At 69.8% G+C, this 55,572-nt stretch carries 48 protein-coding genes (1 of these 48 only partly in view); 21 read left to right on the forward strand and 27 right to left on the reverse strand.

Going from position 1 to position 55,572, the window contains the following annotated elements:
• Positions 1 to 309 precede the first annotated feature (309 nt).
• Complete coding sequence (locus AC1RAD_RS20930) at positions 310 to 2,217, forward strand: ATP-binding cassette domain-containing protein (protein ID WP_492736980.1); 1,908 nt, start codon at positions 310 to 312, stop codon at positions 2,215 to 2,217.
• 108 nt (positions 2,218 to 2,325) lie between these two features.
• A complete protein-coding gene (locus AC1RAD_RS20935; protein ID WP_492736982.1) occupies positions 2,326 to 4,047 on the forward strand; it encodes a phospholipase D family protein in 1,722 nt (573 codons plus the stop codon).
• Between the two features lie 24 nt (positions 4,048 to 4,071).
• Here the strand turns inward: AC1RAD_RS20935 and AC1RAD_RS20940 are convergent, their stop codons facing one another.
• The 4 genes from AC1RAD_RS20940 to AC1RAD_RS20955 form a co-directional block, all read right to left on the reverse strand.
• Entirely contained in the window at positions 4,072 to 4,998 is a 927-nt protein-coding gene (locus tag AC1RAD_RS20940; RefSeq protein ID WP_070063854.1) for a copper chaperone PCu(A)C domain-containing protein, read from the reverse strand.
• Positions 4,999 to 5,030: 32 nt separating this feature from the next.
• Positions 5,031 to 7,370 carry a TonB-dependent receptor gene (locus AC1RAD_RS20945; RefSeq protein ID WP_492736984.1) on the reverse strand — a complete coding sequence of 780 codons (2,340 nt, stop codon included), beginning with the start codon at positions 7,368 to 7,370 and terminating at the stop codon, positions 5,031 to 5,033.
• 86 nt (positions 7,371 to 7,456) lie between these two features.
• A complete protein-coding gene (locus AC1RAD_RS20950) occupies positions 7,457 to 7,828 on the reverse strand; it encodes a DUF2946 family protein (RefSeq protein WP_492736986.1) in 372 nt (123 codons plus the stop codon).
• Positions 7,829 to 7,839: 11 nt separating this feature from the next.
• On the reverse strand, positions 7,840 to 9,096 hold the full coding sequence (locus AC1RAD_RS20955; RefSeq protein WP_492736988.1) for a TraB/GumN family protein: 1,257 nt from the start codon (positions 9,094 to 9,096) through the stop codon (positions 7,840 to 7,842).
• A gap of 65 nt (positions 9,097 to 9,161) precedes the next feature.
• Between AC1RAD_RS20955 and AC1RAD_RS20960 the strand changes: the two genes are divergently transcribed.
• Both AC1RAD_RS20960 and AC1RAD_RS20965 read left to right on the forward strand, forming a co-directional pair.
• Entirely contained in the window at positions 9,162 to 9,575 is a 414-nt protein-coding gene (locus AC1RAD_RS20960) for a VOC family protein (RefSeq protein WP_159274653.1), read from the forward strand.
• 2 nt (positions 9,576 to 9,577) lie between these two features.
• On the forward strand, positions 9,578 to 10,777 hold the full coding sequence (locus AC1RAD_RS20965; protein ID WP_095950145.1) for a toxin-antitoxin system YwqK family antitoxin: 1,200 nt from the start codon (positions 9,578 to 9,580) through the stop codon (positions 10,775 to 10,777).
• Between the two features lie 21 nt (positions 10,778 to 10,798).
• Here the strand turns inward: AC1RAD_RS20965 and AC1RAD_RS20970 are convergent, their stop codons facing one another.
• The 3 genes from AC1RAD_RS20970 to AC1RAD_RS20980 are packed head-to-tail and all read right to left on the reverse strand — an operon-like array spanning position 10,799 to position 13,768.
• Positions 10,799 to 11,773, reverse strand: coding sequence for a Bug family tripartite tricarboxylate transporter substrate binding protein (locus tag AC1RAD_RS20970; RefSeq protein WP_062482864.1), 975 nt, complete (start codon positions 11,771 to 11,773; stop codon positions 10,799 to 10,801).
• 4 nt (positions 11,774 to 11,777) lie between these two features.
• Positions 11,778 to 12,014, reverse strand: a complete 237-nt coding sequence (locus AC1RAD_RS20975; protein ID WP_492736990.1) for a hypothetical protein — start codon at positions 12,012 to 12,014, stop codon at positions 11,778 to 11,780.
• Positions 12,011 to 13,768: an FAD-dependent monooxygenase gene (locus AC1RAD_RS20980; RefSeq protein ID WP_492736992.1), complete on the reverse strand. Its 1,758-nt coding sequence runs from the start codon at positions 13,766 to 13,768 to the stop codon at positions 12,011 to 12,013. The genes AC1RAD_RS20975 and AC1RAD_RS20980 overlap by 4 nt, the downstream gene beginning before the upstream one ends.
• Positions 13,769 to 13,852: 84 nt before the next feature.
• Here AC1RAD_RS20980 and AC1RAD_RS20985 point away from each other — a divergent pair, with 84 nt between their 5' ends.
• Positions 13,853 to 14,650: a helix-turn-helix transcriptional regulator gene (locus AC1RAD_RS20985; RefSeq protein WP_159279687.1), complete on the forward strand. Its 798-nt coding sequence runs from the start codon at positions 13,853 to 13,855 to the stop codon at positions 14,648 to 14,650.
• On the opposite strand, the gene AC1RAD_RS20990 is transcribed toward AC1RAD_RS20985, so the two are convergent.
• From AC1RAD_RS20990 to AC1RAD_RS21000, 3 genes are all read right to left on the reverse strand, one after another.
• Positions 14,637 to 15,764, reverse strand: coding sequence for a zinc-dependent alcohol dehydrogenase family protein (locus tag AC1RAD_RS20990; RefSeq protein WP_070063846.1), 1,128 nt, complete (start codon positions 15,762 to 15,764; stop codon positions 14,637 to 14,639). The genes AC1RAD_RS20985 and AC1RAD_RS20990 overlap by 14 nt on opposite strands.
• A gap of 38 nt (positions 15,765 to 15,802) precedes the next feature.
• Positions 15,803 to 16,987: an ABC transporter substrate-binding protein gene (locus tag AC1RAD_RS20995; protein WP_492737567.1), complete on the reverse strand. Its 1,185-nt coding sequence runs from the start codon at positions 16,985 to 16,987 to the stop codon at positions 15,803 to 15,805.
• A gap of 172 nt (positions 16,988 to 17,159) precedes the next feature.
• Entirely contained in the window at positions 17,160 to 18,251 is a 1,092-nt protein-coding gene (locus tag AC1RAD_RS21000) for a fumarylacetoacetate hydrolase family protein (RefSeq protein WP_492736994.1), read from the reverse strand.
• Positions 18,252 to 18,369: 118 nt separating this feature from the next.
• Here AC1RAD_RS21000 and AC1RAD_RS21005 point away from each other — a divergent pair, with 118 nt between their 5' ends.
• Positions 18,370 to 19,542 carry a DUF3108 domain-containing protein gene (locus tag AC1RAD_RS21005; protein ID WP_492736996.1) on the forward strand — a complete coding sequence of 391 codons (1,173 nt, stop codon included), beginning with the start codon at positions 18,370 to 18,372 and terminating at the stop codon, positions 19,540 to 19,542.
• A gap of 109 nt (positions 19,543 to 19,651) precedes the next feature.
• Positions 19,652 to 19,933: a BTH_I0359 family protein gene (locus tag AC1RAD_RS21010; RefSeq protein WP_062478455.1), complete on the forward strand. Its 282-nt coding sequence runs from the start codon at positions 19,652 to 19,654 to the stop codon at positions 19,931 to 19,933.
• A gap of 55 nt (positions 19,934 to 19,988) precedes the next feature.
• Here the strand turns inward: AC1RAD_RS21010 and AC1RAD_RS21015 are convergent, their stop codons facing one another.
• Positions 19,989 to 21,053, reverse strand: coding sequence for an AbrB family transcriptional regulator (locus tag AC1RAD_RS21015; RefSeq protein ID WP_492736998.1), 1,065 nt, complete (start codon positions 21,051 to 21,053; stop codon positions 19,989 to 19,991).
• A gap of 64 nt (positions 21,054 to 21,117) precedes the next feature.
• Between AC1RAD_RS21015 and AC1RAD_RS21020 the strand changes: the two genes are divergently transcribed.
• Positions 21,118 to 21,936 carry a ChaN family lipoprotein gene (locus tag AC1RAD_RS21020; RefSeq protein ID WP_492737000.1) on the forward strand — a complete coding sequence of 273 codons (819 nt, stop codon included), beginning with the start codon at positions 21,118 to 21,120 and terminating at the stop codon, positions 21,934 to 21,936.
• On the opposite strand, the gene aptA is transcribed toward AC1RAD_RS21020, so the two are convergent.
• Positions 21,920 to 23,254, reverse strand: coding sequence for an omega-aminotransferase AptA (gene aptA / locus AC1RAD_RS21025; protein WP_070063840.1), 1,335 nt, complete (start codon positions 23,252 to 23,254; stop codon positions 21,920 to 21,922). The two genes, AC1RAD_RS21020 and aptA, sit on opposite strands and share 17 nt — an antisense overlap.
• 70 nt (positions 23,255 to 23,324) lie before the next feature.
• Between aptA and purU the strand changes: the two genes are divergently transcribed.
• Both purU and AC1RAD_RS21035 read left to right on the forward strand, forming a co-directional pair.
• Positions 23,325 to 24,182: a formyltetrahydrofolate deformylase gene (gene purU / locus AC1RAD_RS21030; protein ID WP_062478396.1), complete on the forward strand. Its 858-nt coding sequence runs from the start codon at positions 23,325 to 23,327 to the stop codon at positions 24,180 to 24,182.
• A 22-nt stretch (positions 24,183 to 24,204) separates the two neighbouring features.
• Positions 24,205 to 25,452 (forward strand): S1 family peptidase, encoded by a 1,248-nt coding sequence (locus tag AC1RAD_RS21035; RefSeq protein WP_492737002.1) that lies wholly within the window; start codon positions 24,205 to 24,207, stop codon positions 25,450 to 25,452.
• Positions 25,453 to 25,483: 31 nt separating this feature from the next.
• Here AC1RAD_RS21035 and AC1RAD_RS21040 read toward each other — a convergent pair whose 3' ends face one another.
• From AC1RAD_RS21040 to AC1RAD_RS21055, 4 genes are all read right to left on the reverse strand, one after another.
• Complete coding sequence (locus AC1RAD_RS21040; RefSeq protein ID WP_070063838.1) at positions 25,484 to 25,858, reverse strand: YXWGXW repeat-containing protein; 375 nt, start codon at positions 25,856 to 25,858, stop codon at positions 25,484 to 25,486.
• A gap of 112 nt (positions 25,859 to 25,970) precedes the next feature.
• Positions 25,971 to 27,242: a GDSL-type esterase/lipase family protein gene (locus AC1RAD_RS21045; RefSeq protein ID WP_492737004.1), complete on the reverse strand. Its 1,272-nt coding sequence runs from the start codon at positions 27,240 to 27,242 to the stop codon at positions 25,971 to 25,973.
• Positions 27,243 to 27,371: 129 nt separating this feature from the next.
• The gene (locus AC1RAD_RS21050; protein ID WP_492737006.1) at positions 27,372 to 30,668 is read right to left on the reverse strand and encodes a carboxyl transferase domain-containing protein; all 3,297 of its coding nucleotides are present in this window, start codon (positions 30,666 to 30,668) and stop codon (positions 27,372 to 27,374) included.
• Positions 30,669 to 30,681: 13 nt separating this feature from the next.
• Positions 30,682 to 32,325: an AMP-binding protein gene (locus tag AC1RAD_RS21055; RefSeq protein ID WP_492737008.1), complete on the reverse strand. Its 1,644-nt coding sequence runs from the start codon at positions 32,323 to 32,325 to the stop codon at positions 30,682 to 30,684.
• Between the two features lie 85 nt (positions 32,326 to 32,410).
• Here AC1RAD_RS21055 and AC1RAD_RS21060 point away from each other — a divergent pair, with 85 nt between their 5' ends.
• From AC1RAD_RS21060 to AC1RAD_RS21070, 3 genes are all read left to right on the forward strand, one after another.
• The gene (locus tag AC1RAD_RS21060; RefSeq protein WP_492737010.1) at positions 32,411 to 33,100 is read left to right on the forward strand and encodes a TetR/AcrR family transcriptional regulator; all 690 of its coding nucleotides are present in this window, start codon (positions 32,411 to 32,413) and stop codon (positions 33,098 to 33,100) included.
• Positions 33,101 to 33,133: 33 nt separating this feature from the next.
• A complete protein-coding gene (locus tag AC1RAD_RS21065) occupies positions 33,134 to 34,393 on the forward strand; it encodes a branched-chain amino acid ABC transporter substrate-binding protein (protein ID WP_159274664.1) in 1,260 nt (419 codons plus the stop codon).
• Positions 34,394 to 34,586: 193 nt separating this feature from the next.
• Entirely contained in the window at positions 34,587 to 37,805 is a 3,219-nt protein-coding gene (locus AC1RAD_RS21070; protein WP_492737011.1) for a bifunctional cytochrome P450/NADPH--P450 reductase, read from the forward strand.
• Between the two features lie 75 nt (positions 37,806 to 37,880).
• On the opposite strand, the gene AC1RAD_RS21075 is transcribed toward AC1RAD_RS21070, so the two are convergent.
• The 5 genes from AC1RAD_RS21075 to AC1RAD_RS21095 all read right to left on the reverse strand — a co-directional run bounded on the left by AC1RAD_RS21075 (position 37,881) and on the right by AC1RAD_RS21095 (position 42,362).
• Complete coding sequence (locus AC1RAD_RS21075) at positions 37,881 to 38,654, reverse strand: esterase/lipase family protein (protein ID WP_095950078.1); 774 nt, start codon at positions 38,652 to 38,654, stop codon at positions 37,881 to 37,883.
• Positions 38,655 to 38,738: 84 nt separating this feature from the next.
• Positions 38,739 to 39,374 carry a TetR/AcrR family transcriptional regulator gene (locus tag AC1RAD_RS21080; RefSeq protein WP_492737013.1) on the reverse strand — a complete coding sequence of 212 codons (636 nt, stop codon included), beginning with the start codon at positions 39,372 to 39,374 and terminating at the stop codon, positions 38,739 to 38,741.
• 30 nt (positions 39,375 to 39,404) lie between these two features.
• Positions 39,405 to 39,902, reverse strand: coding sequence for a phasin family protein (locus tag AC1RAD_RS21085; RefSeq protein WP_492737015.1), 498 nt, complete (start codon positions 39,900 to 39,902; stop codon positions 39,405 to 39,407).
• 55 nt (positions 39,903 to 39,957) lie between these two features.
• Positions 39,958 to 40,509, reverse strand: coding sequence for a hypothetical protein (locus AC1RAD_RS21090; RefSeq protein ID WP_095950081.1), 552 nt, complete (start codon positions 40,507 to 40,509; stop codon positions 39,958 to 39,960).
• Between the two features lie 146 nt (positions 40,510 to 40,655).
• Positions 40,656 to 42,362: a WS/DGAT/MGAT family O-acyltransferase gene (locus AC1RAD_RS21095; protein ID WP_070063828.1), complete on the reverse strand. Its 1,707-nt coding sequence runs from the start codon at positions 42,360 to 42,362 to the stop codon at positions 40,656 to 40,658.
• Positions 42,363 to 42,597: 235 nt separating this feature from the next.
• On the opposite strand from AC1RAD_RS21095, the gene AC1RAD_RS21100 reads away from it, so the two are divergent.
• Both AC1RAD_RS21100 and rocF read left to right on the forward strand, forming a co-directional pair.
• Entirely contained in the window at positions 42,598 to 44,649 is a 2,052-nt protein-coding gene (locus AC1RAD_RS21100; RefSeq protein WP_492737017.1) for a prolyl oligopeptidase family serine peptidase, read from the forward strand.
• The gene (gene rocF, locus AC1RAD_RS21105; RefSeq protein ID WP_070063826.1) at positions 44,646 to 45,575 is read left to right on the forward strand and encodes an arginase; all 930 of its coding nucleotides are present in this window, start codon (positions 44,646 to 44,648) and stop codon (positions 45,573 to 45,575) included. Before AC1RAD_RS21100 ends, rocF begins: the two co-directional genes overlap by 4 nt.
• 13 nt (positions 45,576 to 45,588) lie before the next feature.
• On the opposite strand, the gene AC1RAD_RS21110 is transcribed toward rocF, so the two are convergent.
• The gene (locus AC1RAD_RS21110; RefSeq protein WP_070063825.1) at positions 45,589 to 46,266 is read right to left on the reverse strand and encodes a DUF2242 domain-containing protein; all 678 of its coding nucleotides are present in this window, start codon (positions 46,264 to 46,266) and stop codon (positions 45,589 to 45,591) included.
• A 104-nt stretch (positions 46,267 to 46,370) separates the two neighbouring features.
• Positions 46,371 to 47,645 (reverse strand): Glu/Leu/Phe/Val family dehydrogenase, encoded by a 1,275-nt coding sequence (locus AC1RAD_RS21115; protein WP_492732633.1) that lies wholly within the window; start codon positions 47,643 to 47,645, stop codon positions 46,371 to 46,373.
• A 252-nt stretch (positions 47,646 to 47,897) separates the two neighbouring features.
• Between AC1RAD_RS21115 and AC1RAD_RS21120 the strand changes: the two genes are divergently transcribed.
• Positions 47,898 to 48,353: a hypothetical protein gene (locus AC1RAD_RS21120; protein WP_159274673.1), complete on the forward strand. Its 456-nt coding sequence runs from the start codon at positions 47,898 to 47,900 to the stop codon at positions 48,351 to 48,353.
• A gap of 143 nt (positions 48,354 to 48,496) precedes the next feature.
• On the forward strand, positions 48,497 to 48,964 hold the full coding sequence (locus AC1RAD_RS21125) for an Lrp/AsnC ligand binding domain-containing protein (protein ID WP_062478450.1): 468 nt from the start codon (positions 48,497 to 48,499) through the stop codon (positions 48,962 to 48,964).
• Between the two features lie 7 nt (positions 48,965 to 48,971).
• On the opposite strand, the gene AC1RAD_RS21130 is transcribed toward AC1RAD_RS21125, so the two are convergent.
• Positions 48,972 to 49,673, reverse strand: a complete 702-nt coding sequence (locus AC1RAD_RS21130) for a YggS family pyridoxal phosphate-dependent enzyme (RefSeq protein ID WP_492737020.1) — start codon at positions 49,671 to 49,673, stop codon at positions 48,972 to 48,974.
• Positions 49,674 to 49,724: 51 nt separating this feature from the next.
• On the opposite strand from AC1RAD_RS21130, the gene AC1RAD_RS21135 reads away from it, so the two are divergent.
• The 3 genes from AC1RAD_RS21135 to AC1RAD_RS21145 all read left to right on the forward strand — a co-directional run bounded on the left by AC1RAD_RS21135 (position 49,725) and on the right by AC1RAD_RS21145 (position 52,909).
• The gene (locus AC1RAD_RS21135; protein WP_062482334.1) at positions 49,725 to 50,768 is read left to right on the forward strand and encodes a type IV pilus twitching motility protein PilT; all 1,044 of its coding nucleotides are present in this window, start codon (positions 49,725 to 49,727) and stop codon (positions 50,766 to 50,768) included.
• A gap of 29 nt (positions 50,769 to 50,797) precedes the next feature.
• Positions 50,798 to 51,934 (forward strand): PilT/PilU family type 4a pilus ATPase, encoded by a 1,137-nt coding sequence (locus tag AC1RAD_RS21140; RefSeq protein ID WP_062482331.1) that lies wholly within the window; start codon positions 50,798 to 50,800, stop codon positions 51,932 to 51,934.
• 66 nt (positions 51,935 to 52,000) lie between these two features.
• Positions 52,001 to 52,909, forward strand: coding sequence for an NAD(P)-dependent oxidoreductase (locus AC1RAD_RS21145; RefSeq protein ID WP_492737022.1), 909 nt, complete (start codon positions 52,001 to 52,003; stop codon positions 52,907 to 52,909).
• Positions 52,910 to 52,939: 30 nt separating this feature from the next.
• Here the strand turns inward: AC1RAD_RS21145 and AC1RAD_RS21150 are convergent, their stop codons facing one another.
• From AC1RAD_RS21150 to AC1RAD_RS21160, 3 genes are all read right to left on the reverse strand, one after another.
• Positions 52,940 to 53,734 (reverse strand): BON domain-containing protein, encoded by a 795-nt coding sequence (locus tag AC1RAD_RS21150; RefSeq protein ID WP_062482325.1) that lies wholly within the window; start codon positions 53,732 to 53,734, stop codon positions 52,940 to 52,942.
• Positions 53,731 to 54,372: an SIS domain-containing protein gene (locus tag AC1RAD_RS21155; protein ID WP_062482322.1), complete on the reverse strand. Its 642-nt coding sequence runs from the start codon at positions 54,370 to 54,372 to the stop codon at positions 53,731 to 53,733. Before AC1RAD_RS21155 ends, AC1RAD_RS21150 begins: the two co-directional genes overlap by 4 nt.
• Positions 54,373 to 54,457: 85 nt before the next feature.
• Positions 54,458 to 54,829 carry a YraN family protein gene (locus tag AC1RAD_RS21160; RefSeq protein WP_139701305.1) on the reverse strand — a complete coding sequence of 124 codons (372 nt, stop codon included), beginning with the start codon at positions 54,827 to 54,829 and terminating at the stop codon, positions 54,458 to 54,460.
• Positions 54,830 to 54,875: 46 nt separating this feature from the next.
• On the opposite strand from AC1RAD_RS21160, the gene rsmI reads away from it, so the two are divergent.
• Positions 54,876 to 55,572: the 5' portion of a 16S rRNA (cytidine(1402)-2'-O)-methyltransferase gene (gene rsmI, locus AC1RAD_RS21165; RefSeq protein WP_492737024.1), read on the forward strand. Its footprint extends 260 nt past the window's final position; 697 of the gene's 957 nt are visible here — the first part of the coding sequence; its start codon is at positions 54,876 to 54,878; its stop codon lies beyond the right edge, outside the window.

Here is a 55,572-nt window from a genome sequence, read left to right on the forward strand (position 1 = left end):
CGTCAACTTTCGAAGACTTTCTTCACCACCCACAACCAACGCTCCTGGGAGCACCGGCCGCTTCAAACACCAGAGGTATTCAGCAGCGAAGCCCACGAGTATATGACAGATTTCGGCTCGTGCAAGCCAAGCTGAAAGAAACTTGAAGAAGACCTTTGCCGCCGCGCTCGCCGCCCGCTTCAAGCCTCTTCCCTGGTTGCCGACGTCTCTCCCAGGGGACTCCAGCCCCTTCTATATAGAGCGTCACAAAGAAGCCTTCTTCCCCGGCCGCCAGGCGCCGTCACCCGCCCCTCCGATAATCCGTGCCACATGGCACTCATCACACTCCTCGACGCGCAGCTCGCGTTCGGTCACGTCCCGCTGCTGGATCATGCGGACTTCTCTCTTCTCGAATCGGAACGCATCGGCCTGATCGGCCGCAACGGCGCCGGCAAGTCGTCGATGCTCAAGATACTGGGCGGGCTGGAAAAGCCCGACGACGGCACGCTGCAGCTGCAGCAGAACCTGCGCGTGGCCTACGTGGCGCAGGAACCCGCGCTGGACATGGATGCGGACGTCTTCACCGCCGCCAGCCAGGGCCTGGGCGAAGTCATCGCCATCCGTGACCTGTATCTCTCCGGCGCGGACGGGCTCGACCTGGACGCCCTGCAGTCCAAGATCGAAGCCTACGACGCCTGGAACTGGGAGCAGCGTGTCGAAGAGACGCTGCACCGCCTCCACCTCGACCGCAACGCGCGCGTCGGCTCGCTCTCGGGCGGCACGCGCAAGCGGGTCGCGCTGGCCCAGGCCCTGGTGGCCGCGCCGGACGTCCTTCTACTAGATGAACCCACCAACCACCTGGACCTCGACTCCATCGAGTGGCTGGAACAGCTGCTGATCGACTTCAAGGGCAGCGTCGTCACCATCACCCACGACCGCAGCTTCCTGAACCGCGTCGCCACCCGCATCGTGGAGCTCGACCGGGGCAAGCTGGGTTCCTACCCGGGCAACTTCGAGCAGTACCTCGTTCAGAAGGAAGAGCAGCTCGCCCAGGAAGCGATCATCAGCGCCAAGGCCGACAAGCTGCTGGCGCAGGAAGAGATCTGGATCCGCAAGGGCGTCGAAGCGCGCCGCACGCGCAGCCAGAGCCGCATCACGCGGCTGCAGGAACTGCGCGCCAGCCGCGCCGCGCGCCGCGAGGTGCAGGGCAGCGTCAACATGGACGTGGCCTCGGGCCAGTCCAGCGGCAAGATCGTGGCCGAACTCACCGACGCCACCAAGTCCTTCGGCGAGAAGACCGTGATCCGCGGTTTCAGCGGCACCATCCTGCGCGGCGACAAGATCGGCCTGCTGGGCCCGAACGGCGCCGGCAAGACGACGCTGCTCAAGCTGATCCTGGGCGAGCTCGAGCCCGACAGCGGCAAGATCCGTCGCGGCACCAACCAGCAGGTGGCGTACTTCGACCAGATGCGCGACAAGCTCGACCTCGACGCCACGCTGGAAGACTTCATCAGCCCCGGCAGCGAGTGGATCGAAATCGGCAGCCAGAAGAAGCACGTCAAGAGCTACCTGTCGGACTTCCTGTTCTCGCCCGCGCGCGCCAACTCCCCCGTGCGCTCGCTCAGCGGCGGCGAACGCAACCGCCTGCTGCTGGCGCGCCTGTTCGCGCGCCCGGCCAACGTGCTGGTGCTCGACGAGCCGACCAACGACCTGGACATCGACACGCTCGAGCTGCTCGAAGGCCTGCTGCAGGACTACGACGGCACCGTGTTCCTCGTGAGCCACGACCGCACCTTCCTCGACAACGTGGTGACCAGCACGATCGCCTTCGAGGGCGATGGCCGCTGGCGCGAGTACGAGGGCAGCGTGGAAGACTGGCTCATCCAGTCCAAGCGCGCGCGCGAAATCGCCGAGCAGCGCCTCGCGTCGGCACCACCGCCGCCTCCAGCCGCCGCACCAGCCCCGGCGCCCGCGGCTACAACCGCCGCAGCCCCCACCGGTGGTCCCCGCAAGAAGCTCTCTTACAAGGAGCAGCGCGAACTCGAAGCCCTGCCCGCGCAGATCGAAGCCCTCGAAGCCGAGCAGAAGCGCATCAGCGAAATGCTCGAACTCGACGGCGGCGCCATCTATGCAAGCGACGCCTCGCGCGCGGTCGAGCTGAGCGAGCGCCACGCCAAGATCGACGACGAACTGCTCGCCGCGCTGGAGCGCCAGGAAGAACTCGGCGCCGGGCGCTGAGCGACGTCTTCCTTCACCGGTTTTGGCCGCCCGTCCCACCCACGACGGACGCCAACTCGGCTATACATGCGGCACCGCCTTCCCCGGCCCCCGGAAAGATCCCGCCGCATGCCTTCTTCTTCCTTCCACGCGTTGGTCCGCCGCAGCGTCACGCTGCTGGCCCTCCTGGTGCTCGGCGCCTGCGCGCAGCTGCCGAAGGAGGTGGACCGCCCCGTCTCGACCGCGCTCGCCTCGCCCGACGGCACGGCGCTGGCCACGCTGCTGCGGGAGCGCCGCAACGCCGACAAGGCGCGCTTCGACTCCGGTTTCCTGCTGTTGGGCGGCCCCCAGGCCGCCTACGGCAGCCGGCTGGCGCTGATCGAGAACGCACAGAAGACGCTGGACCTGCAGTACTACGCCATCCACGCCGACGCCAGCACCGGCCGGCTGGTGCGCGGGCTGCAGGCGGCGGCCGAGCGCGGCGTGCGGGTGCGCATCCTGCTGGACGACTTCCACACCATCGGCCGCGACGCGCTGGTGCTCGGCCTGGCCTTCATCCCGAACATCGAGATGCGGCTGTTCAACCCGCTGGCGGGTTCGCGCGGCACCGGCTTCAACCGCATGCTCAACGCCATCGGTGACGTCTCGCGCATCCAGCAGCGCATGCACAACAAGCTGTTCCTGGCCGACAACGTGATGGGCGTGACGGGCGGGCGCAACCTGGGCGACGCCTACTTCGGCAATGCCATCACCGGCAACTTCGTCGACGTCGACGTGCTGGCGGCCGGCCCGATCGTGCAGGACCTCTCGCGCAGCTTCGACAGCTACTGGAACAACGAACGCGCCTACCCCGTGCAGTCGCTGGTCTCGCGCGAGGAATTCCAGCGCATCCGCGACCGCGCGCGCCGCATCGACCAGGAACTCAGCGACGAAGCGGCCGAAGCGCGCAACCAGCCCAAGCCCCCGGACGGCGAGCCGCGCCCCGGCGCCGGTCCCACGCCCGAGCAACGGGCCCGTGCCTGGGACGAGAAGCCGCTGGACCTGCGCAGCGCCGCCTTCGTCTGGGCCCCGGCGCTGATGCTGGCCGACGCGCCCGGCAAGATCCCGGCCGACAGCGGCCCCGGCGCGGTGCGCAACCCCGACCTCGTGGTGAGCCGGCCCGAGCTGCCCTCGCGCAGCGCCACCGCGCTGGCCGACCTGGCCTCCAGCGGCGACACCGTGGTCGAGGGCCTGCTGCACCTGATCGGCCAGGCGCGCACCGACCTGCTGATCATCTCGCCCTACTTCGTGCCCGGCCCCGACATGCAGCAGGCCTTTGCTGCGGCACGCGCGCGGGGCGTGCGCATCCGGGTGCTGACGAATTCACTGGCCTCGAACGACGCGCCCATCGCCCACGTCGGCTATGCGCGCCACCGCAAGGCGCTGCTCGCCGCCGGCGTGGAGCTCTACGAGCTGCGCAGCGAGCAGGCCGACTTCGGCAACGTGTTCGGCTCCTCGGGCGGCAGCGGCGTGAGTGGTGAATCGCGCGCGATGCTGCACTCCAAGGTGCTGGTGATGGACGGCCGGCTGCTGGTGGTCGGTTCGATGAACCTCGACCTGCGCTCGCAGCTGCAGAACACCGAGATCGCGCTGCTGATCCGCAGCGGCGAACTCTCGCGCATGGCGGCCGAGCAGATCGAGCGCGGCATGCGCGAGCGCGCCTGGCATGTCGAACTCGCGCAGGGCACGCTGGTGTGGCACGCGCCCGAGGGCAGCGGCCTGCAGGACACGGACACCGAGCCCGACGCGAGCGCCACGCTGCGCTTCCTGCTGCGGCTGTTCGGGCCGCTGGCGCCGGACCAGTTGCTCTGACGGTCCGGCCAGACCCCGCCGGGGTCAGTGCTTGTGCTGGTGCGCACCGCCTGCCGCGGGCGCAGCAGCAGCGGCGCCTTCGGGCGCACCGACCGGCAGCTTCAGCTCCAGCGTCGTCTTCGCGCCCTTGGCGTCCTCGAACTTCAGGGTCATGGGCACGGTCGCGCCCTTGGTCATGGCGCCCTTCAGGTCCATCAGCATCACGTGGTAGCCGCCGGGCTTGAGCTCGACGGTCTTGCCGGCCGGCAGCTCGAGGCCGCCCGCGAGTTCGCGCATGCGCATGGTGTCGCCTTCCATCTTCATCTCGTGCACCTCGGCCACGCCGGCGGCGGGCGTCGAGATGCCGACCAGCTTCGTGCCCGTGGGCGCGGTGAGCTTCATGAAGGCGCCGGTGCCGCTCTGGCCCGGCACCGACTGGCGCACCCAGGCGTCACGCACGTCGACCGTGGCCACGCCCTGCGCCACCACGTCGAGCTTGGCCGCGGGCTTCTTCAGGCCGGCCGTGGTGCTGCCCGCGGCGGGCACTTCGGCCCAGTCGACGCTGCCGACGTCGCAGTCCTGGCGCACCTTGAACCACAGCGGGCCCGGCGTGGCGGGCACCTTGCCGCGCAGCACGAACTCGCCGCGCTCACTGCCGGGCAGCGCGTTCTGCGGCGTCTCTGCCGTCCAGCGCACTTCGCCTTCGGCGCTGCCGGCCTTGGGCGCGTCGAGCTTCCAGCCCTTGCGCGCCTGCGCGTCGGTGAGCACGAAGCCCTTGGGCAGGCGCACCGCGAGGCCGGTGGTGGCCTTGGCGCCTTCGCAGGCGTGGCCGACGCGGAAGGCGGCGTTGTACTCGCTGCCGACGGTCGCGCCGCCCGGGGGCAGGCTCACGTGGGCACCGGCGGCGCCGGCACCGGCCAGCAGGGCGCAGGCGGCGAGGATGTGGAACGTAGGGGTCGAAAGCTTCGTCATGGCGGGTGTCCTTGGAGAGGAAAAAGTGAGGGTCAGAGGTCGAACTTGAGTTCGGCCACGAAGGTGCGTTGCGGGTACGGGTGGAAGGCCCAGTAGGTGCGGTTGTTCAGGTTGTCGATGCCGACGGCGGCGCTCCACTGGCGGTCGATCCGGTAGCGGATGCGCGCATCGACCACGAAGAACTTCGAGAAGCCCATGAAGGCCATGCCGTTCGGGTCGCTGTTGTCGAGGGTGCCGTACTGCCGCCCGCTGTAGCGCGCGCCGACGGTGTAGCTCCACTTGGCATCGGGCCGGTAGGTGGCGAGCAGCGAGGCGCGCACCTTGGGCACGCGCGGTTGGTCGCGCCCCACGCTGGCCGGGAAGCCGCGGTTGGCGGTGATCTTCGAATCGGTCAGCGTGAGGCTGCCGCCCAGGTCCAGTCCCTGGATGCCCGCGTCGACCGTGTTGATGGCCACCTCCAGCCCGCGCGTGCGGATGGCGTCGACGTTCTGCACGGTGCTCACGAGGTTGGTGAGTGCCTGGGTGTACAGCGCGTCCTTCGTGTGCTCGAAGAACAGAGTCGTGCGCAGCACGCCGTCGACGCCCCAGCGCTTGAGGTCGCGCTCGGCGCTCAGCTCGGCGGTCCACGAACGCTCGGGGCGCAGCTCGGGGTTGGTGTTGACGATGCGGTTGCCCTCGATCGAGCCCTGGTAGAGCTCGCTCACGGTGGGCATGCGCACGGCGCGGCCGACCGAGGCCTTGAAGTGCCAGTCGGGCGTGGCCTGCCAGGCGAGCGCGGCCTTGGGCGAGACGAAGCTGTTCTTGCGCGGCGCGAAGTCGAGCAGCCGCGCCGCGTTGCCGAGCTGGCCGCCGTAGGCCTCCCAGCGCTCGTGGCGCAGGCCCAGCGTGGTCTTCCAATCTTTCGCGAAGCGCCAGGTGTCCTGCACGTAGAGCGAGCGCAGTCGCGTGTTGCCGTTGAAGGCGGAGAACGGCGACACGGCCGGCCCGCTGATCCAGTCGCGCGTGTTGCCGATGGCGCTGCGCAGCCGTGCAGTGTCCTGCTGGACGCCGAAGTCGACCACGTGCGCGCCCACGCCTTCGGCCGAGCCGGTAGGCCGCCAGGTGCCCGCGGCCTTGAAGGTGTGCCAGCCGGTGCCGCCCATGTCGGTGGTGCGGCCCGGGCCGCCGTAGAAGGCGCCAGGCAGCGCCGTGGTCGGCGTGCGCGAGGTGTCCTTCGCGTAGTCGAACAGGCTCGCCGCCACCTCCCAGTCGAACACGCCGCCGGTGTGGCTCTTCACCGAGAGGCCGTGCATGTAGTGCGTGAGCGCCGTCTCGGTCGGCGCGAAGGCCGCCGCCGGTGCGTCGAGGTTGTAGGTGCGTCCGCCGAGGTTCACGCGCCCGCCGTACACCGGCTGGCCGAGCGCATCGCGCAGGTAGGTGTCGGTGCTGCCGTGCGTGGTGTTGTGCCAGGCGCCCAGCGTGTAGGTGGCGCGCACCGTGGGCGAGAAGTCGTAGGCCAGCTTGAGCTTGGCCTGCTCCTGGGTCGTGTCGTAGGCGGTGATGCCGCCCAGCAGCCACCACGGCTGGTTCGACGGGTTCAGCCCGAGCACCGCGCCGGTGACGGGCGTGCCCGCGCTGCCCACCGTGCCGGCGCTCACGAGCCGGTTGGCGAACGACAGCGACTGCCCCTTGCTGTGGGTGCGCGAGGCGCCGAGCCACCACGACCAGTCGCCGCTGCGGCTGCCCAGCGACAGGTCGAGCTGCTGGCCGCCCGGCGACGAATGGCTGTTGTACAGGTCGAAGTTCGAAGTGAAGCCGCTGAGCTTGACGTGCGCCTCGAGCTGCGTGGGCATGCGCGTCACGTAGTCGACCACGGCGCCCACCGAGTTGCCCGGGTAGGCGGCCGAGAACGGCCCGTAGAGCACGTCGACACGCTCGATCTCGTCGGGCGACACCATGCCCCAGCGCGGCGCGAAGGTGGCGCCGTTGCCCAGCGGGTTCGACAGCATGATGCCGTCGGCGTAGACCATCGCACGCGCGCTGTTGCCCGTGCCCGAGGCGCGCGTGGCCAGCACCGCGTGGTTGAAGTCGCCGATGTAGCGCTTGCGCACCAGCAGGCTCGGCAGGTACTTGAGCGCGTCTTCGGCGTCGGTCGCGTTGACCGTCTCGGCGATCTGCTCGGCGGTCACGCCTTCGATGGTGGTGGGGATCTGCGTCGGCAGCGAGGTCGGCCGGCCGCCGCTGATGGTGACGGTGCCGAGCGTGCGGCCCGGGGCAGCGGCAGCGCCGGCCTCCGGCGGATCAACGTCCGGCGGCGTTTGCTGCTGCGCCCACACCGGCGCGCTGAAGGGAAATGCCATGGCGATCGCCAGGGCGCGGGAGTGCTGCTTCATGGGGAACCGGCTCCACGAACTTCAAGCCAAAGGGACCGCCTGCGCGCACCCGGGGTACACCGACAGACAGCGCTGTTGCTGATCGCTCAGGCGGAACGCGGAGGCCCACGGGCCGGAAGCGGCGCGGCCGTGGCCGCGGCATGGCGCGCGGCGGGAATGGGTTGAAGCACGCGCCCCAGCGGCAGGGGCGCATCGAACGCGGCCGCCAGCGACGGCGGGGGCGGCGCGCCGGTCAGCACGCACAGCGGGCAGTCCATGTGCGTGGTGCCCATGTCCTGCACGCCGTCTTCGGTGTGCACCACCACCTTGATGGTGCCGGCGCCGGAACACACCAGTTCCATCGCCTGTGGATGCACCACCGGCGACGCCACCGCCACGCCCATCGACAGCACGAACCACAGCAGCACCCACCGGCCGAGGCGGCCGATCAGGCGGGGGTGGGGGCGCAACGTGTGCATGGCGGTCGCGATTATCGGCGCACTTTGCTGTTGGTGGCCTTGGGGGCGGCACGGGGTGCGGCCTTGCCTTTGGGCGCGGCAGCGGCCTTGGACGCCGGCTTGGCCCCGCCCTTCGCGGCGGCCTTCTGGCCCGTGCCCTTGGCCACCTTCTGTCCCTTGACGTTCTTGCCACCGCGCACCGTCCTGCGGGCCGGCGGCTCGGGCGCGGCGAGCGCCGGCATCGGCAGCGCCTGCTGCGCCTGCGCCTCGGTGAGCACCGGCGTCACGCGAAAGCCGCGCGCCGCCATCAGCGTGGGCAGGCCCTGCGCGCCGACCATGTGCAGCGCGCCGACCGCGGCGAACGCGCTGCGCCCGCCCGCGTGCAGGCGCTCGATGCCGTCGGCCAGCCCGGGGTTGCGGTCATCGAGCAGGCGCTTCATGAGGCGCTGCTCGGCCGGCGTGTTCAGGCACTCGCACCACTCGGCGTAGCGTGCCAGCCGGACCGCGTCGCTGCGCGCCCAGACATCGGCCAGCGTCTTGAGCTGGCCGCGCAGCCGGCCCGATTCGAGTTCGTCGAGCATGGCGTCGATCTGCTCGGCCTCTTCGGCTTCGGAACCGCCGGTGAGCCAGCGCAGCTGGTCGGCCGCGTTCTCGAGCGCGACGATCGGCTTGTTGCTGTTGCGGGCCGAGACGGCCAGCGTCTCGTCGACGCCGAACTCCGCATACAGCCCGTCGGCGCGCGCCGCCAGCGCGGTCAGCGCCGTCACCTGCAGGATGGGCGGCAGCCGGGCGGTCGACCCCGGCGACACGCAGGCCTCGGCGTTCTGGCGCTCGAGCCGGCGGGCGCGTTCGCCGCTGAGCACGCGCGCCACCGCGGCCGGGTCGGCCGGCTGGCTCAGGGCGCGCACCGTGGCGTCGTCGCGCGAGTCGAGCTCCAGCGCGAGCGTGTCGCTCTGCGCCAGCGCCTTCTGCACGGTCGGGCCGGGACGCACCCATTCGCCGCGCCCCAGGTGCAGGGTGCCGTAGAGCCACGAGGTGCGGCCGTCGCGCTCGATGCGCCACAGCAGGCCGCGGTCGATGCCGTTGCGCAGGCCGATGCCGGGCTTCTCCAGGCTGGCGATGGCCGAGGGCGGGCAGGCAGCGGCATGTGCGGCCACCGCGATGAAACAACCACCGACAGCCGCGAAGGCCTGGCGGGTCAGACGTGCAAGAAGGCGCTGGGGCGCCGGCCGGTCGGTGCCGCGCGACAGCAGGCGCAGCGGTGCGACGAGGGCTCGGAGTATCCGCAAGGCGAGCTCCATGATTGAAAGAAAGTCCGGCATTCTCACAGCACCGCTGCCCATAATCCAAAACCATGCAAAGCATCTTTCACCTTGCCTTCCACGTGCGCGACCTGGACGGCGCCCGCCGCTTCTACGGCGACGTGCTGGGCTGCGCCGAAGGCCGCAGCACCGACACCTGGGTCGACTTCGACTTCTTCGGCCACCAGATCTCGCTGCATCGGGGCGAACCCTTCGCCACCACCCGCACCGGCCGCGTCGGCGATGCGATGGTGCCCATGCCGCACTTCGGCATCGTGCTCGCGCTGCCTGACTGGCAGGCACTGGCCGGGCGCCTCGAAGCCGCCGGCACCGAGTTCGTGCTGAAGCCGCAGGTGCGCTTCGAAGGCCAGCCGGGCGAGCAGTGGACGATGTTCTTCTGCGATCCCTTCGGCAACCCGATCGAGGTCAAGGGTTTCCGTTCGCTCGACACGCTCTACGACAAGTGACCCTGCGCCCGCCCGTTCCCGCTCTTCGGGCGCCTCGGGCGGCCGCGTCCCTCCTCGGCCCGGCCGCGATCGCATTGGCCGCGCTGCTGGGTACCCCGACGGTCCATGCGCAGCAGGAGTGCGAGCTCAACGGCCAGCGCGTGAGCCCCGCCGACGGCAACAGCACCGCCGGCAAGACCGGCCTGATGCGCTGCAAGGACCGCGGCACCGGCGAGCTGCAGCGCGAGCAGCAGGTGCAGAACGGCGTCTTCATGGGCCTGGTGCGCTTCTATGAAAAGGGCAAGCTCGCGCGCGAGCACACCATCAACGCCAAGGGCAACATGCACGGCCGCGCGCGCGAGTTCGCGCCCGGCGGCCAGGTGCTGCGCGACGCCACGTACGACGACGGCCAGGAGCGCGGCCTGGTGCGCAGCTTCTACCCGGGCGGCCAGCTGCGGCGCGCCACCTTCTACCCCGACCGCGGCACCGAGCGCGCCATGGTCGAGTTCACCGAGCGCGGCCAGATGTCGATGCTGCGCTGCGCCGAGGCGCCGGTGCTGGCGCCGGTGGCCGACGATGCCAAGCTGTGCGGCTTCACGGGCGGGCCGTCGAACGTCGACCTGTTCGACGCGCGCGGCACCCTGCGCTCGCGGCTGTCGTACCAGGCGGGCAAGCGCGTGCGCACGCAGGAGTTCTACGACAACGGCAAGCCGTCGGTGGTCGACGAGACCACCGGCAACCGGCGCGTGGAGCGCAGTTTTTCGTCCGAGGGCGTGAAGCGGCGCGAAACCGTGTGGCTGCTGGTCGGGCGCTCGTCGATCCGCCAGCGCGAGCAGGAGTTTTCCGACCGCGGCTCGCTGGTGCGCGACCAGCGCTGGAACGCCGCGGGCGAGCCCCTGAGCGACGACAGCTACCACCTCAACGGCCAGCCGCGCAGCAAGGCCGTCTACAGCGGCGCCGGCAGCGAGCGCACGGTCGACGTGACCGAGTTCTACGACAGCGGCCAGCGCGCCGCGCAGGGCCGCTACCTCGCGCCGGGGCGCGGCCGGCAGGTGCCCGTGGGCACGCACCAGCGCTTCAATGAAAAGGGTGAGCTGCTGGCCGAGTCGAGCTTCGACGACAAGGGCCGCGTGACGCGCGAACGCAGCTGGGACGAGAACGGCGAGCTGCAGCGCGACGACGAAGTCTTCGAAGACGGCTCGCGAAAAGCGTTCGCCCGCTAGGACGAACGCCCCTGGGCGGCATCAGTCCAGCTTGATGCCGGCCTGCTTGATGATCGGGCCCCAGCGCTTCGACTCGGCGCGCGACAACGCCGCGAACTGCGCCGGCGTGCCGGGCATCGCTTCCATGCCGAAGTCGTCGAAGCGCTTTTGCACGGCCGGCGTGCTGAAGGCCTTGTTCAGGTCGCTGTTGAGCTTGTTCACCACGGCAGCCGGCAGGCCGGCCGGGCCCAGGATGCCCTGGAACGCGAACACCTCGGTGTTGGGCACGCCCACTTCGGCCAGCGTCGGCACGTCGGGCAGGCGCTTGCTGCGCGCGCCCGAGCCGATGGCCAGCACGCGCACCTTGTTGCCCTGCATGATCGGCAGGCCCGAGGCCAGGTCCAGGAACATGCACGGCACCTGGCCGCCCATCACGTCGGCCATGGCCGGCGCCGCGCCGCGGTACGGGATGTGGGTGATGAAGGTGCCGGTGCGCGCCTTGAACATTTCCATCGCCAGGTGGTGCGGCGAGCCGTTGCCGGGCGAGGCGTAGTTGACCTTGCCGGGGTTGGCCTTCACGTAGGCCAGGAACTCCTTGAAGGTCTTGGCCGGGAAGTCCGGGTGCACGACCAGCGCGAGCGGGAACTTGCCGATGGCGCCGATGTAGGTGAAGTCTTTCTCGGGGTTGAACGGCAGCTTGCTGAACAGGTGCTCGTTGAAGGCCAGCACGGCGTTGTCGGCCGACAGCACCGTGTAGCCGTCGGGCTTGCTCTTGGCGACCAGGTCGGCGCCGATGTTGGTCGACGCGCCGGGGCGGTTGTCGACCACGATCTGCTGGCCCAGCGTCTGGCGCATGGCCTCGGCCAGCACGCGCGCGATCACGTCGGTGCCGCCGCCCGCGGGGTACGGCACGACCCACTTGATGAGCTGCGCGGGGTAGTCCTGTGCGTGGGCGAAGGGGGCTGCGGCCACGGCGGCGCCGGAGGCGAGCGTGGCGAGAAGGGTGCGGCGATCCATGAGATCAATCTCCTGTTTTTTGTTCGGAAGCGGACAGCGATGGTACGGGCAGCGCGCGCAACGCGTCGGCCAGCGCGGCGCGGCAGCGCGCCTCGTCGCCGACCTGCTCGAACAGCAGCAGCGCGAGCCGCGCGAGGAACAGCGATTCGCGCTCGGCGCCGGCCTCGGTGATGGCGCGCGCGCACTCGGCGTACAGGCGGTCGCGGGCGTCGGGGTGGAGCGAGGGGGCGGTGGTCGTCATGCGGGAATGTCCAGTGAAGTGGCGACGGCCGCGCGCGCCAGCGCGGCGGGCAGCGCACCGGCCGGCAGGCGATGCCAGCGCGCGGCCACGTGGCCGTCGGGGCGCAGCAGGTAGACGGCGCCATCGCCGGCGCCGAGCGCGGCGAAGACGGCGGGGGACGCCTGCGCATCGGCGCCTTCGGTGCCCAGGCTGGTGATGGTGCGCACCGCGAAAGGCAAGGCGCCTTGCTGCGCCAGCGCGATATCTGCAGCGGGCAACAGCACCACGTCCGGCCGCAGCACCAGCAGCGTGAACACGGGTCCGATCCAGTCGGTGAGGTGGCCAGACGCGAGCGGCTGCTCGGGCATCGCCTCACCTGGCAGCGGGCCGGCGGGCAGCGCATCGCCCGTGCTCGACAGCGCCGAACCGTCGTAGCGCACGGCCTGCGTCTGGCGCGGGTTGATGAGCTGCGCGATGCCACGGTGCGCCTCGGACAGCGACAGCGCCGCCTCGCGCAGCAGGTCGAAACCGCGCGAGGGCGGCGACATGAACTCGGTGCTGCGCATCGCGCTCTCGGCGTTGATGTGGAAGGCCGCGATGCGCTCCTGCGAGTACGAATCCAGCAGCGCCGGGTCCGACAGGCCCTGGGCCACGAAGGCCAGCTTCCAGGCCAGGTTGTCGGCGTCGTCGAAACCCGAGTTGAGCCCGCGCACGCCGAAGATCGGCATCGCATGCGCAGCGTTGCCCGCAAACACGACGCGGCCGTGGCGGTAGCTGTCCAGCGTCATCGCGCCGGCGCGGTACACCGAGGTCCACACCGTCTTCCACGGCAGGTGGCCTTCGCCGATGGCATCGAGGTGGCGCTGCACGAACTCGGCCACGGCCGCGGGCTGCAGCGCGTCTTCGGTGCTCTGGCCGGCGCGCAGCTGGTAGTCGATGCGCCAGATGTCGTCGGGCTGGCGGTGCATCAGCACGGTCGAGCCGGGGTTCCACGGCGGGTCGAACCAGGCGCGGCGCTCGGTCGGGTGGCCGCTGTGCAGCTCGATGTCGATGATCACGTAGCGGCCTTCGTAGCCCGTGCCTTCCAGCGCCAGCCCGAGCGACTTGCGCACGAAGCTCTGGCCGCCGTCGCAGGCCGCGAGCCACTGGCCGCGCAGGCGGTAGGCGCCCTCGGCGTTGCGCACGTCGAGCGTCACGCCGCCGCCGTCCTCGTCCTGCGCGAGCGCGGTGAGCTCGGTGCCCCAGCGGATGTCGACGAGCCCCGGCGTCGCCGCGTTGCGGCGCTCGATTTCGTCCAGCAGGTACTGCTCGATGTAGTACTGCTCCAGGTTGATCATCGGTGGCAGCTTCTGCTGCACGGCCTGCGGCATCTCGAAGCGGAACACCTCGGCCGTCTTGTAGAAGCTGCGCCCCACGCTCCACGGCAGCCCCTTGCCCATGAACGCTGGCAGCGCACCCAGGCGCTCGACGATCTCCAGGCTGCGGCGCGAGATGCAGGCCGCCCGGCTGCCCACGCAGACCGTGTCGTCGGCTTCGAGCACCACGCAGCGCACGCCGTGGTTGGCGAGCCCCAGCGCCAGCGCCATGCCCACCGGGCCGCCGCCCGCGATCACGACGGGGTGGCGGCCGGGCTCCATGCCGTCGGCGCCGAGCGTCGGCAGGCGGGGCGCGAAGCGCGTGTAGTGGAAGGCGCCGACCGAGGGCGGCAGCGCGGTCGCGCAGGCTGGCGGCGGCACGGGGCCGGTGGCGGCGTCGGCGGTACGGGTGGTGGTCATGGAACGGGATTGTCCCGATGCACCGCCCGCGCCAATGTCATAACTTCGTAGGAGGTATTTACCCTAGTCCTCCTTCGAAACCCCATGAAACGCTGGCGCCTCCACCCTGCCGCCGACGCCCAGCTGTCAGCCGCCGTCGTCGGCGACGTGCTGGCGGGCATCGGTACGCCGCACCTGGCGGCCAGCTGCCTGGCGGCGATGCACCGCGTGATGCCCGTCACTTTCTGCACCGTGTTCGGCGTCGACGCCACCGGCCGCATCGAGACCGTCTCGGCCGCCAGCAGCTACGGCCATACGGCCGAGCGCACCGCCGAGCGCTACGTGGCGCAGCGCTTCGACCGGCTCGACCCCCACATGGCCTGGCTGGCCGCGCGCAAGCTGCCGAAGCGCGCCCAGCTGTGGATGGGCCACCAGCACGGCGACGAGGTGGCCGACCCCGCCTACCGCGCCGCCTGCTACGGCGACGTGGGCATCCGCGAGCGCAGCTCGGTGCTGTTGCTGCGCCCGAGCGGCCAGCGCGTGGCCGTGAGCTTCTACCGCAGCCTGGCGCAGCCCGAGTTCGGCGAGACCGACTTCGGCGTCATCGCCGCCCACGCCACGCTGCTGGCCGACGCCGCCAGCGCCCACAGCCGCAGCGCGGCGGCCGTGCACGAGGCGGCCGCGCCCACCCTCGCCTCGCGGCTGTTGACGCTGAGCCTGCGAGAGCGCGAGGTGATCGGCCACCTGATGGCGGGCCGCACGGCGAAGGAAACGGCGCGCGTGCTGGGCGTGGAGCTCAGCACGGTGCGCACGCATCAGTACCGGGCGTTCCGGCGGTTGGGGATTCGGACGCAGAAGGAGCTGCTGCGGGGCGCGATGCCCGCGGCCGTCACGGCATCGTGACGATCTGCCGGATGGCCTCGCCGCGCTGCAGGCGGTCGAAGCCCTCGTTGATCTCCTCGAGCTTCAGGCGCCCGGTGAGCAGCCGGTCCACGGGCAGCTTGCCCTGGCGGTACAGCGCGATGAAGCGCCCCAGGTCGCGCCGCGGCACGCAGCTGCCGAGGTAGCTGCCCTTGAGCGTGCGCTCCTCGGCCACGAGGTGCCAGACCGGCGTGTTCAGCGTCTGGATGGCGGCGGGCAGGCCCACGGTCACGGTGGTGCCGCCGCGGCGCGTGACCTTGTAGGCGAACTCCAGCGCCTTGGCCGAACCCACCATCTCGAGCGCATGGTCGACGCCGCCCTCGGTCATGTCGCGCAGCCGCTTGGCCGCGTCGGGGTCGCTGGCGTTCACGCTGTCGGTGGCGCCCAGCGCCAGGGCGAAATCGAGCTTGTCCTGCGCCAGGTCGACCGCGATCACGCGCGCGGCGCCCGCCGCCAGCGCGCCCATGAGCGCGGCCAGCCCCACGCCGCCGAGCCCCACCACGGCCACGGTCTGGCCCGGCCGCACCTGCGAGGTGTTGACCACGGCGCCGACGCCGGTCACCACCGCGCAGCCGAACATGGCGGCGATCTCCAGCGGCAGCTCGCGGTCGATCTTGTGCAGCGAGCGGCGCGACACCGTCGCGTACTCGGCAAAGGCCGACACGCCCACGAAGTGGTCCATCGGCTCGCCGCGATACGACAACCGCCGCGCGCCGCCCAGCAGCGTGCCCGCCACGTTGGCCGCGCCGCCCGGCTCGCACAGCGCGGGCCGGCCCTCGGCGCAGGGCGCGCAATGGCCGCAGCTCGGCACGAACACCAGGATCACGTGGTCGCCCGGCGCCAGGTCGGTCACGCCCTCGCCCAGCGCCTCGACCACGCCGGCCGCTTCGTGACCCAGCACGATCGGCGTGCGGCGCGGCCGGTCGCCGTTGAGGATCGACAGGTCCGAGTGGCACAGCCCCGCGGCCGCGATGCGCACCAGCACCTCGCCGGGGCCCGGCGGCGCCAGCTCGACCTCCTCGATCTCGAGCGGTCGGCTCTGGGCATAGGGCGCGGGGGCGCCGAGGCGCTGCAGGACGGCGGCACGGACTTTCATGAGGACTCCTTCGGTTCGTTCGTCAGGCAATCAGGCGATCAGGACTTCGCTGCGGCAACCAGCGGGCACTTGCTCTTCGACAAGGGCTGGAAGGCCTTGTCGCCGGGGATCGTGGACAGCACCGTGTAGTAGTCCCACGGGTACTTCGACTCGGCGGGCTTCTTCACGCTCACCAGGTACATGTCGTGCACCATGCGGCCGTCGGCGCGGATCGTGCCGCCCTGCGCGAAGAAGTCGTTCACCGGCATCGCCTTCATCTTCGCGGCCACGGTGGCGCCGTCGTCGGTGCCCGCGGCCTGCACCGCCTTCAGGTAGTGCGTGACCGCCGAGTAGGCGCCGGCCTGGATCATCGAGGGCATCTTCTTCATGCGCTCGAAATAGCGCCGCGCCCAGGCCCGCGACTCGGGCGTACGGTCCCAGTAGAAGCCGGTGGCGAAGGTCATGCCCTGCGCCTGCGCCAGGCCCAGCGCATGCACGTCGTTGATGAACATCAGCATCGGCACCACGCGCTGCTTCGGCGACACGCCGAACTGCCGCGCCGCCTTGACGGCATTGACCGTGTCGCTGGTGGCGTTGGCCAGCGCGATGGTGTCGGCCCCCGAGGCCTGCGCCTGCAGCACGTACGACGAGAAGTCGCTGGCGTTGAGCGGGTGGAACACGCTGCCGATCACCTTGCCCTGCAGCTCGCCGACGAACTCGGTCATGTTGGCGGCCATGGCCTTGCCGAAGGCGTAGTCCACGCCGATCAGGTACCAGGTCTTGCCGCCCTGGCGGCTCACGCCCTGCGCGGCGCCGTTGGCCAGCGCATAGGTGTCGTAGGTGTAGTGGACCGAGGTCGGCGCGCAGGCTTCGTTGGTGAGCGCCACCGAGGCACCGCCGGTGTTGATCGACAGCTTCTGCCGCTCGCGCGCCAGGTTGACCACCGACAGCGCGACGGCCGAGTTGTTCATGTCGAAGATGGCGTCGACGCCGTCGCGGTCGTACCAGGTGCGTGCCAGCGAGGCGCCGATGTCGGCCTTGTTCTGGTGGTCGCCCGAGACCAGTTCGATGGGCCGCCCGAGCACCTTGCCGCCAAAGTCCTCGATGGCCATGCGCGCGGCCTCGACCGAGCCGCGCCCCGCGGTGTCGGCGTACAGGCCCGACATGTCCGACAGCACGCCCACGCGCACCTTGTCGTCGCTGAGCTTCTGGGCGGCGGCCTGCCCGGCCAGCGCCATGCCCATCCCCACCCATGCGCACAACGCGCGCCCCGCCAGCTTCGGCATGCCCATGGACCTGTCTCCTTGCAGTGAACGGATCGCTGCATCCTAGGCAGCGCCCGCCGCGCAGGGTTGGGCTTTGCGGAACGGGGGCTTCCGGCCAGCCGAACGGGGAGAAACCCCGACAGGGCCTGCGTCAGCCTTCGGCGGGTTCCGGCGCGGTGCCGGCGTCGGTCCCGGCCTGCGGCTTGGTGAGCGACACCGGCGCCTCCACCGGCCGCCCCGCCGTCGACACGATCTCCTGGTCGATCGCGCCGAACAGGGAGCGCCCGTCCAGTCCCTTCATCTCGATGCGGATCGTGTCGCCGAACTTCATGAAGTCGGTGGCGGGCGCGCCGTCCTGGATGGTCTCGATGCAGCGCTTCTCGGCGATGCACGAGTAGCCCTTGGGCCATTCCATGCGGCCGTTCTTCTCGACGCCCTTGTTGCTCACGGTGCCGCTGCCCACGATGCTGCCGGCGCGCACGTTGCGGGTCTTGGCGATGTGGGCGATGAGCTGGCCGAAGTGGAAGGTCATCTCGGGGCCTGCGTCGCACAGGCCGACCTTGCGGCCGTTCCAGCTGCTTTGCAGCGCCAGGTGCACGCGCCCGTCCTGCCAGGCCTCGCCGAGCTCGTCCAGCGTGACGGCCACGGGGCTGAAGGCGGTGGCGGGCTTGCTCTGAAAGAAGCCGAAGCCCTTGGCCAGCTCGGCCGGGATGAGGTTGCGCAGACTCACGTCGTTGGCCAGCATCACGAGGCGGATGCCGTCCAGCGCCTGCTCGGGCGTGGAGCCCATCTTCACGTCGCCGGTGACGACGGCGATCTCGGCCTCGAAGTCGATGCCCATGGCCTCGCTGGGCACGATCACGTCGTCGACCGGGCCCAGGAAGTCGTCGCTGCCGCCCTGGTACATGAGGGGGTCGGTGTAGAAGCTCTCGGGCACCTCGGCGTTGCGCGCCTGGCGCACCAGCTCGACGTGGTTCAGGTAGGCCGAGCCGTCGGCCCACTGGTAGGCGCGCGGCAGCGGCGCCATGCACTGGGCGGGGTCGAAGGGAAAGGCGTGGCGCGCGCGGCCGTGGTTGAGGGCGTCGTACAGGTCCTGCAACTGCGGGCTCATGAAGCCCCAGTCGTCCAGCACCTGCTGCAGCCGGCTCGCAATGCCGGTGGCGTAGTGGGCGAGCGTGAGGTCGCGCGAGACGACGACCAACTGGCCGTCGCGCGAGCCGTCCTTCAGGGTGGCGAGTTTCATGGTGCGGGCGTGAGCAAGAAAAAGGGCGCGGCGCCGCGCCCACTAAACTGGTTGAACGGGCGGCAGTGTACCGAGTGGACTTCGTGAACCTCGGCACCGCAGCCCACTCCACACACCCATGTCGACGCACGTCGCGCCCCCACCGCTGTCCCTGGGCCTGCCCGGGCGCCCGTCCTGGCGCGCGCTCGCGGGGCTGACGCTGGCGGTGGCGCTGGCGCACCTGCTGCTGCTCGGGCTGGCGCCGATGGCCATCGGGCCGGAACCCTCGCCGCTGGCCAGCAAGTTCATCACGCGCACGATCGTGATCGCGCCGCCTGCGGCGCAAGCGCCCGCGGCACCGGCCGCCGCGCCGGTCGCGGCCAAGCCACCGCCACCGGCCAAGCCCCGGCGTCCGCGCGAGGCGTCGGTGCCCCGCCCCAAGCCGGCCCCGGCGCCCGTGCCGAACGCGCCGGCACAGACGCCTCCCCCCGAAACGCCCGACCAGACCGCGCAGGCCGCTACAGATTCAGGAGCAACCGCCCCCGAGACGCCAGCCAGCGCCCCGGCCGCCGCCACCGGCACCACGGCCGGTGGCACGCAGGGCGGCACGACCACGGCCGGCAGCGGCGCCTCGGGCACCATCGCTGGCACCCAGGCACTGCGGATTCCGGGCTCGGTCACGCTCGATTTCGAGGCCACGGGCCAGAAAGGCGCCTCGCCGCAGCGCGGCGTGTTCGGCGAGCTGGTCTGGCTGCAGGACGGCAGCCGCTACGACGGGCGCCTCACGCTCAAGGCGGTGTTCTTCACCCTGCTGAACTGGCACAGCACCGGCAAGATCGGCCCCTCGGGCCTGGCACCCGAGCGCTATTCGGAAAGCCGCAAGGCCGAGGTGGCCTCGCATTTCGCGCGCGACCAGGGGCAGATCATCTTCAGCAACAACGCCCCCTCCGTGCCCCTGCAGCCCGGCGCGCAGGACCGCATGAGCGTGATGATGCAGCTGGGCGGCCTGCTGGCGGCCAGCCCGGGGCGCTACCCGGCCGGCACCCGGATTTCGGTGCAGACGGTGGGCGTGCGCGACGGCGATGTCTGGGTCTTCGAGGTCGGCGACGAGGAGCAGCTGAGCCTGCCGGCCGGCGAATTCACCACGCGCAAGCTCACCCGCACGCCGCGCAAGGATTTCGACCGGAAACTGGAGCTCTGGCTGGCGCCGCGCTACGGCTACCTGCCCGTGCGCATCCGCCAGACCGAGGCAAACGGCGACTTTGCTGACGCCCAATTGCGCAAACCCCTACCCGAAGCGCCCGCCAATTGAGGCAAAAAGACTCACATATCAACGGCGCGACGACAACTGTTCTTGAAACTGGCGCGTTGATTGCTATCTAACCCCCATGAACGCCATCGACATCCTCACAGGGCCCGCCATGAACATGCTTTACGACTCCGAGTCCTTCGTCGTCGTGCACGTGCAGCCGAACGACGGCGACGAGCCCAGCACGACGCCCAACGGCCCCGTGCTGGAACGCCACGGCTTCGAGATCGTGGACAAGCGATCGGGCAAAGAGGTCTACCTCGACGGCTCCTGGGCCGAACTGTTCCAGCAGCAGATCGCCGCCTGGCAGCTCAACACGCCCACGCAGGAAGAGGTCGAGGACACGCTCGAGGGCTACGCCGAGCTGGCGCATACGCCGGTGCTGGTGCACTGAGCGGCCTGCCTCGCCCGAACGAAAAAAAGCGCCCCGCGGGGCGCTTTTTCTTTGCCTAGGCGCCCCGGCGCTCGGTCCAGCGGTACATCGGCCCCACGATCAGTAGCACCGCCACCAGCCGGCACACCTGGAAGGCCGTGACCACCGGCACGCCCAGCTGCAGCACCTTGGCCGTGATCGACATCTCGGCGATGCCGCCGGGCGAGGTGCCCAGGATCATCGTGGCCGGATGCAGCCCCGTCGCCCCCGCCAGCAGCCAGGCCGCGCCGGCGCACAGCACCAGCATGCCGACCGTGCCCAGCGCCACCGAGCCGAGCCAGCGCGGCGCCGTGTGCAGGAACTCGCGGCTGAAGCGCACGCCCAGGCTCACGGCAATCACGAGTTGCGCGGTGTTCGACAGCCAGGTCGGCACCGCCGACAGCGACTGCCCCGCGACCGTGAAGCCCATCGCCACCAGCAGCGGCCCCATGAACCACGGGTTGGTGCGGCCCAGCGCCCGCATCGCGAGCCCGCCCGCGCCGGTGGCCAGCGCCAGCAGGGCCAGCCCGGCCGGGCTCACCTCGCGCACGCCCGGCGGGTTGATCTCCAGGCCGTGCAGCCCGCTCCACTGCATCGCGAACGGGATCGTCATCGTGACCACCATCAGCCGCAGGCTGTGCGCGGCGGCCACCAGGTCGGTGCGCGCGCCGGCCGATTCGGCCAGCAGCGTCATCTCCGAAGCGCCGCCGATGGCGCCTGCGAAGTAAGTCGTGGCTCTCATGGATTTCGCCGGCACATGCGGCATGCGCGCCGCATGCACGCGGTGCAGCCAGCGCCCGAACCCCCAGCCCAGCAGCAGCGCCCAGCCGATGGCCAGCAGAATCGCCCACCACACGCCGGCCACCAGCGTCACCACCTGCGGCGTGAAATACAGGCCCAGCGCGGTGCCGATGACCCACTGTCCCAGGTTGCGCAGCGGCGTGTGGCTCGCGGTCGGCTGGCCCGCGATCGAGGCCAGCGACACCGCGAACAGCGGGCCGATCATCCAGGGCAGCGGGGTGTGCAGGGCGACACAGGCGAGTGCGGCGGCCAGCGCCAGCAGCAGCGTGGCCAGCACGCGAAGGGGAAAACGAAAGGACACGGGCAGAGAAAGCAGCGGAAAAGGACGACAGCCCGGTGCGGGGCGCCGGGCATAGTATGGCGGGATGCCTTCTCGCCCTTCCCGTGCTTCCCGGTTCCTCGCGCCCCTGGTCGCCGCCGCCCTGCTCGCCGGCTGCGCCGCGCTGTCCGCCGAGGCGCCCGTCGCGCGCCGCGTGGCGGCCCTGCTGCCGGCCGATGCGCTGCTGCTCGGCGAGCAGCACGACGCCCCCGAACACCACGCCCTCGAGCGCGAGACCGTGCAGGCCCTGGCCGAACGCGGCCAGCTCGCCGCGCTGGCGCTCGAGATGGCCGAGGACGGCCGCAGCAGCGCCCGCCTGCCCGCCACCGCGACCGACGCCCAAGTGCAGACCGCCCTCGGCTGGAACGACAAGGCCTGGCCGTGGACGCGCTACGGCCCCACGGTGATGACGGCCGTGCGCGCCGGCGTGCCGGTGGTCGGCGCCAACCTGCCGCGTGCGCGCATGAAAGACGCGATGGCCGACGTCTCGCTCGATGTGCAGCTCAACGGCGAGGCCTACGCCGCGCAGCAGGAGGCCGTGCGCGAGGGCCACTGCAAGCTGCTGCCTGAATCGCAGATCGGCCCCATGACGCGCATCCAGGTCGGGCGCGACCGCGCCATGGCGCAGGCGCTGGTGAAGGCCCGGCAGCCGGGCAAGACGGTGGTGTTGATCGCCGGCGCCGGCCACGTCACCAAGGTGCTGGGCGTGCCGCAGCACCTGCCGACCGACGTGTCGGTGAAGACGGTCCACCTGCAGGCCGGCGGCCCGGCCGAGGACGACACCGACGCCTACGACGCCACCTGGCGCACGCCGGCGCTGCCGCCGGTGGACTACTGCGCGGGCGTGCTCAGGCGAACTTCCTGATCGAATCCGCCAGCGTGTTGACCAGCGTGTCGATGTGCTGCTTCTCGACGATATAGGGCGGCGCGATCACCAGCACGTCGCCCGCGGGCCGCACCAGCGCGCCCTTGTGGAAGCAGTCGAGAAACACCTCGTAGGCGCGCTTGCCCGGCGACCCGGCGATGGGCGCGAGCTCCACCGCCGCCGCCAGGCCCAGGCTGCGGATGCCCACCACGTTCGGCAGGCCCTTGAAGGTGCTGTGAAAGGCATCGCCCAGCACCTTGCCCATTTCGCCGGCGCGCGCGAACAGGTTTTCTTCCTTGAACAGGTCGAGCGTGGCAATGGCGGCGGCGCAGGCCACCGGGTGGCCCGAGTAGGTGTAGCCGTGGAAGAACTCGACCACGTGCTCGGGCGCGTCGGTCTTCATCATCGCGTCGTAGAGCTTGTCGCGGCAGATCACGCCGCCCAGCGGGATCACGCCGTTGGTCACGCACTTGGCGAAGTTCAGCATGTCGGGCACGACGCCGAAATAGTCCGACGCGAAGTTGGTGCCCATGCGCCCGAAGCCGGTGATGACCTCGTCGAAGATCAGCAGGATGCCGTGCTTGTCGCAGATCTCGCGCAGGCGCTTCAGGTAGCCCTGCGGCGGCAGGTACCAGCCGGCCGAACCGGCCACCGGCTCCACGATGATCGCGGCCACGTTGCTCGGGTCGTGCAGCGGCAGGATGCGGGTTTCGAGCTCGACCAGAGGGTCTTCGGTCCACACCGGCTCCGCGTTGTGGATGTAGGCGTGATTCACCGGGTCGTGGATGAAGCGCATGTGGTCCACGCGCGGCAGGAAGGCCGAGCCGAACACCTTGCGGTTGCCCGGGATGCCGCCCACCGACATGCCGCCGAAGCCCACGCCGTGGTAGCCCTTCTCGCGGCCGATGAACACGTTGCGGTGGCCCTCGCCGCGCGCGCGGTGGTAGGCCAGTGCCACCTTCATCGAGGTGTCGGCGGCCTCGGAGCCCGAGTTGCAGAACAGCACCTTGTTCAGGTCGCCCGGGGCCAGCGCGGCGATCATCTCGGCCGCCTTGAAGGCCTTGTCGTTGCTGACCTGGAAGGCGGTGGCGTAGTCCAGCGTGTCCAGCTGCTTCTTGATCGCCTCGTTGATCGGCTTGCGGTTGTGGCCCGCGCCCACGCACCACAGCGAGGAAATGCCGTCGACCACCTTCTTGCCGTCGTGCGTGGTGAACGTCATGCCGTCGGCCGCCACGAAAACCCGCGGGTCCTTCTTGAAATGGCGGTTGGGCGTGAAGGGCAACCACTGGTTGTCCATGTTGAAGTCCTGGAAGGCCATGTCTCGCTCCTGCGGTTATGTGGGGAGGGAAAATCGCGATTCTGGCACCCCTGCCACAATCCTGCCCCTGATGACGACCACTACGCCTGCCTACATCCTGAACCTCTCCTGTCCCGACCGGACGGGCATCGTGCACGCCGTGTCGGGCTTCCTGCTCGAGCGCGGCGCCAACATCGAAGAGGCCGCCCAATACAACGACCACGGCACCGGCCTGTTCTTCATGCGCGTGCGCTTCGCCTGCGGCGACCACAGCGAAGCCGTGCTGCGCGAGGAGCTGAAGGCCTTCGCCACCGGTTTCGGCATGAGCCTGCAGCTGCACGCCGCCGCCGACCCGATGAAGACCGTGATCCTGGTCAGCAAGGAAGGCCACTGCCTGAACGACCTGCTGTTCCGCTGGAAGAGCGGCCTGCTGTCGATCGACGTGCGCGCCATCATCTCGAACCACCGCGACTTCTACCAGCTGGCTGCCAGCTACAACGTGCCCTTCCACCACATCCCGGTGACGGCCGCGACCAAGGCGCAGGCCGAGGCGAAGCAGCTGGAGATCATCGAGGCCGAAGGCGCCGAACTCGTGGTGCTCGCGCGCTACATGCAGATCCTGAGCAACGACCTGTGCAAGAGCCTGGCCGGCCGCGCGATCAACATCCACCACTCGTTCCTGCCCAGCTTCAAGGGCGCCAAGCCCTACTACCAGGCGCACGACCGCGGCGTGAAGCTGATCGGCGCCACCGCCCACTACGTGACGGCCGACCTCGACGAAGGCCCGATCATCGAGCAGGACGTGGCCCGCGCCGACCACACCGACACGGTCGAAGACCTCACGGCCCGCGGCCGCGACACCGAAAGCCAGGTGCTGGCCCGCGCCGTGAAGTGGCACAGCGAGCACCGCGTGCTGCTGAACGGCCACCGCACGGTCGTGTTCCGCTAACTCACTCCATCGCCGCTTCCAGATGCGCCTGCAGCTCCCGCTTTTCGCCCTTGCTGCCGCTCTGGCAGCGCCCGCCACCTTCGCCCAGGACGCCCGCGCCGGCGGCGCCCCGCTGGCGCCCGACGCGCTGTTCGCGCGCGTCTCGCCCAGCGTCTGGGTCGTGCAGGCCAGCGACGCCCTGGGCAAGGTCCTGGCCACCGGCAGCGCGGTCGCCACCGGCCCGGGCACGGCCGTCACCAGCTGCAAGCTGCTGGCCAAGGCCAGCGCCGTGTCGCTGCGCCGCGACAACGTGAGCTACGGCGCCGTGCTGGAGCATCCGGACGTCGAACGCGACCTGTGCCAGCTGCGCATCGCGAACCTCGTGTCGCCGACCCTGGGCGTCGTGCCCGCGGGGGCGCTGCAGGTCGGGATGCCGCTGTACGTCATCGGATCGCCGCGCGGGCGCGAGCTGACGCTCGGCATTTCCATGCTCGGCGGCGTGCGCCGCAACGCCGCGGGCGCGCTCGAGTCGCTGCAACTGGCCACGCCGACCGAGGCGGGCCTGGCCGGTGCCGGCCTGTTCGATGCGCAGGGCCGCCTCGTGGGGCTCGTCGCCGGATCGGCCCCGGCCACCCTCGCCATGCCGGCCGCATGGATCGCGGAACTGCCGACGCGCGGCCAGCGGGCCATCGAGCGCCTCGCCTCGCAGCCCGCGCCGGCCAGCGTGTCGCTGCAGCGCCCGAGCATGGTGGAGTACCAGCTGCACGACCGCCTCACCAACACCTACCGCAAGGTGATCTACCGCGCGGACACGGCCACCACCTCGGACGAACGGCTCAGCTTCAACAACGGAGGCTGGGTCGAGAAGCCGGGCGGCGAAGTGATCGGCGTCACGACGGCCGTGGCCGGCGAGTTCGACAGCGTCATGCCGCCGGGCGGCTGGGCCCGCCCGACCCTGGAGCAGGACGCCGCCTGGGCCACGGAATACGACGCCACCATGGGCGGCACGCGCATCAAGATGGACCTGCGTGCCCACGTGGTGGACGACGCCGCCACGCTGCCGGTCAACGGCCGCGAGATGAAGGTGGTGAAGATCGACTACCGCGGCCACACCCAGCGCTTCGCGAACGCGGGCGCCTGGAGTGGCAACCAGTACGGGACCTACCGCGCCAGCGTGTGGTTCTCGCCGGAGCTGGGCCGCGTCCTCCGCTTCGAAGTGCAGACGCGCGGCGGTGCGAGCGGCGGCGCGTTCCAGGTCAGCGAAGTGCTCGAGCTGGTGAGCATCCGCTAGCCCCGGGCGGGCGCCGCGCGCTCTCTATCGATCAATTGCGGTACGGGTTGTCCGGACGCCGGTCCTGGCGGTTCGGCACGCCGTCGCCGTCGCGGTCCCAGCGGCCGCGGTTGTATTCCCAGCGGCCATTGTTCTCGCGCCATTCCGGCGCGCGGTAGGCATAGCCCGGGCGGGCACGCACGTACATGCCGCGCACCCACACATGGCGACCGCCACGCCACTCATAGTGGCCCGGCGACCACACATAGCCGCGACGCGGCGGCGGCATGCGCTCGTAGCGCGGCGGGGGCGGCGGCCCCTGGATGGTGATCACCGCCTGCGCCTGCGCGGCCGTGGGAACGGTCAGGGCGCCCACCGACAGCAGCGAAGCGGCACCGATGGAAAGAGCGACTGCGAGTGTTTTCATGAGAAAGCCCCATGGTTGTTGGAGGAGCCTTCATGCTGCCGGGACCGTGTGAAGCGCCTGTAAGCGCTGCGCGAAATCTTGTGTAGAGCTGTTTCGCTGCCGCGGACGCGCTTTATTCCTGCAATTCGCGCAGGTCGATGGCCGCGGCCATGGCCGCGTGGCCGGCGCGGTTGGGATGCAGGTGATCGCCGCTGTCGAATGTCGGATTCAGCTGACGCGGCGCGGCCGGGTCGCGCAGCACGGCATCGAAGTCGATCACGCCGTCCACGTCCTGGCGGCTGCGCACCCAGCGGTTCACAGCCTCGCGCATGGCCTCGTTGGCGTCGGTGCCGTAGATCGTGTTGCCGAAGGGCGGCACGGTGCCCAGCAGCACCTTCACGCCCTTGGCGCGCGCCTGCTTGACGAGCTGCCCCAGGCCCTCGGTGACGCGCTCGGCCGTGGGCACGTCGTGCGGCGGCACCTTCAGGCCGGGGATGCCCGCGAAGATGGCGCGGCCGATGTCGTTGGTGCCCAGCAGCACAATGACGTGCGTCACGCCGCTCTGGCCCAGCGCGTCGCGCGCAAAGCGCGACAGGCCGTCGGGGCCGATGCCGTTCACCAGCAGCCGGTTGCCGCCGATGCCGGCGTTGATCACCGACACCGCGTGCGCGGCCTGCGGACTGTCACGCAAGCGCGTGGCGAGCATGTCGGGGTACGAACCGTCGCCCGACTCGCCACCGCCCGCGGTGATCGAATCGCCGAACGCGACGACGGTGCGCACGGGTCGGGTGGTGAGCACGTCGAGCCCGGTCACGATGTGGCTCATCGGCAGCGCCGCCGGCTTCGGCAGCCGGGGCGACGCCACGACGTTGCCGTTGGCCAGCCAGCCCGTGTCAGTGGACAGCAGGTACATCGTGGCGAACGGTGTCGCGCGGTCGAGAAAAAGACTCACGGCCACGGCCTGGCCCGCCGCAACGTTCAGCGCCACGCCGTCGCTCCATGCTTCCGCGCCCGGCGCCACGGTGACGGTGGCGCGGCCGCCGAAACGCAGCGTGCGCAACGAGGCCGGCGAGACGGCGTCGCCGCCCGTGCCCAGTGCCACGGTGGCGGCGGCGATGCGCAGCGGCGTCTTGCCGAAGCGGTTCGACACCCGCACGCGGATGCGCTCGCCGTCGATCGTCGGGCGCATCATCTGGCGCAAGGTCTGGCCGCGGAACACATGGTCGCCCGGTCCGCCGATGGCGGCCGTGGCGGGGTTCGCATCCAGCTCGGCGAAGTCGAGCACCGCCACGGCCCAGCTCGCCACCCAGCGCGCTTCGGCCGGCTGGCGTGCCGCCTGCTCGACCTTCTCCGCCCACACCGCCTGCACGCCCACGAGCAGCACCGCAAGGCCGAGAACGGCCATCCAGTGTGCAGGGGAAAAGGCGGCGTCGCGCAGTCGGACGCGCCAGCGGGCAAGAAGGTTCATGCGTGCAAAAGCGGCCCAGTGTACGGAGCCGCCTTGCCCGCGCCAGTGACGAGGTCTAACCTAAAGTTACCAAGTGTCGACGTACGCCGAGACCGCCTCGGCCGGCCGCGTCGCCGAGGCCAGGCCGCGCACCAGCCAGGTGCGCGTGTCGGCCGGGTCGATCACCGCGTCGATCTCCAGCGTCTGCGCCATGTGGATCGCTTCGCCGTTCGCGTACTGCTGCGCCACCAGCTGCTTGAACAGTGCGTCGCGCTCGGCGCCCTCGGGCACGGCCGCGAGTTCCTTGCGAAAGCCCAGCCGCACCGCGCCTTCGAGGCCCATCGCGCCGAACTCGCCGGTGGGCCAGGCCACGGTGAACACGGGCGCGTCGAAGCCGCCGGCGGTCATGGCCTGCGCGCCCAGGCCGTAGCCCTTGCGCAGCACCACCGCGAAGAAAGGCACGCGCAAGTGCGAGGCCACCATGAACATGCGGCACACGTGGCGCACCTGCGCCTGCGCCTCGACCTCGGGCCCGACCATGAAGCCGGGCGTGTCGCACAACGACACGATCGGTAACCCGTGGGCATTGCACAGTTGCATGAAGCGTGCGGATTTGTCGGCCGCCTCCACGTCGATCGCGCCGCCCAGGTGGTGCGGGTTGTTCGCCATCAGGCCGACCGGCTTGCCCTCGATGCGCGCCAGCGCCGTGACGATGCCCGCGCCGAAGCCCGCGCGCAGCTCGAGCAGCGAGCCGGTGTCGGCCACGCCGCGCATGGCGGCGCGCACGTCGTACACGCGCAGCCGGTTCTCGGGCACGACGTGGCGCAGCGTGCGCGGATCGGCGCACTGCCAGTCAGTGGTTGCCCCCTGGAAGTAAGAGAGGTACTGCTTGGCCGCAGCGACTGCTGCCGCTTCGTCTTCCACCAGGATGTCGATCACGCCGTTGCGCGACTGCACGCTGCTCGGCCCGATCTGCTCGGGCGCGAAGGTGCCCAGGCCGCCGCCCTCGATCATCGCGGGGCCGCTCATGCCGATGTTGCTGCCCTTGGTCGCAATGATCACGTCGGCGCAGCCCAGCAGCGCCGCGTTGCCCGCGAAGCAGCGGCCATGCACGATGCCGACCACCGGCACCTTGCCCGACAGCGCCGCGAACTGGCTGAAGGTGTGGTTGTTCAGGCCCGCGACGATCGGCATGTCGGTGTCGCCCGGCCGCCCGCCCCCGCCCTCGGCGAACAGCACCACCGGCAGCTTGAGCTGGTGTGCCACCGCGAGCAGCCGGTCGGTCTTGTGGTGGTTGCGCATGCCCTGCGTGCCGGCCAGCACGGTGTAGTCGTACGCGAGCACGGCGCAGCGCGATTTCTCGGGGCCGAACTGCTTCGCGTTGACGCTGCCCAGCCCGGTCACCATGCCGTCGGCCGGCGTGTTGGCGATGAGGTCTTCGAGCGAGCGGCGGCGCGTCTGCGCGGCGATGGCGAGCGCGCCGTACTCGATGAAGTTGCCGGGGTCGCCGGCCATGTCGCACAGGTCGGCGATGTTCTCGCGCGCGGTGCGACCGCCCTGCGCATGCCGCTTGTCGACCGCCGCCTTGCGGTTCGCATCGAGCGTGGGCGCATGGCGGTCGATGACCTTCTGCAGGTCGGGACGGATCGCGTCGAGGTCGTGCGCGACGCGCGCCTGCGCTTCGACGCCCTGCGCATCGACGGCCTCCAGCCGCACCAGCGACTGGCCTTCGACGAGGTAGTCGCCCGGCGCGGCCAGCAGTGCCAGCACGCGGCCGGCCACGGGCGCGTGCAGCAGGTGCTCCATCTTCATGGCCTCGAGCACGCCCAGCTGCGCGCCGGCGGGCAGCACATCGCCCACCGCGACCTCGAACTGCACCAGCTTCGCGGGCATCGGCGCCTTGACGGTGAGGCCGTCGTCGTCTTCCGCGTCCTGCGCCGGCGCGCTCGCGGCGGCGGGCGCGGTCACCTTCTTCGTGTGCTTTTCAAATGCCTTCGCGTCGGCGAGCAGATCGCCCAGGTGCGCTTCCACGAAACGCGTATGCACCGCCTGCGTCGCGAACTCGGGCCGCGCGGCAATGGCGCACAGCAGCGGCAGGTTGGTGGCGATGCCGTCGATGTGGCATTCGTCGAGCGCGCGCAGCGAGCGGCGCAGCGCGTCCGCGAAACGCGGCGACGGCGAATGCACGATGAGCTTGGCCAGCAGCGTGTCGTAGTGCGGCGAGGGCGCCAGCCCCCCGTAGCCGTGCGTGTCGACGCGCACGCCGGGGCCGGCGGGCAGGTCGAAGCGCGCGAGCGTGCCGCCGGCGGGGCGCGCGTTGCCTTGCGCGTCGAGCGTCTCGGCGTTGATGCGCCACTGCACCGCGAAGCCGCGCTGCGGCGCCGTGCGGCCGGCCTCCACGCCGAGCGCGTCCAGCGTGTCGCCCGAGGCCACGGCGATCTGCAGCTGCACGAGGTCCAGCCCCGTCACCGCCTCGGTCACCGTGTGCTCGACCTGCAGGCGCGGGTTCGCTTCGATGAAGACGAAAGGCAAAGTGGTCGACGCCGCATCGACCAGGAATTCGAAGGTGCCGAGGCCGCGATAGCCCACGGCCTTGGCCATGCGCAGCGCGGCCTGCGTGACCTGCGCGCGCAGCGGCTCGGGCAGCGAGGGGCTGGGCGCGATCTCCACCAGCTTCTGGAAGCGGCGCTGCAACGTGCACTCGCGCTCGCCGAGGCTGGCCACTGCCGCGCCATCGCCGAGCACCTGCACCTCGATGTGCCGCGCGTTGCGCATCAGGCGCTCGACGTACACGCCCTCGATGCCGAACGCCGCCTTGGCCTCGGACATGCAGCGCGCGTGCGCCTCGGGCAGCTCGTCGGCCGTGAGCACGGCGCGCATGCCGCGTCCGCCGCCGCCGCCGATGGCCTTGACCATCACGCCCGCGCCCTGCGCGTGCTGCTCGGCGAAGAAGGCCTGGGCCTGCGCGAGCGTCACCGCGCCCGCGCTGCCGGGCATCACGGGCACGTCGCACTGCGCGGCCAGTTCACGCGCACGGGCCTTGTCGCCGAACAGGCCCAGCTGCTCGGGCGTGGGGCCGATGAAGACCAGGCCCGCGTCGGCGCAGGCCTGTGCGAAGTCGGCACGCTCGCTGAGGAAGCCGTAGCCGGGATGCACCGCATCGCAGCCTTGCGCCTTCGCCACCGCGATCAACGCGGCCACGTCGAGGTAGGCCGAAGGGCCGGTCGCGTCGAGCGCCACCGCCACGTCGGCCAGCTGCACATGCAGCGCAGCGGCATCGTCGCGCGCATGCACCGCCACGCTGGCGATGCCCAGGTCGCGCAGCGCGCGCACCAGGCGCACGGCGATCTCGCCGCGGTTGGCAATCAGAACTTTGGAAAACACGCGAGGAAGCCTTTCAGGTCTTGTCTTTGAGCAGGCGGCGCAGCACCTTGCCCGCGCCCGTGGTGGGCAATGCATCGATGAAGCTCACGGCGCGCGGCGCCTTGTAGCTCGCCATGTTCTCGCGCGCCCAGGCCACGAGCGCGTCGGCCTCGAGCGCGGCGCCGGGCTTGCGCACGATGAAGGCCTTCACGACCTCGCCCTTCTCGGGGTCGGGCTGCGCGATGACCGCCGCCTGCGCCACCGCCGGGTGCTTGATGAGGATGGTCTCGACCTCTTCGGGGAACACGCTGTAGCCCGAGACCTTGATCATTTCCTTGAAGCGGCCGATGAAGGTGAGGTAGCCGTCGGCGTCGAGCTTGCCCATGTCGCCCGTGTGCACCCAGCCGTTGCGCAAGGTGGCGGCCGTGGCCTCGGGCTTGTTCCAGTAGCCCTTGAACGAGCCGGCGCTGGTGAGCACGATCTCGCCGACCTCGCCCGTGGGCATGTCGGCCTGCGTCTCTGTGTCGATGATGCGGATGGTCACGCCCGGCACCGGCACGCCCTGCGTGCCCCAGCGCGGCGCCACGTGCGGCGTGTAGGTGTCGCAGGTGTGGGTTTCGCTCAGGCCGTAGGCGGCCTCGAACGAACTGCAGTGGTTGGCGTGCGAGCGCCACTGCGCGGCCAGCGGCTCGGTGAAGGCAATGCCGAAGCTGGTGACCGGGTTCATCTTCAGGCTCGACAGGTCGAAGCTGGCGATGTCGGCCACCTGCATGCAGGCCACGTTCATCGGCGCGATGCTGTACCACCAGCTCACCTTGTAGGCGGCAATGGCCTGCAGCACGGCGCGCGGGTCGAAGCGGTGCATCAGCACCGAGGCGGCGCCGCTGAGCACGGGCACGTTGACGCCCATGAGCATGCCGGCGATGTGGTACAGCGGCGCGATCGACAGCAGCACGTCGCCAGGTCCCACGCCGTTGCAGTCGGCCGCGGCGCGCGTCTTGAAGAGCGCATTGCCGTAGCTGAGCATCGCGCCCTTGGGCAGGCCGGTGGTGCCCGAGGTGTAGGTCATGAGCGCGATGTCGTCCATGTCGATGGCGACGGGCTGCGGCGTGGCGCCGCTGCGCATCACGGCGAGGAAGTCTTCGCAGCCTGCGGGCACGGTGCGTTCGGCCGTGCGCTCGGCGGCCAGTTCGGCCGGCAGGTCGAGCGTGGGCTCGGCGGGCAGCAGGTCGGCGTAGTGCACCACGAACACATGCGCGAGTGCGCTCTCGGCCTGCACCTTGCGCACCACCGGCACGAGCGGCGCGGCCGCGACGATCACGCGCGCCTTCAGGTCGTTGACCTGGTAGGCCAGCTCGTGCTCCTTGTTGAGCGGCCCGCTCGGGCAGACGATGGCGCCGATCTTCTGGATGCCGAAGTGCGCCACCAGGTACTGCGGGCAGTTGTTGAGGAACAGCACCACGGGTTCGCCCTTGGCCACGCCCAGGGCCTGCAGGCGTGCGGCGAAGGCGTCGCTCGCGCGGTCGAGCTCGGCCCAGCTCAGGGCCTGGCCGTACCAGAGGCAGGCGGTGGCGTCGCAGCGCGTGCGTGCGTGGTCGCGCAGGTAGGCGTGCAGGGGCTGCTGCACGCGCGGCGGCAGTTCCTTCAAGCGTTGCGGGGTGGCGGGCGTTGTCTCCATGGCGTCACTTTCTCAGGGTTATCGATAGCCGCCTGCGCATGGCCGGCGCTTGCCAATGCGGCATGGTGCACGAACAATCCTACCCATGGGTATAACTTCCGCGACACCGAACAAACCCTCTGCCACGCACACGGCGCTGGCGGCGCAGCCGCACCTGCCGCAGGGCACGGGCCGCCAGCGCGCGGCCACGCAGGGCACCGACCTGCAGCGCGAGCGCATCCTGCAGGCGGCGGCGCAGCTGTTTGCTGCGCAGGGCTACGCCAACACGACCATGGCGCAGATCGTGCGCGAGCTGGGCGTGACCAAGCCCTTCGTGTACTACTACTTCCGCGACAAGCAGGAGATCTTCGAGACGCTGTCGTGGCGCCCCGCGGTCGACTGCTTCACCGCGCTCGACTTCGCCGCCGCCGACCCGCGCCGCGCGAGCGAGAAGGTGATGGAAGGCATCGAGCGGCTGATCCGCGCCACCATCGCGCACCACCCGGTGGCCTTCTTCGCGTACCGCGAGCCGCAGGTGTACCGCCCCGAGTACCTCGAAGCGCAGAAGAAGCTCGCGCACCACTTCTACGACCTGCTGTGCCCGCTGCTCGAAGAAGCCCGGCGCGACGGCGACCTCGACTTCGACGAGACCAAGATCACCGCGCTCGCGGCCTGCAGCCTGCCGGGCTTTCTCTACAGCTGGTACCGCCCCGGCGGGCGCCTCTCGCCCGACGAGGTGGTGGCGCAGCTGACGAAACTGGCCAGCCGCGTGATCGGGCTGCGCGCGAAGAACTGATCCCGTCTTTCACACACCCTCCGGAGACACTTCATGAAGCTCACGCATGCGCCATTGGCGCGGATCGCCCTTGCCTCTCTGTTTGCCATCGCCGGCACGGCAGCGCAGGCGCAGCAGCCGACCTACAAGATCGCCTACATCGATCCGCTGTCGGGGCCGTTCGCCAACGTGGGCGAGCTGATGCTGATGCACACGCAGTACGCCATCGAGGACATCAACGCCAAGGGCGGCGTGCTCGGCGGCATGAAGCTGCAGCTGCTGCAGTTCGACAGCAAGCTCTCGGCGCAGGAAAGCCAGAGCGCGCTTCAGGCGGCCATCGACCAGGGCGCCAAGGCGATCGTCACGGGCGGCTCGGGTTCGTCGGTGGTCACGGCGCTGGTGCTGGCCGTGGCGCGCTGGAACCAGCGCAACCCGGGCAAGGAACTGATCGTGCTGAACCACTCCTCGATCGACCCCGAGATGACCGGCAAGGGCTGCAGCTTCTGGCACTTCCAGACCGAGGCCAACACGGCGATGAAGATGAAGGCGCTGGCCAACTACATCAAGAAGACGCCGGACGTGAAGAAGGTCTACCTGCTGAACCAGGACTATGCCCACGGCAAGCAGTGGGCCAGCTACGGCCGCCAGCTGGTGGGCCTGGCGCGCCCCGACATCCAGTTCGTCGGCGAGACGCTGCACCCCATCGGCCGCGTGAAGGACTTCGCGCCCTACATCGCCAACATCAAGCAAAGCGGCGCCGACTCGGTCATCACCGGCAACTGGGGCCAGGACATGACGCTGCTGCAGAAGGCCGCGGGCGACGCGGGCTACAACCTGCGCTACTTCAACCACAGCGCGGGCTCGGTGCCGGGCACCGTCACCGCCGTGTCGCAGGCCAAGACAGGGCAGCTCACCTGGGTGGCCGAATGGCACCCGGGCCAGGCCGACACGCCGAAGGTCGATGCGCTGGCCAAGGCCTACAAGGCCAAGACCGGCAAGGACTTCCTCGCGCCGCGCATCGACCTGACGCCGCGCCTGCTGGCCGCCGCCATCGCCAAGGCCGGCAGCGCCGACACGGTGAAGGTGGCGCGCGCCCTCGAAGACCTGAGCTTCGACTCGGTGGTGGGCCCGGTGCGCATGCGCGGCGAAGACCACCAACTGCTGCTGCCGCAGGTGGTGAACACCATCGCGCCGGTGGACGGCAAGGCGGTGAAGACGGGCTGGGAAGGCACCAACTACGGCTTCCGCACCGATGCGGTCTATACCGGGAACGAGCTGGCGCAAGGCACCGACTGCAAGATGGTCCGACCCTGACTGAGTTCTTTCGGGGGACCTGCCCGGGCCACCGTGAATAGCGATCACGCTGACGGCGTGATCGCCCCCTGCGCCGCGTCATTGTTTCCTAGGGAAACCCCGTCCTGCCCACCCCCTGTGCCATCGGGATACTCCGGATTCGCATCCCGGACATCCGAAGCGGGTCCATACCGAAGGCACAACAAGGTACACCATGGCAGGAAAGAACTCGCTCCATCCGATCCCCCATCCGGCGAAGAAACCCTTCGTCGGCAATCTGCTGTCCATCGGCTCCGACTCGCCGGTGCTCGACATGTGGAAGATCGCGCAGGACCTCGGCGGCATCTACTGGCTCGACATGCCGGGCATGCCGGTGATCGTGGTGTCGTCGCCCGCGCTGGTCGACGAGCTGTGCGAAGAGCCGCGCTTCGACAAGAGCACGCGCGGCGCGCTGCGCCGGCTGCGCGCCGCGTCGCATGGCCTGTTCACGTCCGACACGCACGAGGAGACCTGGTCGAAGCCGCACAACATCCTCTTGGCCAACTTCAGCCAGCGCGCGATGCAGGCCTACCACCCGATGATGCTGGACATCGCGGGCCAGCTGGTCACCAAGTGGGAGCGGCTCAATTTCGATGAAGAGGTGGACGTGGTGCGCGACATGACCGCGCTCACGCTCGACACCATCGGCCTGTGCGGTTTCGGCTACCGCTTTAACTCGTTCTACCGCGAGGGCTTCCATCCTTTTGTCGATGCGATGGTGCGCACGCTGGAGACGGTGCAGAACCGGCGCGGCATTCCGCTCGAGGAGCTGATGCTCAAGAAGGAGCTGGCGCAGCAGCGCAAGGACATCCGCTACATGCACAAGATGGTGGAAGACATCATCGAGGAGCGGCGCACGAGCGGCGCCGACATCGCCACCAAGCCCGACCTGCTGAGCTACATGATCGCGGGCGTGGACAAGAAGAGCGGCGAGAAGCTCACCGACAAGATGATCCGCGACGAGTGCATCGAATTCCTCATCGCGGGCCACGAGACCACCAGCGGCCTGCTGTCGTTCGCCATCTACTTCCTGCTGAACAACCCCGAGGCGATGGCCAAGGCGCAGGCCGAGGTCGACAGCGTGTTCGGCGGCGACACCACGCAAAAGCCCACCTACGCGCAGGTCAACCGGCTGCAGTACGTGATGCAGGTGCTGAAGGAGTCGCTGCGCCTGTACCCGACCGCGCCCGCGATCTCGATGCGCGCGAAGGAAGACACCAAGATCGGCGGCCAGTACACGATCAAGAAGAACAACATGGTCATCATGCATGCGCTGGCGCTGCACCGTGACAAGGGCATCTGGGGCGAGGACGCCGACCAGTTCAACCCCGACCACTTCAGCCGCGAAGCCGAGCGCGAGCGGCCCGTGAACGCCTTCAAGCCCTTCGGCAACGGCCAGCGCGCCTGCATCGGGCGGCAGTTCGCCCTGCAGGAGGCGGTGCTCACGCTGGGCATGATCCTGCAGCGCTTCAACCTGGTCGATCACACGGGCTACAAGCTCAAGATCAAGGAAGCGCTGACGATCAAGCCCGAGAACTTCAAGATCAAGGCGCTGCTGCGCGACCCGGCCTCGCGCCCGCGCGGCACCGTGGAAGCGGCGGCCACGCCCGACACGCCGGCCAAGCCCGTCGCGCGCAAGCCGCAGGCCGCGCGCCACGGCACCTCGCTGCTGGTGCTGCAGGGCTCCAACCTCGGCACCGCCGAAGACCTGGCGCGCCAGCTGACCGAAGCCGGCGAATTGCGCGGCTTCTCGACCCAGCTGGCCTCGCTCGACGACTATGCCGAGCGGCTGCCGGCCAGCGGCGCGGTGGCGATCGTCTGCGCCTCGTACAACGGCGTGGCGCCCGACAACGCAGCGGAGTTCCACCGCTGGCTCGACAAGGCCGACGATTCGCTCAACGGCGTGCGCTTCAGCGTGTTCGGCTGTGGCAACACCGACTGGGCCGCCACCTACCAGGCGGTGCCGCGCCGCATCGATGAGCGGCTCGAAGCCTTGGGCGCCGACCGCGTGCACGAGCGCGGCGAAGGCGATGCGCGCGAGGACATGGACGGCGCCTTCCAGGACTGGAGCGACGCGCTGTGGCCCGCGCTGGTGAAGACCTTCGACATCAAGAACGGCGCCGACACGCCGGCCGAGGCCGAGCCGCTGTACACGCTCGAAGAGCTGCCGCCGCCGCAGAAGAACGCACTGGTCGATGCGCTGGGCGCGGTGCCGCTGCGCGTGATCGAGAACCGCGAGCTGCAAAGCGCCGGCGCCAACGGCGAGGCCGGACGCTCCACGCGCCACGTCGAGCTGATGCTGCCCGAGGGCGTGAACTACGTGCCCGGCGACCACCTGAGCGTGGTGCCGCGCAACAGCCCCGCGCAGGTCGAGCGTGCGATGGCGCGCTTCGGCTTCGACCGCTCGGCGCACGTGCGCCTGTCGGCCGTGCCGGGCCGCAAGGCGGCGCTGCCGGTGGATCAGGTGATCGCGGTCGATCGCCTGCTGGGCGACTACGTCGAGCTGCAGGACGTGGCCACGCGCAAGCAGATCGCCACGCTGGCGGCGCACACCGAGTGCCCGTTCACCAAGCCGAAGCTGCAGGCGCTGTCGGGCAGCGATGAGGCCTCGCAGGCCGCGTACAAGGCCGAGGTGCTGCACAAGCGCAAGTCGCTGTTGGAGCTGCTCGAAGAGCACCGCGCCTGCCAGGTGCCGTTCGCGGTGTTCCTCGAAATGCTGTCGCCGCTGTCGCCGCGCTACTACTCGATCTCCTCGTCGCCGACGATGACGCCGGGACGCTGCAGCGTGACCGTGGGCGTGGTGAGCGCGCCCGCGCTGTCGGGCAACGGCACCTTCGAGGGCGTGTGCTCCAACTTCCTGGCGCGCGCCGAGGCCGGCGACACGGTGCACGGCGTGATCCGCGAGACCACGGCCGAGGGCTTCCGCCTGCCGGAAGACGCGAACCGCCCGCTCATCATGATCGGCCCGGGCACCGGCCTGGCGCCGTTCCGCGGCTTCCTGCAGGCGCGCGCCGCGCAGGTCGAACGCGGCGACGCGCTGGGCGAGGCGATGCTGTTCTTCGGCTGCCGCCATCCCGAGCAGGACTTCATCTACGCCGAAGAGCTGCAGGCCTGGTCGCACCGCGGCCTGATGAAGCTGCACACGGCCTTCTCGCGCGCCGGCGACCGCAAGGTCTACGTGCAGGACCTGATCCGCGAACAGGGCGCGGCCGTGTGGAAGCTGCTCGAAGCCGGCGCCGTGGTGTACGTGTGCGGCGACGGCTCGCGCATGGAGCCCGACGTGCGGCGCACGCTCAGCGACCTCGCGCGCGAGCACGGGCAGGACAGCGCGGCGTGGATGGACAAGATGATTGCCGAGCAGCGCTACGTGCTCGACGTGTGGGCCGGGGCCTGAAGAGCCCACTCTGGAGCCCCAAAGAAGAAGACCGGCATTCGCCGGTCTTTTTTCATTGGGAGCTTTCGCCCCGGGTCAGACGTTGCGGTCCGGGTCCGGGTACACCAGCGGCCCGAGCATGCCGCGGTTGAACGGCTTCCACTCGCCCTCGGGCTGCGCCAGCCGGTCGGCCACCGCATAGAGCACGGCCGGGTGCGCGCCGAGCCCCAGGTGGCTCGCGACCACTTCGATGTTCTCGGACTGCGGGCCGGTCTTCTCGAGGCTGCAGCGCCAGGCCACGACACCGTCGGTGCGGCTGAAGATCGAGGTCGTGGGCACGGGCGGCGTGGGTTCGACGAACTTCATGCGGCGCGGGTCATGCGAGCTCTGGCCGCTCACGCCCTCGTACACGCGCCAGGCGTTGGTGGCGCGCGGGCTGCCCGAGAACGGACTGCCGAGCGTGATGACGTTGCGGATGAGGTCCTTCTGCGCCGAGGCCAGGAGCCGCGCGTAGACGCCGCCCAGGCTCCAGCCGATCACGCTGACCTTCTGGCCGCTTTTGTCGGCCAGGGTCTTGAGCAGGTCGACCATGCCGTCCTCGACGCCGGCGCGCGGGCCCAGGTTGCGGCCCTGGCCCCAGCCGTGGGCGTCGTAGCCGCGGCTGCACAGGTAGCGGCGCAGCAGCAGCGTGGACACGTCGCTGGCCACCAGGCCCGGCAGCACGAGCACGGGGTGCCCGTCGCCGCGCGGCGCGAGTTGCAGCAGCGGCCACATGGCGAGGCCGGCGCCGGTTTCCCAGAGGGCGCGCGCTTCGGCCAGCAAGAGCAGGCGCGACGGCGGTGCGATGGGTTCGTGGGTGGCGGTGGTCATGATGGCGGCTTCCTTTCTGTTCTTTCTTCTGTAGGACGACGATGGGGGTGCGAAGTTGCATGCCCCGTCGGACGACGACTTCATTTATCCGAGGTATTTGCCCCTCAGGTAATCAAGATAAGCCCTCGATTCGCTGGGAACATACGGAGAAACCAGCGTGAGTGTGTAGAAAGCCGCCAAACCGGGGTCGGCCTGCGCCAGCGCGTCGCGCCCCGGCACGAGCCGCTCGAACGAGAGCCAGCAGGTGGTGGTGAAGACCATCTGCAGCGCGAGGATGCGCGCCTGCTCGGCGCTGGTCTCGATCACGCCCGAAGCCACCAGCCCTTCGCACAGCGTCTGGGCCGCCAGCAGGTTCTGCGCGGTCATGGCCTGGGCGCGCTGCCCCAGGGCCGGGTACTCGCTGGCCAGGAAGGCCATGTCGCGGTAGATGAAGCGGTACTCGTCGATGGCCTCGAAGCGCAGGTGCAGCGCCAGCCACAGGTCGTCGATGGCGGCAATGGACGCCGACGAGCCGTTGAGCACCTCGAGCCGCTGCTCGAAGCGCCGGAACAGCCATTCGACGATCAGCTGCTTGGCCTTGAAGTGGTAATGCAGGTTGCCCGGGCTCATGCCGAGCTCGGCCGCGATCTTGTGCGTGGACACGGCCGGAAGACCTTCCGCGTTGAACAGCGCAAGGCTGGTCTGCAGGATGCGATCGCGCGTGGTGTTGGAGCTGGCCACAAGCGGCGTGTTGCGTGCGTTGTGTGCCGCTCAGCGCTTGCCGCCGGAGCCACTTGAACTGGACGGTTTCTCGAGTTTCGCGAGGCGTTCGCGCAACTGCGCCACCTCGTCGCGCAGGGCCTGTACCTCGTCGGCGCTGGGCATGCCCAGGCGCTGCAGGGCGGTGGCGACACGCTGGTCGAACACGTCCTCGAACTTGCGGATGCCGAAGGTGTCCAGGCTGGGAAAGCCGCGCGTCAGCGCCGCCTTGGCACCGGCCACGTCGGCCTTGCCGTGCCCGATGCCGAGCAGGCCTTCGATCACGTTGGCCTGGCGCTTGGCGACATCGTTGCGCACGTTGTCCAGCGCCTTGAGGCCGGCGCGCAGCAGCGCTTCGGCCTTGTTGGTGCCGACCGCAGTGTCTGCGGGCGGTGCTTTCGCAGCCGGCGCCGCCTTGCGGGGCGCGGCCTTCTTCTTGGCCGCCGGAGCCTTCTTGGCAGGCGCCGCCCTCTTCTTCAACTTTGCAGTGTCATCGGGACGGGTCGCCATGCGGTGGTGCTCCAGGGGCGGTAGAAATGAAAAGGGCGCGGTCAGCGCCCCGGGATCAGGCCGCCTTGCGGGCAGCGCGGCGAACCGGCTTCTTGGCCGCAGCGACCTTGGCCTTCACGGTGCGCACGGGGGCGGCTTCTTCGGTGCCGCTCACACGGGCTTCGATCTGCTTGGTGCCGGCGACGATGCGGTCAGCGATTTGCACCGACACGGTGGCGAAAGGCTGGTTCACGGCCGACAGGGCGTTCAGCACGGTGGTGGCAGCGGGCGATTCGATCTGGGCGACGCGGTTGGCGACGGTTTCGATGCCGCTGGTGGTGCCGGCGGCGACGCGGTCCATCACGTTCACGATGCGGCTGGTGTCGATGTCCAGGCGGTTGGCCAGGAAGCCATGCACCTTCTCTTGCGCGCCGATCAGGTTGGCCTTGATCTGCTCGCTCACCAGCGGGATCTGGCGGTTGCCCAGGAACTCGCTGTAGCGCGAAGCAGCACCGCCCAGCAGGCGTTGCACGCCGGTGCGGTAGGCGCCGACCAGGGTCTTGCCGGCGTCGTTGTACTGGCCGACGACGTGGATGGCGGCGGAAGCGATGTTGGTTTGCGTGGACATGTGAGATTTCCTTGAAGTTGAATGGCTCGCGGGGAATCGCGATGGGCCAATCATCTTCCGCAGGGCCTAGGCCTGGAAAACTAGAACGGTCGGAAAACTAGTCCAACTGCCCCAATTTTTTGCCCAGGCCGGGCCGGCCCCGTCGATCATGCCGCAGCGGCGCGCGGCGATGCGGCGGCCTTGCGGGCCGCGGGCCGGGGCGCGGCCTTCTTTGCCGCCGCCTTCTTCGCAGGGGCTTTCTTCGCCGCCGCCTTGACCGGTGCGGCCTTGGCAGGGGCCTTCTGCGCCGTCTTCTTGGCGGCGACGGCCTTCACCGGCGCCTTCTTGCGCGCGGCCGGCTTGCGGGCCGGCGCAGCGGCCTGGGCCTCTTCGTCCGCTTCAGGGGCGGGGGCGGCCACGGGCTTGGGCGGTGTGGCCGGCGCGCCGGAGACGGCCGGGTGCTTCTGCGTCAGCTCCATCAGCAGCTTGTGCTCGGCCAGCAGGTAGTCGCCGATCTCGGTGATGTCGGGCACGGCGCGGCGGCAGGCGATCAGGCCGTAGTCCATGCGGCCGTTGTAGCTTTGCACGGTGACGTTGAGCGCGGTGCCGTGGCTGGCGATCGACACCGGGTAGTAGCAGGTGACCAGCGCCCCCGCGAAGTACATCGGGAACGGCGCGCCCGCCACGTTCGAGACGGCCACGTTGGCCGCCGGCGGCAGCAGGTTGACGATGCCCGAGCGCCCCACCATCGACGCGATGCCCGACACCAGCCAGGGCGCGGCGAAGGTCGGGAAGTCGTCCAAGATCACGGCCTTGAAGCGGTTCATCGTCGACTTCGAGGAATTCGACGAGGCGTTGATCGCCTTCAGCCGCTGCAGCGGATCGGTGATGTCGGTGGCCAGGCTCACGAGGATCATGCTGGCCTGGTTGTTGGCCGTCTGGTCGCCGGCCTCGCGCAGGCTCACGGGCACGCCGGCCACCAGCGGCTTGGCCGGCAGCTCGTTGTTGTCGGCCAGGTAGTGGCGCAGCGCGCCGGCCACGGTGGCCAGCACCACGTCGTTGAGCGACACGCCGAAGTGCTTGGCGATGTACTTGGTCTCGGCCAGCGAGATGGTGCGCCCGGCGAAGGTGCGCTGGTTGGTGATCGACACGTTCAGCGAGGTGCGCGGCGCGAAGAGGTTGAACTTCTTCGGCGCGGTGGCGGCCGCCTTGTCGGCCGCCTTCTCGTCGGGCTGGGCCAGGCCGCCGATGGCGCGCGCGATGGCCGGCGCCATCTTGAAGAGCTTCACGTACTGCTGTGCCGTGTTGCGCAGCGCCGCCGTGGCGAGTTCGGCCATGCCCAGCTGGTAGCCGTTGCTGCGCGGGCGCGCACGCGGCGGCTTGATCACGCGGCCGGTGGCCTCGAGGTCGAAGATGGCCTTGCCCAGCTCGACGCCGGCCTGTCCGTCGATGCCCGCGTGGTGCACCTTGGTGTACAGCGCCACCTGGCCGCTCTTGAGGCCGTCGATGATGAAGAACTCCCACATCGGCCGGCTGCGGTCCATCAGCGTGGAGTGCAGCCGTGCCACGTACTGCTGCAGCTGGCGGTTGGTGCCCGGCTTGGGCAGCGTGATGTGGCGCACGTGGTAGTCGAGGTCGATGTCGTCGTCCTCGACCCACACCGGATTGGTCATGTCGAAGGGCATCAGCGCGAGCTTGCGCGTGAACACGTCGGCCAGGTGGATGCGGCTGGCCATGAAGGCCTTGGCGTCTTCGTAGAAGTCGCCCTTGTAGCCCTTGGGCAGGTCCAGCACGTTGAGCGAACCCACGTGCATCGGCATCTCGGGGGTTTCCAGGTGCAGGAAGGTGGCATCAAGACCGCTCAGGTGTTTCATGTGTGGTTCTCCTCGTTGGGGCATGCGCCGTCCGGCAGGATACCGTGGGCATCGCGTTCGTGGGCCTTCGCTTCTTCAGTGTTTCCACCGGGGGAAGGCACGCCCGGGACAGGGGTTTGCCCCAAGGATGGCCGGGGCGCGCATCCACTTGTAATGAAAAAATCGACGCGCCTCGAATGCAGCAACAACTGCTCACAGGCCGCCGCATTCACGGGGGCTTCGTACACTGTGCCGCATGACCTCTGCGCACAACGACGACCCCCATCTCTGGCTCGAAGACATCGACGGCGAAGCCGCTCTGGACTGGGCTCGCCAGCAGAATGCAAGCGCCGTTCACACCTATGCGCAGTCGCCGGCCTTCCAGTCGATCGAGCAGGGCCTGCTCGAGGTGCTCGACTCGGACGCGCGCATTCCGATGGTCAGCAAGATCGGAGCGCTGTACTACAACTTCTGGCGCGACAAGGCGCACCCCAAGGGCCTGTGGCGCCGCACCACGCTCGCCGAATACCGCACGCCCGAACCCGCGTGGGAGACCGTGCTCGACCTCGACGCGCTGGCCGCGCAGGACGGCGAGAACTGGGTCTGGCACGGCGCCGACTGCCTGGAGCCGGCCTACGAGCGCTGCCTCATTTCGCTCTCGCGCGGCGGCGCCGATGCCGACGTGGTGCGCGAGTTCGACCTGGTGAACCTGGCCTTCGTCGAAGGCGGCTTCGCGCTGCCCGAGGCGAAGAACCACGTCACCTGGAAAGACATCGACCACCTGTACGTGGGCACCGATTTCGGCCCCGGCTCCATGACCAGCTCGAGCTACCCGCGCCTGGTGAAAGAGTGGCAACGCGGCACGCCGCTGGCCGAGGCGGTCACCGTGTACGAAGGCGCGCACGAAGACATGTCGGTGAGCGCCTGGAGCGACCACACGCCCGGCTTCGAACGCGACTTCGTCTCGCGCCAGATCGACTTCTACGACAGCGAGACCTGGCTGCGCGCCCCCGACGGCACGCTCGCCAAGATCGACGTGCCCGACGACGCCAACACCGGCGTCACGCGCGAGTGGCTGCTGATCGAGCCGCGCGAAGACTGGAGCGTGGCCGGCCGCACCTACACCGCCGGCTCGCTGCTGGCCGCGCGCTTCGACGACTACATGGCCGGCGCGCGCGAGCTCACGCTGCTGTTCGAGCCCGACGACACCACCGCGCTGGACGACTACTCGTGGACGCGCCACCACCTCATCCTCAACGTGATGCACGACGTGGTGAACCGGCTCGAGGTGCTCACGCCGCCGGCGGACGGCCGGGGCGACTGGGCCCGCGACAGCCTGGGCGGCGCGCCCGCGCTGTCGTGCGTGGCGGCCGGCGGCATCGACGAGACCGAGAGCGACGACTACTTCCTGACCGTGAGCGGCTTCCTGCAGCCGACCACGCTGTACATCGGCACCCTCGGCCAGGGCGAGCCGCAGCCGCTGAAGCACAGCCCCGGCTTCTTCGACGCCTCGCGCTTTCGCGTGAGCCAGCATTTCGCGACCTCGGCGGACGGCACGCGCGTGCCCTACTTCGAGATCGCCGCCAAAGACCTCGTGGCCGACGGCACGAACCCCACGCTGCAGTACGCCTACGGCGGCTTCGAGATTTCGCTGGAGCCGAGCTACAGCGGCGGCATCGGCCGGGCCTGGCTCGAACGCGGCGGCGTGTACGTGGTGGCGAACATCCGCGGCGGCGGCGAGTACGGCCCGCGCTGGCACCAGGCCGCGCTGCAGGAGAACCGCCTGCGCACCTGCGAGGATTTCGCGGCCGTGTCGCAGGACCTGTTCGCGCGCGGCATCACCTCGCCCGCGCACCTGGGCGCCATGGGCGGCAGCAACGGCGGCCTGCTCATGGGCAACATGCTCACGCTGTACCCGCAGCTGTACGGCGCCATCGTGAGCGAGGTGGCGCTGCTCGACATGAAGCGCTACACGCAGCTGTCGGCCGGCGCCTCGTGGATCGCGGAGTACGGCGACCCGGAACTGCCCGACGAATGGGAATTCATCCGGACCTTCTCGCCCTACGAGAACGCCCGGGCCGACGCGCCCTACCCGCCCGCGCTTTTCACCACCTCCACGCGCGACGACCGCGTGGGGCCGGTGCATGCGCGCAAGATGCACGCGAAGCTGCTCGCGCAGGGGCACGACAGCAGCTTCTACGAGAACATGGAAGGCGGCCACAGCGCCGCCGCGGACAACAAGGCGTCCGCCTTCATGGATGCGCTCGGCTACGCCTACCTCTGGCACCACATCGGGAGACCGACATGAACAGCAGCAGCACCGGGACAACCACCCTCGAACTGATCGGCGCGCCGACCGACATCGGCGCCAGCGTGCGCGGCGCGGGCATGGGCCCCGACGCGCTGCGCGTGGCCGGCCTGGCCGAGGCGCTGGCGGGCCAGGGCTTCACGGTGCTCGACCGCGGCAACCTTGCGGGCCCGGCCACGCCATGGGCACCGCCGGCCAACGGGCTGCGCCACCTCACCGAGGTGATCGCGTGGAACCGCTCGGTCTACGCCGCCGTCGACACCGCGCTGGGCGCCGGCCACGTGCCGGTGATGCTGGGCGGCGACCACTGCCTGGCGATCGGCTCGATCAGCGCGGTGGCCTGGCACGCACGCAAGCGCGGCAAGAAGCTGCGCGTGCTGTGGCTGGACGCGCATTCCGACGTCAACACCGAGACCACGAGCCCCAGCGGCAACCTGCACGGCATGCCGGTGTCGTGCCTGTTGGGCCACGGCCCGGCGGACCTCACGGGCTGGAGCGGCGAGCCCGCGGCGCTGGCGCACGACGCCATCCGCTTCATCGGCATCCGCAGCGTCGACGCCGACGAGAAGGAAGCGATCCGCACGCTCGGCCTGCACGTGTTCGACATGCGCCACATCGACGAGAACGGCATGCGCACCACCATGACCGAGGCGCTTCAAGATGTGGACGAAGACACCCACCTGCACGTGAGCTTCGACCTCGATTGCCTCGACCCGGCCGACGCGCCCGGCGTGGGCACGGGCGTGCGCGGCGGGCCGACCTACCGCGAGATGCAGTTGTGCATGGAAATGATCGCCGACACCGGCCGGCTCGGCTCGGTCGACGTGGTGGAGCTCAACCCCGCGCTCGACGTGCGCAACCAGACGGCCGAGGTGGCGGTGGAGCTGATCGAGAGCCTGTTCGGCAAGTCGACGCTGGTGCGCTGAGCGCCCGGCCTGCTCAGCCGCGGTTGGGCGAAGGCGCCACCGGGAAGGTGGTGGCGGCGGGGCGCGTGGCGGGCTTCGGCGCGTCTTCAGCATCGGCCGGCATGTCGGGGCCGCCGCCCTGCAGGAAGCGCTCGACCAGCGTGAAGAAGCGGTCGTAGAAACGTTCGTCGGTGAGCGTCTGGCTCGCCACCTTGACCATCGCCTCGTTGCTGCCGCCGAAGGGCAGCGAGAGCGAGCCGATGGCGCCCACGCCCAGGCTGGCCGAGTTGCTGCCCTTCTTCAGGCCGTAGCGGTCCTGCAGCGCGGTCGCGAAGGCCACGGTGCTGCGGCCGGCCGAGGCGCTGCCGGCGCCCCCTTCGCGCGCGCAGACCACGCGGAACTCGACCTCGACGTGCGTCTCAGCCGCGGGCTGGAAGCTCTTGCGCGCGGTCACCAGGTCGGCGTTGGCCGCCGTGACCATGTAGCCCTGGCTCAGCAGCGCGCGGCGCGCCGCTTCGCAGGTCTGCGCCTCGCTGGCGGCGTAGTTGCGCGTGTGGGTGGTGGTGGAGTCGAAGTCTTCGGGCTCGTAGGCCTGGCCCGTGCCGAAGCTGCCGCAGCCGGCCAGCAACAAGGCCGACAGCAGGCCCGGGAACAGAAACGCCGGCACGCGAGCCGGCGAAGAGAAGAAAGCAGCAGAAGAGGTGGGGGGCATGGCAGGGCGGGAAGGACACCGGATGCTAACCAACCGGCGGCTTCGCTTCGAGCCCCCGGCAGGCCGGGGGTTCCCGAAAGGCCCTGCAAGCCCCGGAGATCGCGTCAGGGGTACAGACCGCGTTCCTGGCGCGCCATCAGGATGCGCTCGCAGGCCACCGCGTAGGTGGCGGTGCGCAGCGGGATCTTGTGCTTGTCGGCCGTGTCCCAGATCTGGTTGAGCGCGTTCATCATGATGCGATCGAGGCGCACGTTGATCTCGTCCTCGTCCCAGAAGAAGGACGAGAAGTCCTGCACCCATTCGAAGTACGAGACCGTCACGCCGCCGGCGTTGCAGATCACGTCGGGCACGACCAGCACGCCGCGCTCGGCCAGGATGTCGTCGGCCTCGGGCACCGTCGGGCCGTTGGCGCCTTCGAGCACCAGCTTGGCGGTGGTCTTCTTGGCGCGCTCGGCCGTGAGCTGGCCTTCGAGGGCGGCCGGGATCAGGATGTCGCAGGCCACGTCCCAGAAGTCTTCGTTCGGCACGATGTCGCCGCCGGCCTTGAAGCCGACCACGCCGTCGGTGCGCGAGATGGGCACCAGCTGGGCCAGGTCCAGGCCATTGGTGTTCACGATGGTGCCGGTGTGGTCCTGCACCGCGACGATCTTGGCGCCTGCCTCGACGAAGAGTTCGGCCGCGACCGAGCCCACGTTGCCGAAGCCCTGCACCGCGATGCGCGCGCCGCGCAGGTCCATGCCCAGGCGGCGGGCCGCTTCACGGCCGGTGACGAACACGCCGCGGCCGGTGGCCTTCACGCGGCCCAGCGAGCCGCCCAGGTGCAGCGGCTTGCCGGTGACCACGCCGGTGGCGGTGCCGCCGACGTTCATGGAGTAGGTGTCCATCATCCACGCCATGATCTGCGCGTTGGTGTTCACGTCGGGCGCGGGGATGTCGGTGTGCGGGCCGATGATGATGCCGATCTCGCTGGTGTAGCGGCGCGTGACCTTCTCCAGCTCTTGCAGCGACAGCTTCTTCGGGTCGACGCGGATGCCGCCCTTGGCACCGCCGTACGGCAGGTTCACGGCCGCGGTCTTGATGGTCATCCAGGCCGACAGCGCCATCACTTCTTCCAGCGTGACGTCGGGGTGGAAGCGCACGCCGCCCTTGCCCGGGCCGCGGCTCATGTTGTGCTGCACGCGGTAGCCCTCGAAGTGGGCGATGGTGCCGTTGTCCATCTCGATCGGCACGTCGACGATCAGCGCGCGCTTGGGGCGCTTGAGGGTTTCGACCCAGCGTGCCAGCGGGCCGAGGTACGGCACGACGCGATCGACCTGCGACAGGTAGGTGCCCCAGGGGCTGTTGGCCGTCGGATTGACGAAGGAGAGTTTCTCGTTCATGGAAGATTCCCTTGGTTGGAATGGATGGGCGCAACGATATTCCGACTGCGGGCCGCGCGCCATGGCTTATGCATGCCGCGATGGCGGTTATGCAAGAGAAGTTGGAAGGCCCCTTGCGGCCCCTCTCGGCGCGCCCCGATGCAGGTGGATACGCACATGACAAAACCGTCATCCAGACGTTATCGGTCGCGTGGATGCGCTTCGTACAGTCGTTCTCACCAACCAAGCAACCACCTCAAGGAGTGAACGAACATGAAGCTGTCTGCCACCACCCGCCTGCTGAACACCGCCGCCGTCGCCGCCCTGCTGGGCCTGGCCGCCGCGCCGAGCTTTGCCGGCAACTACGCCGAAGGCGACCCGCGTCCCGCGCCCTTCGCGTCGTCGACGACGCGCGCCGCCGTGACTGCCGACGCCCAGCAGTGGCTGAAGACTGCGCCCACCCAGGGCTACAACGAGAACATGGGCCAGGAGCCGGTCGTGGTGTCGGCCAACAGCCGCGCCGCCGTGGCCGCCGACACCCAGCTGTGGATCCGCTCGGGCCTGGCCGCCCAGCAGTCGGGCGAAGCCGGCGCCGACACGTCGCGCCCCGGCTACCGCGAAGCCCAGGCTGCGTACACCAAGCTGCGCGAAGGCCCGGCCTACGGCGCGCTGGTCGACCAGCTCTCGGGCCGCCAGGCCGCCGCACCCGGCGCGACCACGGTGCGTTGAATGCGGTGACCCACGGCTTTCGGTAGTTCAAATGACTGCGAAAGGGTAGTCCAACGGCATTTCCTTGGTTCTATCTCCTATGGCCGTGGCAAATAGGCCGCATTTCTTGCAGCCGATCGATGTGTGCGCCGGATAATCCTCGAATGCTTGATCTGGACCGCATCGATCTGCGCCTGCTGAAGATCCTTCAGGAAGACGGCCGCATCACCAACCTCAAGCTGGCGGAGGCGGTCGCGCTGTCCCCCACCGCCGTGCTGGCGCGCGTGCAGCGCCTCACGCGCGACGGCTTCATCCTGGGCTACGAGGCCCGCCTCGACCCCTACAAGCTGGGGCGCGGCTTCACCGTGTTCGTCGAGGTCCTGCTCGACCGCACCACCGCCAACGTCTTCGACCAGTTCAAGGCCGCCGTGCAGGTGCGCGACGAGATCATGGAATGCCACATGGTCGCCGGCGGCTTCGACTACCTCCTCAAGACCCGCATGGCCGACATGGCCGCCTACCGCGAATTCGCGGGCACCGTGCTGTGGCAGTTGCCCGGGGTGCGCGAGACGCGCACGTATGCGGTGATGGAAGAGGTCAAGAGCAGCGCGCGGTTGCCGCTGGGGGTCTAAACCGACCCTAGGCGGGCTTGCGCGCCCGCCCGCCGAAGATTGCCGTACCGACCCGCACCATCGTGCTGCCGGCACTGACCGCCGCTTCGAGGTCGCCACTCATGCCCAACGACAGCGTGTCCAGCGCGATGCCCGCCGCGCGGATCGCCTCGAACACCGCGTGCGCACGCAGGCACAGTTCGCGCTGCGCCGCGAAATCCGCCGCCGGTTCGGGGATCGCCATGAGCCCGCGCAGCGTCAGTTGTGGCAAGGCCGCCACAGCGCGCGCGAGCGCCAAGGCCTCTTCCGGCGGCACGCCGGACTTGTTCGCGCCGCCGTCCACGTTGACCTGCAGGCACACCTGCAGCGGCGGCAGGTGGGCCGGGCGCTGGGCCGACAGGCGCTCTGCGATCTTCAGGCGGTCGATGCTGTGGACCCAGTCGAACTGCTCGGCCACGGGCCGCGTCTTGTTGCTCTGCAGAGGGCCGATGCAGTGCCATTCGAGCCCCGCGCGCAGGTCGGCCAGCGCGGCGATCTTGTCCAGGCCCTCCTGCACGTAGTTCTCGCCGAAGGCCGCCTGGCCGGCCGCGTGCGCCTCGCGCACCGCCTCCGGCCCGAAGGTCTTGGACACCGCCAGCAGGCGCACCGCCGCCGGGTCGCGCCTGGCCTGCGCACAGGCCCGGTCGATCCGGGCCCTTACTTGCTGGAGATCGTCGCCAATCATCGTCATAATCTTCCGAATTCGTATCAAAACGTCACTAAAGCCTGCCTGAGGAGCCCCGTGGACATCACCCAACTGCTGGCGTTCAGCGTCAAGAACAAAGCCTCCGACCTGCACCTGTCGGCCGGCCTGCCGCCGATGATCCGCGTGAACGGCGACGTGCGCCGCATCAACGTCGATGCACTGGACCACAAGGCGGTGCATGCCATGGTGTACGACATCATGAGCGACACGCACCGCAAGCACTACGAAGAGTTCCTGGAGGTCGACTTCTCGTTCGAGATCGACGGCCTCGCGCGCTTCCGTGTGAACGCCTTCAACCAGGCGCGCGGCGCGGCCGCGGTGTTCCGGACCATTCCCTCGAAGATCCTCACGCTCGAGCAGCTCAACGCGCCGAAGATTTTCGGCGAACTCGCGCTCAAGCCGCGCGGCCTCGTGCTGGTGACGGGCCCCACGGGCTCGGGCAAGTCGACCACGCTGGCGGCGATGGTGAACTACCTCAACGAGAACGAGTACGGCCACATCCTCACGGTGGAAGACCCGATCGAGTTCGTGCACGAATCCAAGAAGTGCCTGATCAACCAGCGCGAAGTGGGGCCGATGACGCTGTCGTTCGCCAACGCACTGCGCTCCGCACTGCGCGAAGACCCGGACGCGATCCTGGTGGGCGAGTTGCGCGACCTCGAAACCATCCGCCTCGCGATGACCGCGGCCGAAACCGGCCACCTGGTGTTCGGCACATTGCACACCTCGTCGGCCGCCAAGACCATCGACCGGATCATCGACGTGTTCCCGGGCGAAGAGAAAGAAATGATCCGCGCGATGCTGTCCGAATCGCTGCAAGCCGTGATCTCGCAGACGCTGTGCAAGACCAAGGACGGCCAGGGCCGCGTGGCGGCGCACGAGATCATGCTGGGCACGCCGGCCATCCGCAACCTGATCCGCGAGGCCAAGGTCGCGCAGATGTACTCCACCATCCAGACCGGCCAGGGTTCGGGCATGCAGACGCTCGACCAGAACCTGACGGAGCTGGTGCGCCGCAATACGATCTCTGCCGCCGAAGCGCGCGGCAAGGCCAAGATCCCAGAAAACTTCCCCGGCTGATTCGAACAGCCACCCGGAGCACAGACATCATGGAACGCGATCAAGCCAGCCAGTTCATCAACGACCTGCTCAAGCTCATGGTGAGCCGCAACGGCAGCGACCTGTTCATCACCGCCGATTTCCCGCCGGCCATCAAGGTCGACGGCAAGGTCACCAAGGTCTCGCAGCAGGCGCTGGGCGCGCAGCACACGCTGGCGCTCACGCGCTCGATCATGAACGACCGCCAGACGGCCGAGTTCGAGCGCACCAAGGAGTGCAACTTCGCGATCTCTCCGACGGGCATCGGGCGCTTTCGCGTCAACGCGTTCGTGCAGCAGGGCAAGGTCGGCATGGTGCTGCGGACCATTCCCGCCAAGCTGCCGACCATCGACGGGCTGGGCATGCCGCAGGTGCTCAAGGACGTGGCGATGACCAAGCGCGGCCTCACCATCCTCGTGGGCGCCACGGGCTCGGGCAAGTCGACCACGCTGGCCGCGATGATCGACTGGCGCAACGAGAACTCCTACGGCCACATCGTCACGGTGGAAGACCCGGTCGAGTTCGTGCACCCGCACAAGAACTGCGTGGTGACGCAGCGCGAAGTGGGCATCGACACCGACAGCTGGGAAGCCGCGCTGAAGAACACGCTGCGCCAGGCGCCCGACGTGATCCTCATGGGCGAAATCCGCGACCGCGAGACCATGGAGCACGCCGTGGCCTTCGCCGAAACCGGCCACCTGTGCATGGCCACGCTGCACGCCAACAGCGCCAACCAGGCCTTGGACCGCATCATCAACTTCTTCCCCGAAGAGCGCCGTGCGCAGCTGCTGATGGACCTGTCGCTGAACCTGCGCTCGCTGGTGTCGCAGCGGCTGGTGCCCACCGAAGACGGCCAGGGCCGCGTGGCGGCGGTCGAGATCCTGCTGAACACGCCGCTGATCTCCGACCTGATCTTCAAGGGCGAGGTGGGCGAGATCAAGGAGATCATGAAGAAGAGCCGCAACCTGGGCATGCAGACCTTCGACCAGGCGCTGTTCGACCTGTTCGAGGGCAACGCGATCAACTTCGAAGAGGCGATCCGCAACGCCGACTCGGCCAACGACCTGCGCCTGCAGATCAAGCTCAACAGCCAGCGCGCGCGCAGCACCGACCTGGCGGCCGGCACCGAGCACTTCGCGATCGTCTGAGGCCGCCCCGCCGGCGCCCCGCGGTGCGCCGGCCTTGTTTCTTTCTTTGGCTTTAAGCTGTCGGCCATGAGCAGCATCAACCCCCGCACCTACGAATCCGTTCCCGCCCAGACGGTGGCCTTTCTCGGCCTCGGCGTCATGGGCGGGCCCATGGCCGGGCACCTGGCCAAGGCCGGCCACACGGTCACGGTCTACAACCGCACGCCCGCCAAGTCGCAGGCCTGGGTCGCCGAGTTCGGCGCCCCCGGCCGCCACGCCCCCACGCCGCGCGAAGCCGCGGCTGGCGCGGACATCGTGTTCTGCTGCGTCGGCAACGACGACGACCTGCGCTCGGTGGTGCTGGGCGACGACGGCGCGCTGGCCGGCATGAAGCCCGGCGCCGTGCTCGTGGACCACACCACGGCCTCGGCCGACGTGGCGCGCGAGCTGTCGAAGGCGGCGCTCGCGCGCGGCCTTCACTTCATCGACGCGCCCGTGTCGGGCGGCCAGGCGGGCGCGCAGAACGGCGCACTCACCGTCATGTGCGGCGGCGACGAGGCCGTGTTCGAGCGCATCAAGCCGGTGGCGATGGCCTTCTCCCGCGCGGTCACGCTGCTAGGCGAGAGCGGTGCGGGCCAGCTCGCCAAGATGGTGAACCAGATCGCCATCGCGGGGCTGGTGCAGGGCCTGTCGGAAGCCATCGCCTTCGGCCAGCGCGCCGGCCTGGACATGGAAGCCGTGCTCGGCGTCATCAGCAAGGGCGCGGCCCAGAGCTGGCAGATGGAGAACCGCGGCAAGACCATGATCGCCGGCAAGTTCGACTACGGCTTTGCCGTCGACTGGATGCGCAAGGACCTGGGCCTGGTGCTCGACGAAGCCAAGCGCAACGGCGCGCGCGTGCCGGTGACGGCGCTGGTCGACCAGTTCTATGCCGACGTGCAGCAGGCCGGCGGCAGGCGATGGGACACCTCGAGCCTGATCATCAGGCTCAAATGAAAAAAGCCCGCGGAAGCGGGCTTTTTGGTTTCAGCGGACCGGCGAGGTCGTTGCACCACCGGCCGGCGCGGGCAGCGGCTCCATCGGCGGCAACGGCACACGCGAACCCGAGGCAGCACCCGGCGTCGATGGCGTCGCATTGCTCACCGGTGCGGGGCCCGTGCCGCCGCGCTGCGCGGCGGACTGGTTGGCCGCCTGGCTCGCGGCCAGGTCGGCCTCGCTCACCACCTCGACCACGCGCACGACCTTCGCCACGCCCGTCACGCCGCGCGTGATCTCGGTGGCGCGGTCGGTCTCGCGGCGCGTGGCGATGCCCATCAGGTAGACCGTGCTGCGCTCGGTCACGACCTTGAAGGAGTTGGCGAAGATGTCCTTGGCGTCGAGCAGCGAGGCCTTCACCTTGCCGGTGATGTACAGGTCGTTCGAACGGTCCTGGAAGGTGCTCGGGGCGCCGATGGTGAGCTCGTTCACCACCGAGCGCACGTTGACCACGCGGCTCACCTCGTCCTCGACGCGACGGCGGTCGGCGTCGTTGCCGACGGCGCCGGTCAGCAGCACCTGGCGGTTGAAGCTGGTGACGCTCACGTACATGTTGTCGTTGGCGATGTCGCGCACGCGGGCCGCGGCGCGCAGCTCGATGCCCTGGTCGTCGAGCTGGGCGCCCGAGCTGCGGCGGTCGGTCGCCACCATGCCCACGCCCACCACCGCGGCGCCGCCCACGACGAGCGGCACGCAGGCGGACAGTCCGGCCACCAGGGCGGCGCCCAGGGTGAGCGCCAGGGCGAAACGTTGGGTCGAGGCCTTGGTCAGGGTCGTCATGGTCATGAGGAAACTTCCTGTTCTCCGAGTAACTGGGCATCCACGCCGTCGCACAGGCAATGCAGCGCGAGCAGGTGGATTTCGTGAATGCGCGCCGCACGCTCGTGCGGCACGCTGATCTGTACATCGGTTTCGCGCAGCGCGCGGCCGATGGCGCCGCCGGTGCCGCCGACGCCGGGCGCCGCGGTGGCCAGCCCCGTGGCGGCGTTGCCGAGCAGCGCCACCACCGTCATGTCGCGCTCATGCGCGGAAAGCACGGCAGCCAGCACCGCGGACGACTGCCCGCTGGCGCTGAGCACCAGCAGCACGTCGCCGGCCTGCCCAAGCGCGCGCACCTGGCGCGCGAAGCGGTCGGCATCGGCGGCCTGCGGGCTGTCGGCCGCCGGGTCGGTGGTGTCGCCGGGCAGCGCGATGGCACCCAGCTCGGGCCGCTCGCGTTCGAAGCGGCCCACGAAGTTCGAGGCGAACTGCGCGGCCAGCAGGCCCGACACGCCGGCCCCGCAGGCCAGCACCTTGCCGCCGCTGGTCACGCAGGCCAGCAGGGCCTGCATCGCTTGAGAGATGGGTTTGCTGAGGACCGGGCCGGTCTGGTATTTGAGGTCGGCACTGTCGATGAAGTGCTGCTGAATCCGTTGCTCGAGCATGGGGCGCGATGATAACTGGGGGTCGTGAAACAAGACGTTTGAGTGGTGGAGCCTTCAGCAAGGCTTCAGTTCCCTGGCGGGTGCGTCAGCCGGCGTCGAAGGCGGCTTTCAGCCAGGTGATTTTCTCCTCGATCAGCACCACATCGAAACGGCATGGCGGCAATGCGCGCAAACGGCCCAGGTAGTGCCGCGCGGCCAGCACGATGCGCCGCTGCTTGCCCGCCGTGATGCTGCCGCCCGCGCCGCCGTGCGAGCCCGCGCTGCGCTGGCGCACCTCGACGAACACCAGCGTGCCATCGCGCGGATCGCGCATGATCAGGTCGACCTCGCCGCCGCCGCGCCCCGGCGTCCGATAATTGCGCGCGACCGGCACGAGGCCGGCCTGGCGCAGGTGGTCGAGCGCGGCGTCTTCCGCCGCATCGCCGCGATGCTTCGTCGTCGTGGTGCTTGTCGTCATGGCTCCCTGCCCTGTTCTTGTTTTCGCTGCCCTACGGAGAAACCTCTTGGCTTCACTCGCCCCTGCTTCCTTCGGCGCGGCCCTGCCGGCCGCGCACGACGCCGCGGGCGCGCAGCATTATCCGCAGGGCACGCTGTACGTCGTCGCCACGCCGATCGGCAACCTGGCCGACATCACGCTGCGCGCGCTGCATGTGCTGCAGCTGGTGGACGCCGTGGCCTGCGAGGACACGCGCCACACGCAGAGCCTGCTGCGCGCCTACGGCATCGACCGCCCCGGCGCCCAACTGCTCGCGGTGCACCAGCACAACGAGGCCGAGGCCGCGCAGGCCGTGGTCGCGCGGCTCGCGCAGGGCGAGCGCATCGCCTACGTGAGCGACGCCGGCACGCCCGGCGTGAGCGACCCCGGCGCGCGCCTGGCCGCCGCCGTGCGCGCGGCCGGCCAGCGCGTGCTGCCACTGCCGGGCGCCAGCAGCGTCATCACGCTCGTGAGCGCGGCCGGGCTCGTGGCCGACGGTGGCGAGAGCAGCCACGCCCACAACAGCAGCGCCTTCGTGTTCGCGGGCTTCCTGCCGAGCAAGGCCGGCGAGCGCGACACCGCCGTGCAGGCCCTCGCGCAGGAGCCGCGCGCCGTGGTGCTGCTGGAAGCGCCGCACCGCATCGACAGCCTGGCCCGCGCGCTGGCCGTGCTGGGCGAGCGCCGCATCACCGTCGGCCGCGAGCTCACCAAGCAGTTCGAAGAAA

Source organism: Variovorax sp. GW823-FHT04B03 (genome assembly GCF_058796495.1).

What these genes read in the sequence shown, in the direction of transcription:
- AC1RAD_RS20930 (WP_492736980.1), top strand. Translation starts at nt 310, where the DNA reads ATGGCACTCATCACACTCCTCGACGCGCAGCTCGCGTTCGGTCACGTC.
- AC1RAD_RS20935 (WP_492736982.1), top strand. Translation starts at nt 2,326, where the DNA reads ATGCCTTCTTCTTCCTTCCACGCGTTGGTCCGCCGCAGCGTCACGCTG.
- AC1RAD_RS20940 (WP_070063854.1), bottom strand. Translation starts at nt 4,998, where the DNA reads ATGACGAAGCTTTCGACCCCTACGTTCCACATCCTCGCCGCCTGCGCC.
- AC1RAD_RS20945 (WP_492736984.1), bottom strand. Translation starts at nt 7,370, where the DNA reads ATGAAGCAGCACTCCCGCGCCCTGGCGATCGCCATGGCATTTCCCTTC.
- AC1RAD_RS20950 (WP_492736986.1), bottom strand. Translation starts at nt 7,828, where the DNA reads ATGCACACGTTGCGCCCCCACCCCCGCCTGATCGGCCGCCTCGGCCGG.
- AC1RAD_RS20960 (WP_159274653.1), top strand. Translation starts at nt 9,162, where the DNA reads ATGCAAAGCATCTTTCACCTTGCCTTCCACGTGCGCGACCTGGACGGC.
- AC1RAD_RS20970 (WP_062482864.1), bottom strand. Translation starts at nt 11,773, where the DNA reads ATGGATCGCCGCACCCTTCTCGCCACGCTCGCCTCCGGCGCCGCCGTG.
- AC1RAD_RS20975 (WP_492736990.1), bottom strand. Translation starts at nt 12,014, where the DNA reads ATGACGACCACCGCCCCCTCGCTCCACCCCGACGCCCGCGACCGCCTG.
- AC1RAD_RS20980 (WP_492736992.1), bottom strand. Translation starts at nt 13,768, where the DNA reads ATGACCACCACCCGTACCGCCGACGCCGCCACCGGCCCCGTGCCGCCG.
- AC1RAD_RS20985 (WP_159279687.1), top strand. Translation starts at nt 13,853, where the DNA reads ATGAAACGCTGGCGCCTCCACCCTGCCGCCGACGCCCAGCTGTCAGCC.
- AC1RAD_RS20990 (WP_070063846.1), bottom strand. Translation starts at nt 15,764, where the DNA reads ATGAAAGTCCGTGCCGCCGTCCTGCAGCGCCTCGGCGCCCCCGCGCCC.
- AC1RAD_RS20995 (WP_492737567.1), bottom strand. Translation starts at nt 16,987, where the DNA reads ATGGGCATGGCGCTGGCCGGGCAGGCCGCCGCCCAGAAGCTCAGCGAC.
- AC1RAD_RS21000 (WP_492736994.1), bottom strand. Translation starts at nt 18,251, where the DNA reads ATGAAACTCGCCACCCTGAAGGACGGCTCGCGCGACGGCCAGTTGGTC.
- AC1RAD_RS21005 (WP_492736996.1), top strand. Translation starts at nt 18,370, where the DNA reads ATGTCGACGCACGTCGCGCCCCCACCGCTGTCCCTGGGCCTGCCCGGG.
- AC1RAD_RS21010 (WP_062478455.1), top strand. Translation starts at nt 19,652, where the DNA reads ATGAACATGCTTTACGACTCCGAGTCCTTCGTCGTCGTGCACGTGCAG.
- AC1RAD_RS21020 (WP_492737000.1), top strand. Translation starts at nt 21,118, where the DNA reads ATGCCTTCTCGCCCTTCCCGTGCTTCCCGGTTCCTCGCGCCCCTGGTC.
- aptA (WP_070063840.1), bottom strand. Translation starts at nt 23,254, where the DNA reads ATGGCCTTCCAGGACTTCAACATGGACAACCAGTGGTTGCCCTTCACG.
- purU (WP_062478396.1), top strand. Translation starts at nt 23,325, where the DNA reads ATGACGACCACTACGCCTGCCTACATCCTGAACCTCTCCTGTCCCGAC.
- AC1RAD_RS21035 (WP_492737002.1), top strand. Translation starts at nt 24,205, where the DNA reads ATGCGCCTGCAGCTCCCGCTTTTCGCCCTTGCTGCCGCTCTGGCAGCG.
- AC1RAD_RS21040 (WP_070063838.1), bottom strand. Translation starts at nt 25,858, where the DNA reads ATGAAAACACTCGCAGTCGCTCTTTCCATCGGTGCCGCTTCGCTGCTG.
- AC1RAD_RS21045 (WP_492737004.1), bottom strand. Translation starts at nt 27,242, where the DNA reads ATGGCCGTTCTCGGCCTTGCGGTGCTGCTCGTGGGCGTGCAGGCGGTG.
- AC1RAD_RS21055 (WP_492737008.1), bottom strand. Translation starts at nt 32,325, where the DNA reads ATGGAGACAACGCCCGCCACCCCGCAACGCTTGAAGGAACTGCCGCCG.
- AC1RAD_RS21060 (WP_492737010.1), top strand. Translation starts at nt 32,411, where the DNA reads ATGGGTATAACTTCCGCGACACCGAACAAACCCTCTGCCACGCACACG.
- AC1RAD_RS21065 (WP_159274664.1), top strand. Translation starts at nt 33,134, where the DNA reads ATGAAGCTCACGCATGCGCCATTGGCGCGGATCGCCCTTGCCTCTCTG.
- AC1RAD_RS21070 (WP_492737011.1), top strand. Translation starts at nt 34,587, where the DNA reads ATGGCAGGAAAGAACTCGCTCCATCCGATCCCCCATCCGGCGAAGAAA.
- AC1RAD_RS21075 (WP_095950078.1), bottom strand. Translation starts at nt 38,654, where the DNA reads ATGACCACCGCCACCCACGAACCCATCGCACCGCCGTCGCGCCTGCTC.
- AC1RAD_RS21085 (WP_492737015.1), bottom strand. Translation starts at nt 39,902, where the DNA reads ATGGCGACCCGTCCCGATGACACTGCAAAGTTGAAGAAGAGGGCGGCG.
- AC1RAD_RS21090 (WP_095950081.1), bottom strand. Translation starts at nt 40,509, where the DNA reads ATGTCCACGCAAACCAACATCGCTTCCGCCGCCATCCACGTCGTCGGC.
- AC1RAD_RS21095 (WP_070063828.1), bottom strand. Translation starts at nt 42,362, where the DNA reads ATGAAACACCTGAGCGGTCTTGATGCCACCTTCCTGCACCTGGAAACC.
- AC1RAD_RS21100 (WP_492737017.1), top strand. Translation starts at nt 42,598, where the DNA reads ATGACCTCTGCGCACAACGACGACCCCCATCTCTGGCTCGAAGACATC.
- rocF (WP_070063826.1), top strand. Translation starts at nt 44,646, where the DNA reads ATGAACAGCAGCAGCACCGGGACAACCACCCTCGAACTGATCGGCGCG.
- AC1RAD_RS21110 (WP_070063825.1), bottom strand. Translation starts at nt 46,266, where the DNA reads ATGCCCCCCACCTCTTCTGCTGCTTTCTTCTCTTCGCCGGCTCGCGTG.
- AC1RAD_RS21115 (WP_492732633.1), bottom strand. Translation starts at nt 47,645, where the DNA reads ATGAACGAGAAACTCTCCTTCGTCAATCCGACGGCCAACAGCCCCTGG.
- AC1RAD_RS21120 (WP_159274673.1), top strand. Translation starts at nt 47,898, where the DNA reads ATGAAGCTGTCTGCCACCACCCGCCTGCTGAACACCGCCGCCGTCGCC.
- AC1RAD_RS21125 (WP_062478450.1), top strand. Translation starts at nt 48,497, where the DNA reads ATGCTTGATCTGGACCGCATCGATCTGCGCCTGCTGAAGATCCTTCAG.
- AC1RAD_RS21130 (WP_492737020.1), bottom strand. Translation starts at nt 49,673, where the DNA reads ATGACGATGATTGGCGACGATCTCCAGCAAGTAAGGGCCCGGATCGAC.
- AC1RAD_RS21140 (WP_062482331.1), top strand. Translation starts at nt 50,798, where the DNA reads ATGGAACGCGATCAAGCCAGCCAGTTCATCAACGACCTGCTCAAGCTC.
- AC1RAD_RS21145 (WP_492737022.1), top strand. Translation starts at nt 52,001, where the DNA reads ATGAGCAGCATCAACCCCCGCACCTACGAATCCGTTCCCGCCCAGACG.
- AC1RAD_RS21150 (WP_062482325.1), bottom strand. Translation starts at nt 53,734, where the DNA reads ATGACCATGACGACCCTGACCAAGGCCTCGACCCAACGTTTCGCCCTG.
- AC1RAD_RS21155 (WP_062482322.1), bottom strand. Translation starts at nt 54,372, where the DNA reads ATGCTCGAGCAACGGATTCAGCAGCACTTCATCGACAGTGCCGACCTC.
- AC1RAD_RS21160 (WP_139701305.1), bottom strand. Translation starts at nt 54,829, where the DNA reads ATGACGACAAGCACCACGACGACGAAGCATCGCGGCGATGCGGCGGAA.